This window comes from Staphylococcus simulans, assembly GCF_003043455.1.
GTDB lineage: Bacteria > Bacillota > Bacilli > Staphylococcales > Staphylococcaceae > Staphylococcus > Staphylococcus simulans_A.
In genome coordinates this window covers 1-57,671 of record NZ_PZGG01000009.1, presented here as the reverse complement: position 1 = coordinate 57,671, position 57,671 = coordinate 1, and the positions used below count along the sequence as shown (strand labels likewise).

Here is a 57,671-nt window from a genome sequence, read left to right as displayed (position 1 = left end):
CTTTATTTCCGGTGCATAATCATTGATTGCCTTTTTAAATTTAATGCTGATGTTTTGTTGTTTCAAAAAGTGTGTAAAGAAGTCGTCCGGTGGTAAACAATGGACATTAAACGGACCAAACAAATAGTGTTTGTCCTCAAAGTTATGAAGTAGAAATACTTCATTCATGGCACCTGTTAAAATATAGTAATTATGCCTTTTCTTTTCATCTTCAACAGATTTAATAAGATCTAGTTCATTATATTGCGGGCTTATCATTTTCTTCGATGTATACTTCTGTATCTCATTCAGATTAGAATCGTATGCTTTAACATTGATACCTAAACATACATGAAGCGATTTTAATATTGCTTTTTCTTTCATTTCTAATCAAAGACCTCCTAGTTGTTACGAAGTTTCTCTTGCCTCACATTAATATCATAATAGCAAATCGAAATATTTAATTGTACATATTATAAAACATTGTATGTTTAAAACATACAATCGCTCACAAGTTGTATTTTGACAATACTGTCATCACAACCTTATCGCAAGCAAACGTTTTCTTAAAATTATCATTACCCTATCACAATCTAAAATATGTTTATCATTAATTTCATATTATTTGATTAAAACAAATAAGTATAACTTTAAATTATTATAACCGAACATAAAAAGTAGAGCCTGTCAAAAATAGAGGCTCTACTTATATCTTTACGGAAAATAGGTGTTATTATTTACGTAAATTCAAATGCTTTTTTATTATACTTGATTTGTCAAGTATACTTTATTTCAAAGACAATAAATACCTGAATGTTTCACGTCAAACTAAATCAGCTTTCTCCATCCTTTTCATTAAATGTTCAAACTTATTGTACTTATTTTCGCTTTATATAACATAATGCAGTTTATTTAATCTTGTTCAGTATCAATATTAAACAGACGCTCCGTATTTTGATACGCAATTTTAGCTTTCTCTGCTGGTGTGAGATTCAATTCATCTAAAAATGTCATTAAGCCCTCTGGTTTTACATATGGATAATCCGATGCATATAAGATACGGTCAATACCGAAATAGTGACGTATCATTTCAAATTGAGGTTCCGATAACATTCCACTCGGTGTGATGTAGAAATTATTTTTAAAATACGTACTGATAGGTTGTTTTAACTTTTCTGATATGATTGTTTGATCCATACGTTCTAAGAAGAACGGTACAAATTCACCCCAATGACCTAGGATGATTTGTAGATTCGGATAACGGTCTAATAATCCTGAAAGCACTAACCTTACTGCATGAACTCCTGTCTCCATATGCCAACCATAGCCAAATGACGCAAATGCTGCTGCAGTTAAATCATCATAAGATGAACTTTCGTAGTATGATTGGTAGACCTCTGATTTAATCGGTGCTGGGTGTAAATAAATTGGTACATTTAATTCTGCTGCCACTTCAAATATCCCCTCATACTTCGGATGATCCAAGAACGTCCCATCTTCTCCTCTCCCTGCAATCAAAGCACCTTTCAACCCAAGCTCATTCACACTTCTTCTTAATTCTTGCGCTGCAGCATCTGGTTCATTAATCGGCAATACCGCCAGACCTTGAAAACGAGTCGGACGTAAATCCACATATTCCCCTAACACATCATTACATAGCTTACACAATTCTATCCCTGCTTCACCTGTTAAGAGTGAGGGAGCTTCATAACCATAAGACAAAATCTGCATACGTACATTATTATCATTCATAAACTTCATACGTGTTTTATGTTGGTCTAAATCATCTTCACCATGAAAGCCAGTTTTCTTTTCTAAAGCTGAAAGTATTGTATCTACTGGAACTCCTTTAGGGTCCTTTAAAACTAAATTTCTTACCTTTTCTTGCACATCTGTCAGTATATAATGTTCTTCAACTAAGATCGTTTCCATTTGCTTTTCTTCCTTCTCTCTTCAATGTCGTTAATAACTTCTTCCCGAGTTATCTGGTATATATGCGATAAGCTTTTTTGATTCTTTATTTAAGTCAGTCTGCTCAAAATGAATTTTTATAAGATTACCTTACTTAAATAGTAGTTCATTTCCTTATCAATTTTCCGTTTTTAATGGTAAATGTCACCTGCAATTTACAATATTTTCTATAGCATACATCACTACATTAAGCTTGATACATTTAAAATAGTTCCGTTTTCGTGTAATTATAAATTGATACATATAAACTAAATTTTAGATTTTTATAGCAACAATTAAAAGTGTTACATAGATTACAAATATTACCGTTGTTAAACAATGATAGGTGATTTTATAAAAGTGATTCCTATCAACTTTTTGAGTGCTTTTTTACTGCTTGTTATAAAATTGTCACATTTGCCTGTATATTATGACATCTTAATCATTTAATGCTAATTGATAGGTTTTAACTAAAATTTATTACGTTTTCCTAACAATTAATAAACATTCTTACATTTTAGTAAAATTAGATTTTTTTAATATTTGATATATTAATCTGTTTTGGGATAAAAAAACGAGGTGAAAATTTTGTTATTAGTAATCATATTTTCCGCATTGATTTTAGTACTCGGCATTCGAGAAATGCAGGTACATAGAAAACGTATCAAACAAATCCCGATACGTATCAATATTAACGGTATTCGTGGTAAATCCACCATTACTCGATTAATCTACGGCATCTTACGTGAAGATAACTACCAAGTTATTGGTAAAACAACAGGAACCGATGCCCGAATGCTGTATTGGTTTGATGAAGAAGAATATCCAGTCGTTCGTAAACCGCAAGGTCCGAATATTGGAGAACAAAAGGATATTTTACAGAATGTCATCGACAACAAAGGTAAAGCCATCGTTAATGAATGTATGGCCGTCAACCCAGACTATCAAATCGTCTTTCAAGAAAAGCTGCTAAAGGCAAACGTAGGCGTTATCGTCAATGTCATGGAAGACCATATGGAAACATTAGGTCCGACATTAGATGAAGTGGCAGAAGCCTTTACCGCTACGATTCCTTATAATGGGAAACTTGTCATCATGAAAGATGATTACACAGACTTCTTTAAGAAAGTCGCAGATAAACGCAACACTGAAACGATTGTCGTGGACAGAGATAAAGTCGAAGAAGATTTACTTCGAAAATTCGACTATATTGTCTTCCCTGACAACGTAGCGATTGCGATGGGTGTTGCCAAAGCAATCGGCGCAAACCCAGATGTCGCAATTGAAGGTATGTTAAATGCACCACCTGATAGTGGCGCTGTACATATTCACTACTATCATAAGAATGATACTAAGAACATCTTCGTTAATGCCTTCGCCGCAAACGAACCTCAGTCATCTAAAGCGATTCTTCAAAAAGTAATCGACTACAAATATCCCTATGAAAAGAAAGTCATTATTTTGAATTGTCGTGGCGACCGTTTAGATAGAACAAAACTCTTTGCTGAAGATTTCATTACTGAAGTAGATTTCGACACATTAATTTGTGTCGGCAAGAGTACGCAGCTTGTGACAGAAGTAATGAAATCTCAACCAGATAAAAAATACTTAAACTTTGAAGGAAGACCTTTCGAAGAAGTAGAACAAGCAATCTATGAGGAATCCAAATCGGCACTTGTCTTTTGTGTCGGCAATATTCATGGTAACGGCAAGAAAGTCGTGAATTTATTAGAAGGGATGGATTAATTTTGGTAGGTTCAGAGCTGTATTTCTCATTATTTGTAGGTATCGTACTCAGCTTGATATTCGCTGAGAAATTCGGTATCAATCCTGCAGGGCTCGTAGTACCTGGTTATTTAGCTTTAATATTTGATCAACCTATTATGTTGCTGTCAGTACTGATTATCAGCTGTCTGACATACTTCATTGTGGCACATGGTATTAGTAAAGTTGCTTTACTCTATGGACGTAGAAAATTCGCCGCAATGATTTTAACCGGCATGATTATAAAATTCGTTTTTGACTTGATATATCCGCTGACCCCCTTTGAGGTCGTGCAGATATCCGGTATCGGTATTGTCATTCCAGGCATTATCGCGAATACCATTCAAAAACAAGGTACAATCACTACGTTAGCTTCATGTATGCTGCTGACTTGTATCACGTACGTCGTGTTATTCGCATATAGCTTTATCAAATAAGAAGGAGTTAGAGTATGGCTAACAAGCAACGTTTCAATATAGAGAATTGGATTTTAAAGAAATCCAAAAATCAAAAGAAGCATAATTCTAAATATATGTTAGTTGTGTCTATCGTTGCGCTGATACTACTCATAACGCTCATGGCCACTGCTAAAACACATAAGGTCGATGTCTTCGCTAAACATAAAGATGATATTCACTTAGCTTACTTCGGTAATGTTAATTTGAATAAATACATCAGACAAAGTGACTTAGACGATATGTTCGACCCGATTCATAACATCATTAAAGAGAGTGATTATGCTTCTACAAGTTTAAACATCAACCGTGTCTCTAAAAACCCATCAAAGAATGTCAAAAAGAACTTAGATAATATCGCATTTATGAAATCACTTGGCTTTACGAATCTTAATTTGACGAACAACGCTGTAGATCTTGCAGATATGAAACAAATTGAAAAACAAGCCAATCAAAAATACGGTTATAACTTTTTAACAGGTAATGGTTCAAACCCATTAAACAGTAAAGTGTCTCATAAAACGATTCATGGTAAGAAAATCGCAACAGTGTCATTTACAGACATCAATTCAAAATATACGAATGCCAATAAAGCTACAACATCTATCGCATTAGACCCGAAAATCTTTATTCCATTAGTGAAAAAGCTCAAAGAAGAGAATGACATGGTTGTGGTCAATGTAGACTGGGGTATTCCAGATGAACCACATGTTACAAGCCGTCAGAAGACTTATGGTCACGCTCTAGCAGAAGCAGGTGCTGATGTGGTCTTAGGTCATAATACCGTTACGCAAAAAATCGAGGAACATCACAACACACCTATTTTCTATAGTTTAGGTAATGTTACTTCAGATGACTTCTTATCTGAAAATAAAAAAGGCTTAGCTGTTCAACAATCTTGGGATGGGCATCGCAGTAATTTCATGATTACACCCATTAAAACTTCTGGAGATAAAATCACTAAAGATAACATGAACGTCGTAGAGAAAACGAAGCTGAAAAATCGTATTTCCGATTCATCTATTAAACTCAAAGAAACTAAAGGAGGCTACTATTATGAAAATTAAGAATTACTTATTATATGCGGCTATTGTATTAATCATCGCCAGCATTTTCTTAATGATCATCCTCAGCAATGCGAATGAACCTTTAGATAAATATGAAAAACATGATTTAAAAACTGAAAAACACGTGTCTTTTAATGGAGGTCATACCTTCCATGAACATTTATAGTAAAAAGGTACTGACAGTTATTTTTATCATCACATTGCTGGTATCTACTGTCTTCTACTTTGTAAATAAAGAAGACCAAGTAGATAAAGATGAACTTTATGAAAATAAATTAGCCTCTCAAAATCATAAAGACGCTAAAAAGAAATACGGTGTCGCAACGAACAATAAAATTGCGAGAGCCGTCGGAAATAAAATTATTCAAGAAGGCGGAAACTCAGCCGATGCAGCATACGGGGTTGCTTATACACTAGCAGTTACTGAACCTTATGCTGCAGGTCTCGGCGGTGAAGGTACGTCATTGACGTATGATGGAAAAAAGGGGTCCAAACCTACTGTCTATGACTACAACACTGTTTCCGGCTATGATTATCACACAGGCGACGAAGTCGGCGTACCAGGATTTGTTCAAGGTATGCATGATATGCATGAAAAAGAAGGACACATGAGTGAAAAGAAAATCTTAAACTATGTTATTCCACTTGCTGAGGATGGTGTCCAAGTCAACACTGACCTCGCAAAACTCCTCTCTAAATATAGTGGAAACTTAGATAACAACTCACCTTTCTTTAAAAAAGAAGATCAAGTCGTACAAAACGGTGACGTCGTTAAACAAGAAGCATTAGCTAAAACATTAAAAGGGATTAGAGATCACGGTCCGGATTATTTCTATAAAACACAAGGACCAAGTATTGCTAAACAAAGCGGGAGTCATTTAAGCGAGAAAGATTTCACTGACTATAAAACACAAACAAAACAACCACTTTCAACTAACTATCTGAATAACCAAGTCTATACATCACCTAATCCAACCAGCGGTATGTTGACACTTCAAGGTCTGAAAATTGATCAGTCTATCAACGGCAACTTAGGTGAAGAAAAACGAAATGACTTTATTGAAAGTGTTATCGAAGCAAGAAATGTCAACTTTAAAAATAGATATTTAATCAATGATCAAGCAACTAATGACACTAAACATACAGGAGATCATTATTTATTAAAACGTGCTGAAAAATACAAGAACATTAAAAATCAATTCGGTTTACAAGGACAAGTGAATACAGCTGGTTCGCACTTTGTAGTTGTTGATAAAAAAGGCCGCATGACTAGTTCAACGAACACACTCAACAACTTCTTTGGTTCTGGCGCTTATACGAAGCAAGGTTTCTTTATGAACAACGCTTTAAAACGTTTCTCAGATTCACCAGATAGTGATAACCACGGTGGCAAACATAAATCACCGCGTTCATTCATCTCACCTACCATTGTGGTCGGTAAAGATTATTACTTCGGCGGCGGTACACCAGGCGGCAATAAAGTACCGACGCTCATGCAAGAGAACTTATCAAATTACTTACGCGGTAAAGATTCACTTCAAGAAACTATTGATAAGCCACGCTTCTATAATGACGGCAAAGATGTCTATTATGAAGACGGCATGAGTGACGAAGACCTTCAAACAATCAAAGATTTAGGTTATCACCCTAAAAATAGCGCAGACAATCCAAACTTCGGCAGTTTCCAAGGTGCAACTTACTTCAAGAAAGACAAGAAAATAGAAACTGGACATGACGTTGAAGTGAGATAGTATTCTGTATCATTTGTATTCTTTAAACCCATCATAAACAAAGGACTGAGATGACGACACAAAAGTTATCTCAGTCCTCATTTCTTTAACATTCTATTTACTAAAGGAGGCTTAACATAATGCGACGTGAGCACCCTAAACTTAAACGGTTTCTGCTGATTTTACTGTTGAGTATCGCACTAACCACATTAGTTTTTATTCCATTCTTTATGAATGCGGCGAAAGGCATTGCGTTCATTAGTAAAGGCGATGGGTTTTCACAATTAGTACCTTTTCAAAAGTATTTATATCATCAATACACACACTTCAGAAGCTTTTATGATGTTTCATTTGGCTTAGGCGGAGATTATACGAAAGGCTTATCTTATTACTACGCAACGTCACCTTTATTATTGCTATACTTCGGCATCGTGTATATCGGTGAACAACTCTTTAATCTGCCAGCACACAGTATACAATTTTGGGCTGCTAATCAGATTTTCTTGAGTTATATACGTGTTGTATTCACAGTCTTAACGAGTATCTATTTCTTTAGATATCTTAATTCCAACCGCTTCTTCGTCATACTCGCAACGTTAATGTACGCAATTTCTGTCGTAACGATTTACTTTAACTTCACCTGGTCATTTTATGGTGATGTGTTAATCTTATTACCTTTATCATTATTAGGCTTAGAACGTTTCTTTCAAGCACGCAAAATTGGTTTATTTATCATTGCGATTGCGATTACACTATTCTCTAATTTCTACTTCAGTTATTATGAGTTTATTATTCTGAGTTTCTATACCTTATATCGCATCATTTGGCCGTATCACAAAGACATCGTCCAACGCGTACAGAAACTTTATCTTTTAATAATTGCGGCAGTACTCAGTTTAATGATCGCAAGTCTCGGTTTTTATACAGGCGTTTCAGCAGTTATGGCTAATAACCGTCAAATCAATCCGAACTTAAAACTTTCGTTACTTATTGATTTTCAAGAAAAATATCATATGTTTTCTGATGGTTTTTACATCACAATTTCAACACTGACTTTCATTGCCTTATTTGCGTTTAAATTATACAAATATTATTTCTATCGCTTATTTGCGATTTTAACTTGGATTATGTTGATTGGTTCATTATCACCTTATTTCGACAGTTTCTTTAATGGCTTTTCATTGCCCGCACGCAGATGGGTGTATATTTTAGGACTTTCATCCAGTGTATTGATTGCGTTATTCCTACTTCATCTTTCTGAAGTATCTATCAAGCAATATCTGTATACAGCTCTTGGTTGCGTCGTAGTCATGTTCTATATGTATACACAATACGATGGTAATAATACATGGATGTGGGTCACACTTGTATTGATGATTTTCCTATTTATCTGTTTGTATCAGCCGAACTTATTGAAACGAAAAGCCACCTATACCGCAATTGTGTTACTCATATTTATTCAACAATTAGTGATGATACAAAATTATCATGATACACATATGTCTATATATGAGCGCCCGATTACCTCAATGAAAGAAGATAACTACAACAATGCCAAACTGCAACATAAATTTGATCAGCTGCAGAAAGAGAAAGACCCATTTAGTCGTATTGAATATCTTTCATTCCCTGCACAAAACTCGCCTTTAATTTATGGCTTTAGAGGAATCGCACTATACTCTAGCCTGTTTAATGGAGAGATTTTAAATTACTATGATAATACCATGCAGATTGCGCAACCGATTGATAAAAATAGTAACTATCGCTTTTTAGGTAATCGTGCCAACTTAATGGCATTGTGGAATGTACAAGACCGCTTCAAAAACCCAATCGACCACAACCGTCCTTATGGCTTTGAACCGCAATCCACAATTAAAGGAAAGAAAAATAAATATGAACATTCAGCATCAACGATTGATTATCCTGCCACACACATCACAGATAAAGTCTATGATAATAAAAGATTAAAAACACCGATTGAGAAAGAACACGCAATGTTAAAAGGTGTCGTACTAGATGACGCCACACCAGCAACAAATAAAACAGAACATAACATCAACTACAAAGACCAAATCCAAGAAGAAGCTGATGATGCACATTGGAATAAAACAAACAAAACCTTAAAAGTTAAAGAGAAAAATGGAGGTATTGACTATACCCTTCCAAAATCAATGACTGATAAATATAAAGACTTATACTTTGAAATTGAGCTTGAATTACAATCGCCAGATAAACCACATCGCGTTAAACTAAATGAATTCACACAAAAACGCAGTTCACTCAGTTACTCTTATCGTCGTGTGGTTAATCCATTGACTATTCGTATCAAAGCGGATGATAAAGTACGCTTAAACTTACCGAAAGGCAATTATCGTTATAAACTTAAAGGTGTATACGGTGAAGATTATCAAGCATTGAAAACCGCATCACGCACAGTTGACCGTGTTAAAATCAAACCAACATCTCATGGTTATACCTTTACAAAACAACCAGAAGATCACGGTTATTTAGTCATCCCGACACCTTATGAAAAAGGCATGCATGCGACTGTAGATGGTAAAGATGTAGAAGTTAAAAAAGGCAATGGTATTGAGACGGTTATTCCAGTTGAAAAAGGTCAAAAACATATCCGCCTTTCTTATACACCGCCTTATTTTTATCCACTATTAATCCTTAGTGGTATCGGTCTGGTTCTAGCTATTGGCTTTACTTGGTTTGTTCGTCGTAAAACTAAATAACTTCATTTAATAAGTGACAAACTCAAAAAAGCAGCGGCCTAAAAAGTGCCGCTGCTTCTTTATATATTCATTAACTTTTAAGACTCATTCAAAGCACTATTGATACTGTCAGTGAATGCAGACATACGGTCTGTCCAATTTGCTGGATTTTCACGACTTGGACGAGATGCATCGCTATTTTTAAAGAACTGGTTCGCAAATTGGTTATTCAACTCAATTTGTACCCCTGCTTTTTGTTGGTTTTGATTAGTAATATTATTTAAATTACGCCCTGCGATATTACCTGTAGCTTCTGTAACATCAAAACCTTCTGATCTTAACGACGTTGCGATGCGTTCACGTAATGCATCATCACGTCCTCCTATATAAATGTCATTACCAGAACGTGCTGTTTTATGAATAGTCACTGTCTTTTTCGACTCATGTACCATAGATTGTGCTTTAGGTTCATCATAATTTGCGGATGTGACATGCAGTTCTTTATTATTTATTGGACGAATACCTTTAAATGTGTAGTAACTCGCATTATTTTTATTCGCAATTTCATATGCGATTTCACTTGTACCTGGTTCAATGCCACCGCCATGTGGCGCAACAATAAGTGTATCATTCGTTCCCTTACTCGTTTTAATCGTCCAATCTTTACCCTCTTGTGTAGCTTGTTGTAATTGGGTCATTGATTGATACTTATCTGATGCACTGAACGTTACTGGAGATAATGTCAACAAACTAACCATAGCTATCGAAACAACACTGGCTGAAATCAATATCGGATTCTTTATCTTTCTCATTCTACAACACCTCTTTTTATCGCTCTTTCTATATAGTTAACTCCTTTCCTAAGTTCACTTAATTTCCGCTTTAAGCTTATCCATACTTATTAAGTCCTTTAGTAACAGTGTAACCTTCTTGAAATAACTTAATCATATTTTTTGTGAAAACATTATAATCTTAATTAAATATTAAATTCGGTTAAGCAATTGAGGAAAATAAAATTTAGCATAGCATTTTTAACACAGTTAATTATCTCAAGCTAGTTTCACCTTAACATTTTATCCTACATTTTTATGCACTTTGCTTTAAATTTATAATTTAGGGTAGTAATAACTAATGACATATCTCCTGTGATTCACTTCATTAAAGTGCTGGTGCGTTAGTCGGTCATATCGCAACTGCATTTTAAATTTTTTTAATTTTTTTCGATACTTAAATCAGCAGTAAAATGAATGTGAAATTTAAGTTGTCAGAATTATCAAAACAGTTGGTATGACTTACTTTGTAGCACTTTCTGAAATGACAATGTATTTTCAGAAAAGACAAAAAGAGGGTGAATTTGAGCATTTTGTCTGTCAATCGTTTGTTGAAAGCGATTTCATTTTTATGTATTATGACACTAAAGATATAAAAAGGGGCTGGTTTATATATGCAAGGAGAAGAAAAAAATGGGCAAAACGTAGAACAAACAGCACAAAACGAAAAGAAACCTAAAGCCATCGGAATTTGGCCGTCATTATTTACATTAGGGTTAATGATAGCGGTCATGTTATTTACAGTCGCAGTCTTAAAGAAAGAACCGCATATTCCACTGATGATTGGGACAGCAGTGGCTATCGGAGTTACCATGTTGCATGGCTATAAGTTCGATGATGTCGAGCAGATGATGTATAAGGGGATCAGACATGCATTACCTGCCATTGTCATCATTATCTTAGTCGGATTGATTATCGGATCATGGATTGGCAGCGGCGTCGTTGCGACAATGATTTATTACGGTCTGCAACTGATTGACCCGCGTTTCTTCTTAGCGGTCGTCGTCTTACTGTGTGGTATTGTCGCATTAGCAATCGGAAGTTCTTGGTCTACCATGGCAACTGTGGGGGTTGCTTCAATGGGTATCGGAATGAGTATGGGAATCAACCCAGGTATGGTAGCAGGCGCTGTCATCTCAGGTTCATATTTTGGGGATAAAATGAGTCCGCTCTCTGATACAACTAACTTGGCATCAGGGTTAACGAAAGTAGATTTATTCGAACATATTAAGCATATGACTTATACGACTATCCCAGCACTTGTCATTTCATTAATTGCATTCTTTATTATCGGTATGCAGTATGGTAATCGTAATTTCGACGCTAAAAATATTGAGAAAATTCTATCAACGATGCAGAATGAATTTGTGATTTCACCTTGGTTATTATTAATTCCTTTAGCCGTTATTGTATTAGTTATGTTTAAAGTACCTGCCATTCCAGCAATTTGTGCCGGTATTATCTTAGGATTCTTCGCACAAATCTTTGTACAAGGCGGTTCTTTAACAGAAGCACTGACTGCACTTCAAACAGGTTATACAATGGAGTCAGGCAATAAGATGGTAGATGAGTTATTTAATCGTGGTGGTTTAGAGTCAATGTTCTATACGATTTCACTGACACTTGTCGCAATGACATTCGGTGGTGTCTTAGAATATTCAGGTATGTTAGACTCACTTATTAGTATCATTTTACGTTGGGCAAAGAATACAGGTTCATTGTTAACATCAGTGATTCTATCTTGTGTCGGTACAAACTTCACTTGTTCAGAACAATACATTTCTATTATTGTACCAGGACGTATGTATGCGCAAACCTTTACAGACAAAGGGCTACATCCTAAGAACTTATCACGTGCGTTAGAAGATGGCGGTACACTGACTTCTGTCTTCGTTCCATGGAACACGTGTGGTGTGTTTATCGCATCAACATTAGGTGTCGGTGTAATGCAGTATGCGCCATTCGCATTCTTAAACTTCTTAGTACCAATCATTTCGATCATCTTCGCATACACAGGATACAAAATTGTGAAGTTGCCGAAAGATAAACGTGAAGGTGTGAAGGCTAGAAAAAAGGAAGCCACTTTGCCTAACGATACCAACTTAGCATAAAAATTATTTGAATATTTAGAAATTTAATATCAGATAGTTAACACCCTCGTGTTGATGACACGAGGGTGCATTCTATTTTCTATGATTTAAGGCGTTCGCTAAACGTTTCAAATGATATTTGACCTGTCGCTAACTTTTCATATTCAATACGCATCTGTTCATTTCGAGATAACGGACGTTCATATAAAGCTTTAACACGTACCGCTTCATCTTTTAACGGTTCGTATAATGACGTTAATGTTTTAAACACTTCATAATAACGCAAGCCGAATCTTCTTAATGATTGTGCATTAAAATGAATACCGTCTGGATTCATCGTTAATCCTTTTGAAGTGACAAAGTATGTGTCTGGTATTTGTTGTGGTGTTGTTTGTAAAATATGGTTGATTTCTTCATGTTGTGTCAAAGTGCGGCTGAAACCTTCTGCATGAGCTAAGTGATCTAACCCACCTATCACGAAAGGTACATGTGGTAAATCAAGTTCCTTTCTGACATGCGTAATCACTTGTTTTAACTGTGCTTGATACACTTGGTACAAATCCTGATTACAGTCATTTTCACCCTGATGCCATAAAATACCGATAATTTCACTCGTTTCTTGCGCAAAGCGTGCTTCAGAAAGTGCATGGCGCATTAACACACTGCCTGGTTGCCATTCTGAAATAGCACTGCCGCCTTTGGCACACGGAATTAAGCCGATAGATTCATTGGGATGATCAATTGACCATGCTTGCGCAAATGCACTCGCTAAACCGACACCTGCTAAATGTCTGTCAGCATGAATGGGTTCACCCATCATTTGCCATCTGCCATTACGCAAAACATGAATATGTTCATTAACAATGGCTGGTACTTCATTTAGAAAGCCTCTGCCTGCCATATTAGATTGGCCTATTAAAAGAATTGATTTCATCATGATACCTGCTTTCTATATTATGATTCAGTTTCATTATAACAAGCATTTCTATGCTTTAAGTAGATTTATATTTAAAAAGAAAACGTTTTCCTAAATAATTTAAACCGCTTCACTTATCTTATAAGTTGAGGATTGATAGAATGGAGTGGTATTCTATTTTCAAAATAAAATAACAGAACGTGCTTTTAGTGTTAGGAGGAGTAAAAAAATGAATAAACCCCATTTAGTGGCACCTGAGGATTTCAATATCGTCTCTGAGATCGAGAAGTACGCAAAAGATAAATCAAAAGTTGCGATCATCTTTGAAGATAATGCAGGTGGAACAACAGAAGTAACTTATGACGAATTAATTCGCAGTGCAAATCGCATTGGTAATTTATTTAAACAACATGGTTTGCGTAAAGGCGATACATTACTCATTAAAATGGAACGCAGTATTGAAACTTATGAAGTCTATATTGCGGCATTAAAATTAGGTGTCGCTTTAATCCCAGCATCTGAAATGTTAAGAACGAAAGACTTGCAGTACCGTATTACACACGGTGAAGTCGATGCAGTCTTATCTATTGCGTCAGGGGCAGATGAATTTGAAGGCGTAAAAGAATATGATGACTTAACAAAATTCATTATTGGAGATACTAAAGAAGATTGGATTAATGTCGAAGAAGGCAAAAAAGAAATGAGTGAAGAACTAGAAATTACACCGACAAAACGTGATGATGTCGCTTTCTTACCTTATACATCAGGAACAACTGGCAACCCTAAAGCAGTTGTACACTCACATGGCTGGGGTTACGCACATATGCAGATGGCACCGAAACATTGGTTGAATATCAATGAAGGTGACATCGTATGGGCCACTGCAGCACCTGGTTGGCAAAAATGGGTATGGAGTCCATTCCTATCTACAATGACATCCGGCGCAACAGCCTTTGTCTTTAATGGTCGTTTCAACGGTACAGTTTATTTAGAATTACTCGAAAAATACAAAATCAATGTGCTTTGCTGTACGCCGACTGAGTATCGTATCATGGCCAAGCTACAAGATTTAGGCAATTATGATCTGTCTCATCTTCATGATGCTGTATCAGCCGGAGAACCGTTAAACCAAGAAGTTGTAGAGAAATTCCAAGATACTTTCGATATCACTGTACGTGACGGCTATGGCCAAACTGAAAGTACATTATTAATCGGACTGTTAAAAGATGTTGCAGGCAAACCAGGCTCAATGGGTAAAGCCATTCCTGGCAGTGAAGTCACTATTATTGACGATGAAGGTAACTTAGCTGAAATCGGAGAAGTCGGCAATATCGCTGTTCCGGTCGATTTACCTGCATTGTTCAAAGGTTACTTCAAAGAGCCTGAACGTACACAAGAACGTGTTGTCGGCAACTACTTCATGACAGGCGATTTAGCTAAAGTGGATGAAGACGGCTACTTCTGGTTCGAAGGCCGTAAAGACGATATCATTATCAGTTCTGGTTACACAATCGGGCCATTCGAAGTAGAAGACTCATTAACGAAACACCCTGCTGTTAAAGAATGTGCAGTGGTCGCAAGTCCACATGAATTACGTGGTAATATCGTTAAAGCTTTCATTATCTTACAAGATGGTTATGAAGCAAGCGATGAGCTAGTTAAAGAACTTCAAAACTATGTTAAATACGATGTCGCACCTTATAAATATCCACGTGCGATTGAATTTGTTGAAGAATTACCAAAAACAAATTCAGGTAAAATCCGTCGTGTTGAATTACGTGATGCAGAAATCGAGAAATACAACAAAAAATAAACGCAATACCTTACACATCCCTGCCATCCGGCGGGGATATTTTCATATTGAATTGCTCAAGGAAAGTATCAATCATACCTTTATTATTTCCTGGGTTATGAAAGTATAAAAAAACAAAGCCTCTGAAGTGACTTGTATGCCACTTCAGAGGCTTCTCTATCTCTCTATCATTAAATTGTTTATATTCATCCCATATTTTTGCTTAGCATTTACAAAAACTTAGCTCATTTCTTTTTTAACTACTGCTTTAACTCGGTCAATATCACCTGAAACATCTATGTCTGGTTTCTTCGTGAATTTAGAAACGATAATAGTGACTAACACACTGGCAATGACACCAGGAATGATTTCATATAAGTTGAAGAAGTCGTTTGTTTCACCTAATGGTTTTGCAAAGACAATCCATAGAATTACGACAACTGCACCAGCGATCATACCACTGATAGCACCTGTACGACTTAAACCTTTCCAGTAAAGTGACATGACAACAAGCGGACCGAATGTGGCACCGAAACCTGCCCATGCGTTACCTACTAAGTTTAAAATCGTGTCGTTTGGTGACCAAGCAATGGCGATTGAAATAATCGCAACAACTAATACTGATAAACGACCTACTAATAAGAATTCTTTTTGACGTTTTCTCGCAGCTTCTTCACCACGGATTAATTTGTAGAAGTCTTCAGTCAATGAACTTGATGTTACAAGCAATTGAGAAGAAATAGTACTCATAATCGCAGCCAAGATTGCAGCAAGTAAGAAACCGCCGACTAATGGGTGGAATAAGATTTGACTCATTAAAATAAATAGAGTTTCTGGGTCTTTTAATTCAACGCCTTTATCTTGAATAAATGCGATACCGATTAAGCCCACAAATACTGCACCAATTAAGCTGACAGCCATCCAACCGATACCAAAACGACGTGCTGTTCTTAATTGTTTCACAGTTTTAATACTCATGAAACGCACGATGATATGTGGTTGACCGAAGTAACCTAATCCCCATGCAAAGAATGAGATAATTCCGACAATTGTTGTTCCTTTGAATAAATCTAAGTTTGTCGGTTTTAAATCTGTCACCGTTTGGAATGTATCTAATCCATTTAATTTAAGTAAAGCGACAATCGGAACCATAATCATCGCAATCAGCATAATTACACCTTGGAAGAAGTCAGTCAGTGATACTGCTAAATAACCACCAAAGAATGTATACGCGATAACGATAACTGAAATTAAGATTAATCCTAAACGATAATCTAATCCGAATGCACTGTCGAAGAGTTTACCGCCTGATACCATACCCGCATGTGTGTAAAGGGTAAAGAAGACGACGATAATGCCCCCTGAAATAATTTTAATCAAGTTAGAATGGTCAGCAAGACGATTCTTGAAGAAGTCTGGCAACGTAATGGCATCGCCAGCTTGTTCTGTGTATACACGTAATCTTGGTGCTACGACGAAGTAGTTGATATATGCACCAAGTGTTAAACCAATCGCAAGCCACGCAGCTGAAAGTCCAGTTGTATAGACCTCACCGGGCAGCCCCATAATCATCCAACCACTCATGTCGGATGCCCCTGCAGATAATGCTGTAACGTATGGTCCAATGCTACGGCCACCTAGCATGTATTCACTGACATTACCTGTTGCTTTCTTATAACCATAATAGCCGATGACTAATAAGATTAAGAAATACAACCCAATCATGATATAGGTTTGCCAGTCTGGGTGTACCTGTTGTCTCAGTGTTGCTCCTAAAGTAAACATGTCTAAAATAAACATCCTTTCAAATTATTTGGAATAAAATGTACGGATCGTTCTTAGGCATAGCAATGACAAGGTTCAGAATCTAACATAAAGTCACAAAGTCAAAGTGACTTTGAATAACTCCCCATTCACCCTGAAATCTTATTTTAATTAACTCATTGCGCACAACTTCTAAAAGTATGTCCCCACATACTTACCCCTAATGAAGTACTTAATCTATTTAAAAAAGCAGCTAAAACAATTCTCCCAAGTTTCGTAAGCAAATGCCTTTGTTTATGTAACGTTGTATCAAATAGTATTTATGCCGCTTTTTTAACTAAGATATTTTCATATACCCTACTTTTTAGATTAAGAACATTTGAGTTAATCAAAATATTAACCTGAAATCCTTTATCCCTTGCAAAAAATTGCTTTTAACTTTTTAGCAAAGATGTTTCTTAGCTTAACACAATGATATTTTTACGCAAATTTAAGTCGGCAAAAAAGCCACTTTCTCGCCCATTTTAGAGATTTTTTTATCCGCGTTCGTCACTTAAATACCAACGGTTACAGCGAAATCCGAAAAAATTTTCAAAAATTTTTCGTTTGACAGCGTTTTCCAATTGTAATCAAACTCTAATATAATCCATTTGCCCCTTCTAAAATACCATCACTTCAAGCATTCACACTTTTAAAGAAATTGTAATATTCAGAATTCAAATTGAGAATATCATATATTGTGGTAATATATAACCGAATTACACTCACATTGTAACTGCATCATAGTTACATTTATGCATATTTAGTATTACAATGTTTAGTGATGCAACACCTAAATATTTTAACTTCAAAATTGAAAGGAGAATATCATCATGCACACAGCCAATGATATTGATGAGGTTTCAACAGAAAAGCAAGGTGTCAAAATAGGTTTAATTACCACCCAAGGATGTCTAGATGTCTCAGAACTCACGAACGAAGATGCATGCGAATTACTTAACACAGAAAACAAACAGCCCATTTCTTCTGTAGCACAACACTTAAGAAGAGAAGTGTCAGAACGTATGAATCAAAAAGGTGAAATCATTAGCGGCCTTGATTTTGATGAAGTAGAAAATATTTTACAAGACTTTAAAGTAGAAGGTGTACAAGCAATTGTTATCTCACTCTTGCATAGCTGTCAAAACAATGATCACGAACGTGCAATGGCTTACTATATTAAAAAATACCATCCCGATTTCTCTGTCACCTATTCCACTGAAGATTATGATCAACGAACACATAATCCAATAAACACATAAAAAAGCAATTCAGTATGCTCATTGACTTTACTCTATTAGAGTATTAATCAATTGAAATGTATGGATAGGGTAAGAAAACCATGATTCATTTCACTCGTGAATCATGGTTTTCTTGTGTTTTTTTACTATAATCGTATACTCCCTATCCCCTATAATATCAGCATTTTTAGACATCCCTCTTTCTTACATCAGACAAACCTCAGTCTGACATGACTGTCTTTTTCTACTTATACGAAATCAATGATTGAATAAAAAAAGCAGCACTCCCCTACTACAAGGAAGTACTGCTGAATTAAGTTGATTACTTATTTTTCATTTAATTTCAAAGTATCCGCTGATGCTTTACGTACTTTGTTTAATAACTTCGTATCATCAATTAATGATTCTCCATAAGAAGGAATCATTTCTTTTAATTTGCCTGACCATTGTTCTAGGTAGTCAGGGAAGTTTTGTTCAATGATTTCTAACGCAACAGATACTGAAGTTGAAGCTCCTGGTGATTCACCTAACATTGCGACTACAGTGTGGTCTTTAGAGTGAACGACTTCTGTACCGAATTGGATAAAGCCGCGACCATGTTCTTGTGTATCTTTAATCACTTGAACACGTTTACCAGCAATGTGTAAATCCCAATCTTCGTCTTTCGCATCTGGTACGAAACGACGTAATTCTTTCATACGGTCTTCTTTTTTCATCAACATTTGTTGGATTGAATATTTAACAAGTGATAAGTTTTTAACACCAGCTGCTGCCATTGTTAATAAGTTATCACGATTCAATGAACGGAATAAGTCTAAGTTTGAACCGTGTTTCAAGAATTTAGGTCCAATTGCTGCGAATGGTCCGAATAATAGACTTTCTTTTCCACGTACATAACGACGGTCTAAATGTGGTACCGTCATTGGTGGTGTGCCTGGCGGCTCTTTACCGTAAACTTTCGCATCGTGTTGTTGTACGATTTCCGGTTTATTACATACTAAGAACGCACCACTGATTGGGAAACCGCCTAAGTTTTTACTTTCTTCAATACGTGTTTTTTGAAGTAATGGGATTGCGGCACCACCAGCACCGATAAAGATATAGTCTGCTACATGTGTTTCAACATTGTCAGTATCTAAGTTACGTACTTCTACTTCCCATTTCTTATCTGCACGTTGTTGGAATCCAACTACTTCATGACGATAGAAAAGTTCTGCATTGTCATGTGTTTCTAGGTTTGAAGCTAATTTACGTGTTAACTCACCGAAGTTAACGTCAGTCCCTTTATCGATTTTGCTTGCCGCAATCGCTAAGTGTGGAGAACGGCCTTCCATCATTAAAGGTATCCATTGCGCAAGTTTGTCACGATCTTCAGTATACTCAATGTCAGAGAACATCGGTAAATTTTTCAACGCTTCATAACGTTTCTTCAAGAATTGAACGTTTTTAATACCTTGAACGAAACTGATGTGTGGTAATGGCGTGATGAATTCACGTGGGTTTTCAATCGCATTTGTTTTCACTAAATGTGACCAGAACTGTTTTGAAATCTCAAATTGCTCATTAATTTCTTTCGCTTTTTCCACATCAATTGAACCATCTGGCTGTTCAACCGTATAGTTCAACTCACATAATGCTGCATGCCCAGTGCCAGCATTACTTGTATCATAAGAACTTTCCAACCCAGGACCATCTAAGCGTTCAAATAACTTGATGTTCCAGTCAGGTTGAATTTCTTTTAAAAATGAACCAAAAGTGGTGCTTAATACCCCTGCACCAATCAAAATAACGTTTTTTGATTCTGCTTGACTCATTTCTTAACCACCTTCCTCAAATTAAATGTCCGGTCATCTGATGACTTAAGACGTAAAGATTTACTTATTTATCTTAAACTATCTCAAACAAAAACTAAAACATTATGTTTATGAATTATTTGCCTAAAACGAATAAGCGTAACTTGTTACACTTTTATGATAAGTGATATTCATTCTCACTGTCAACATGCAATATGACGCACTTAACAATTAGGAATGAAATAACATCACTTACGATATAATGCACTGTCTTTTAATAACGTATGATAGACTGAAATTATGAACTCTAAAATAAAGAGAGGAGTCACATCATGTCTAAACAAAATGACGATTATATTTACTACACCGATGAATCATCTGCCCCTGAACATTACATAACACCCGATGAAACACATGAACCAAAAGGTAAAAATTCAAAACGATCGCACCCCGACAACATACGTCCGAAAGGCAGACGTTGGCTCAACATTATCTTATGGATTGTTTTTATGTTTCTATGTACGACACCAACGCTCGTTGCTATGTTTTTAATCGGCTTTGTCGCTATGAAGCCTCACGGTAATCCACTCGCATTCACAGGTATTATTGTTGGCTATATCATTTGGTCAGCTCTCGTCATCTGGCTGCTTGTCTGGTATTACCGTAAAAAGGGTTATGAAAGTTTAAAACCCCTCGGCTTTGTAGATATCGCATGGAATATTCTTTATTTCATCGCAACACGCATTTGGACTGCACTATGTGTAGTGGTAATGGCAGTTGTATTTGGTGAACAAGGTTCAGAAAATGATGAGTTACTGTTATAACAAGTTCAACATTTACAGGACTTCACGAATCCGATGATTGTTATCGCATTAGCATTATTCGTGTTCCATCTGACTTTTGTCGGACCCTTTTTAGAAGAAATCACTTTCAGAGGTATTTTCAAAGAAACGATTTTCTCTAGATTCTCATTCTGGTTGCCGATGCTGATTTCTTCAGCTATCTTTTCAATCAACCATGCCAGTACCAACATCGTAGGTTTCTTACTTTATATGGGCATGGGCGCTTGTTTCTATCTTGCTTATCAGCGTCGTCGCAATCTTTGGGACAGTTACATGGTCCATGCTTTAAATAATGGAACCGCAAGTATTGCGATTATTATCGGTTTATTATTAATGTAGTTAACTATGTCTAATTCAATTGATTTTATATATGTACGTAAAAGGAGCACCTATTGCGGCGCTCCTTTTATTATTTTAATAGTGTTCTACTATGATTAATCTTCTACTTTAATCACAATCTTACCTTTCGCATGGCCTTCTTCTGAATAATCGAGTGCGCGTTGTGTGTCATGGAAAGGATAGACCTTATCAATCACCGGTTTGATTTCGCCTTCTTCAATTAGATTGGTAATCGTACGTAACTGCGCATCACTTGGATGCATTAAGAAGAATTCATAATAAACATGATGTGCTTTCGCAAGTTTACGCACCTGACGAGATAAATACCAAATGCCTGCACGTTTTGCTAAATTTAAATGCCATGCATCTGCGAATTTCATAGTCGGCGGTCCAACTAGTGACGCGATTGATCCGCCTGGTTTTAAAATCGTAAAGGCTTTTTCTAAGTTCTTACCGCCTAACGTATCAAAGACACCGTCATAGTTAGATAAGACATCCCAGAAATTTTGTTGTTTATAGTTAATAATCTCGTCTGCGCCGAGTGATCGAACTAATGCCTCACCTTTTTCACTGACAGTCGTTGCGACATGCAAGCCCATGACACGACCTAATTGAATCGCAAAGGTGCCAATACCGCCTGAGCCCGCTTCAACCAACACTTTATCTCCTTCTTTAAGATGCATGATTTCGTGAAAAGCTTGATAGCTCGTTAACCCGACTAAAGGAATACTCGCTGCTTCCACAAAATCTAAGTTCTTCGGCATCAGCGCAATATCATATTGGTTAATCGCAAAATACTGCGCAAACGTACCGATATTATTTTTACCAGGTCGGCCGTATACCTTATCTCCGACTTTAAAGTTTTTAACGTCTTGCCCTACTTTCTCAACAACGCCCGCTAAATCATTACCGAGTACTAGCGGAAACTTATGTTTAACCACTGCCTTTAAATCACCATCACGTGTTTTAAAATCTACCGGATTCACACTAGCAGCTTTCACACGCACTAAGACCTCTTCAGGACCAGGCTCTGGTACAGGTAATTCAATCATTTCAACAGGTTGTTTCCCGTACTTTTGTACTGCCATCGCTTTCATTGTATCTGACATACTTTCCAACTCCTTCATACTTATAACGTTTATATTGAAATAATGTTATCCTTCTATACCCGCCTCCCCACATTGACTATTCATAGAGCATAAATAAAAGCACCGCTTCACATCTCAACGTGTAACGGTGCTTGACTCTATCTCATTCATTTACCTTTGTTTCAGCGTTTGTTCAATTGCTTGAAGTTTATCTACAAACTGAACAATTTCTTCAATACTGAAATGTCCTTTTAAACTTTCACTGACAATCCATGCCATTTTATCTTTGACTTCTTCTAAAAACTGAATACCCTCATCAGTCATTTCCATTAATTTAATACGCTTATTATCTGAAGCTGCTTGTTGTACTAGTCCCATTTTTTCTAGTTTATGAATACGTTTAGAAGCTGCTGTTTTAAAGATATCTTGTAAGTCAGCAAGTTCATTAATCGTTAATCTGCGATGCGAACGTATCATAATTAAAGCTTCTAATTGTTCACGTGAAATAATATGTTTCAACCCTGTTTCTTGAAGCATGTCTGAAATATATTTATTGATATTCATTAAACTCAAATCAAATCTGATTAATGCTTCTTTCATTTCGTCATTCATGATTGTCCCTCCAACTTATTACGCTTCATCCACATTTTATCATTAGTTGAATTTCATTTGGAATAGCGGTTTGCCACGTTTATTAAACCAGATTAATACTAGATATTGAATCAACATCGCACCTATCGCAATACCAGAAAGAATTGCGCCTACGAAACCGAAAGTAAAGTGACCCGCATTCGTGAAGATAGCTTCACGGAAGCCTTGAATCGCATAAGACATTGGTGAGAACGGGTGAATGAAACGGAAGAATGCGGCTGACATTTCAATCGGGAACATTCCTTCACTTGAACTTAATTGGAGCACTAGCAATAACATCGCTAAGAATAAACCGACACGGTCTAATAATAGTACGAGTAAAGATGTCAGTGCTATTGCCGCAATCGCCCATAAGAACATGACTGTTAAGAACTTACCTAAGTTTTCAATATCTAAACCAAGTCCGAATTTAACCCATAGGCTTAACATGATGGCACTGAATGACCCTTGTAAGACATACAAGAATACTTTCCCTAACCATTGTTTCCATGGTGCAACATCTTGGCGTAATGTTTTAGTTAAAGGATAAATCGCCGCAAAAGATACAGCACCTACAAATAAACCTACACTTGCCATATAAGGTAAGACCGTTTCACCATAATAATCCGCTTTAGTGATATTGTTTTCTGTCACTTTCTCAATATCATTTAAAGCTTTTTCGTTTTCATTTTCAAAATGGACATTTGTTTGTTTTTCTACTGCTTGATCAATCTTTTGTTTAAGTTGTTCATTATTTTGTTGAAGCTGTTGTAAACCTTGTGTCACTTGTTCATTGCCTTGGACTAATTGTTCACCTTGTGCACCTGCCATTGGCGCCATTTGTTTTAAACCTGCAGTGACTTGTTGGTTACCATTAATTAATTGACCTTCCGCTTGTGACATTTGACCTAAAGCATTCGATGTATCCGTATAACCTTGTTTAGATTGCTTATTAGCCGCAAATAATTCATCTAAGTATTCTGAACGCACGGTATTACGAATAGATTTTGTGACTGTATCAATAGCCTTTTGTGCTGCTTGACTGCCTGTGTAACTTGAACCTGGGTTCACTTGTGTTTCTAACTCAATTTTCTTTGGATGCTTATTTAATAATGTCGTCGCATTTTTAGAGGCATCTTCTGGAATAATAATTGTTCCGATTGCTTTACCATTTTTCAATTGTTTCTTAGCTGTGTCTTTAGATACTTCTTGGAAATCGAATTTTTTATTATCTTTTAATTTTGATACGACTTCATCCCCAATATTGATTGTCTTACCTTGAAGTGTGGCTGCTTTATCTTCATTGACAATAGATATTTTTAATTGGTCTGTCTTATCATATGGATTCCAGATTGATCCGACAAATAACGCTACATAAATTAGAGGTAATAAACCAATCGCAATCAACGCAACAATTAACATCTTATTATTTTTTATAAATTTAAACTCATTAAACATAAGTAACTCCTTCTCCTTTATAGTACACCCTGTGTACTATGATACTTTATAAAACGCAAAAGCTTGATATCCCAACGCTTTTACGCCCTTACTTTCCAAAATTGATTTGTTATTTTTAAAAGGTACACCCTGTGTACGTTTTCTAATATTAAACCCATTGTTGATGATTGTCAACAATAAAATGCCAACTTTTTCCATTTTCTTTTCAGACTTAAATATACAAGCTTTCATGATGCTCACTTAAATCGATTTCATATTAACAATTCAATTAAGACAAATGATTCACCATACTTTCACTTAAACCAATTAATAATATTTTAACATTTTTATGTTATTCTAATTTTAAAGTTAATCATTTATATAAAGAGAGGTGCTGATTGAATATGAAGAAACGCTATGTCATCGTTCAATATCTATTAATCATATTGACAGGAATATTGTTACTTAATAGCTTGTTTAATCCTGATCAGATAATAAAAAGTTATATCAATATTGTTCTTTTTATTTGTGTACTGTTACTAGCATTGATTGCTTGGATAGTTGGACGTTTTAAACATCCTAAGCAATGAACGCTATAGTATTAAATATTAAAAATGAAGTTGTGTTCTTCAAATAGAAAAGAACGCCTAACTATTTAGACGTTCTTCCCTAATTCTAATCTATGTGCCGCATCTTGTGCGAGTGCTTTTAAATACCGAAATGGATATGCAAGTGCTGCTTCTTTACTAATTGAAGCATGGCTGTTTGGTGGTCTGTCATCTAAAACTGTCACACTGAAAACGTAATCAATTCCATGTGCTTTAACAGCTTCATAGCCTTCGCCAGTCACACCACATAACGCAATGACAGGGATGTTGAATTGTTTGGCTGTTTTCGCAACACCAATCGGTGTTTTACCGTATATCGTTTGTTGATCGATTTTCCCTTCCCCTGTAATACAAAGGTCAGCATCTTGTAAACGTGTGCTCAATTGTGTTTCATGTAAAACAATATCAATACCTCGAGAGAGTTTCGCATTTAGAAAGGCAACTAACGCAATACCTGTACCACCTGCAGCACCTGCACCTGGTACATTTGAATAATCGTGTTGAAATGTCTTTGTTAGCACTTGATTATAGTGTGTTAAAGCTTGTTCAAGATGTTCAATGTCTTTTGGGGAAGCACCCTTTTGTTTAGCGTACGTATGTGTCGCACCAGTAGGTCCAAGTAAAGGATTATCAACATCACAAACCACTTCAAAAGTGATGTCTTTTAATCGTACATCTAAATTAGAAATATTAATTTGTGCTAAATCAGCTAAAGCTGCACCGCCTTCAGGCAAGTTGTTACCTTTATCATCAAGAAATTTTACACCAAGTGCTTTCATCATACCTGTCCCGCCATCATTGGTCGCGCTTCCGCCAATACCGAGGATAATTTTTTGTGCACCTTGATTTAACGCGCTTAAAATCAATTGGCCTGTGCCATATGTTGAAGTCACAAGCGGATTACGTTTTGTGGGTGCAATTGTTTCTAAACCAGAAGCTTCGGCGAGTTCAATAATGGCTGTTTTACTTTGTTCTACATAAGAATATTGTGCATCGATAATTCGTCCTAATGCATCCGTTGCTTTAACAGATTTCATGGTTCCGGCTAAGGCATCATGGAGCGATTGCATCGTTCCTTCACCGCCATCTGCCATGGGAACTTTGTCATAGATGACTGTTTCAGGCAAGACTTCTTGCAGTCCTAATTCAATGGCTTGTGCCGCTTCAGCTGCTGTTAAAGTTTCTTTAAATGAATCTGGTGCAATCACAATTTTTCGTACCATCCATGAAGCCTCCTTCTTATTTTATCTTCATTATAGCGCCATTCAGAAAGCGCATAAAGCATGAGTTATACCTAACACAACATTTAGCAATAATACATGCGGGTAAATAATAAGAGAGGTGAATACTATGGATAGACAAGTTGTATTAAAAAAGATTAAAGAAATTATGAAAACATCACGTATTGGTGTACTTTCAACTTCATATGATAATAAACCGGATAGCCGCTATATGATTTTCTATGACCAAGAATTTGATTTATATACAAAAACAAGCACGGACTCAATGAAAATTGAAGAAATCGAACAAAACCCTGTTGCGCATATTTTATTAGGCTATGACGATACGAAAAACCATAGCTTCTTAGAAATTTATGCAGATTTAGAAGTAACTGAAGATCCAGATGTATTAGATTGGATTTGGGATGAACAAGATAAATCATTCTTTGAATCTAAAGAAGACCCTAAGCTATGTGTCATCAGAGCCATTCCAAGATCTATTAAATTAATGAACAGCGATTCTGAAGATGGACCGCAATATGTAGAATTCGATTAATTGAAAACATGATAAAACCAGCATGCCTGTTTGAAACATCGCATGCTGGTTTTATTTATAGTTTTTCAATTTAAGGTTATTTGTATGATTTCATAACACGACGGTAAATTTGTCCTTTTTTCAAGCGGCTGACATATGCACGTTGATGAAGTGAATAATGTTTTTTACGTACAACTTCAAGAATTTCGCGATACGCTTGTGCCGCAACTTCAATAATAGGACGTGCGTCTTCGTGGAAGTAATCTAAATGACTTAATGCATTGTGATACATAGCATCCGCATCTTTGGCGTAACTTTCCCATAAATCAATATAGTTTTGCGTCACGCCATCTTCATATACTGCTTTTAAATCAACGTTATATTCTTTTAAGCGATTTGCGCTTAAGTAGATACGGTTGTTTTCAAAGTCTTCACCGACATCACGTAAAATATTTGTGATTTGTAGGGCTTTACCAAGTTCTATACCAATTTTATCTGCTGTCTCATAATATTGTTCATAAGCAAGTACAGGCGTCAGTAATTCACCAATCGTACCTGCCACTCCATAGCAATAGGCATCTAACTCTTCATCTGTCTCTAATGCGGTCATAGTTAAATCACTTTCCACGTAATCCATTAATGTTTTAAAGGCATGTAATGGAACAGGATAAGATTGTAATGTATGACGAAACGCACGCATCACAGACGCGTTACTATTAAAGTTCACATTTTCAGAACCTCCACCGTAAATGTGTTCTAAATCTTCGCGAATCGCATCTAAGCGTTTCGGATCTTCATATTCATCTATACTATCATCTATCATACGACATACTGCATAAATCGCCCACACGGCTTTACGCTCTTGTTCAGGCAGACTATTAAACGCATAAGAGAAAGTCTTTGAGTATTCTTCCATTATTTTTCTACAGTATTCATAATCATCATTTATTAATTGTTCCATAACATTTCACACCTTGTTGTCATTATTCCTACTAGAGTCAATTACCCTCTATTTGAAATTTTAATAATACATTCAGTTAACCAAATCTGATTTAATTTGAAACTTGTGTTACATGTTAAGCGAAAATCAGATAAAAGTCATTTAATAACCTACCGTTTTCCTCAAAATTTTTAACACAATCATTTTTCTGTCATGCTTTCTTCAAAATTGATGAATTCAATATATACTTACTTTGATATTTAGTCGCAAGTGTATAGATAAATGATAAAAGATCAGCAGGTGTTGTTTTCCCTGATTCAAAGTCCGCTTTCAAGGTTTGGTGTCGAGCTTTTTCAGCGTCATCCGCTTCTTTTTTAAAATAGCCCCACATATGATCAAACGCATTGATGACAGAGCCTTTAGACGGAGGGAGGGCTAATGCTTCATCAATTAATCGTTGTAATACTTCACCTTCAACATTATCTTTCATGACTGCTCTGATTTGATTATAATGTGCTTGGCTATGCCACATGACTTCATACTTATATTCACGCCATAATATCTCTTTCTCGTGCTGATTCAAGGGCACTTCCTCCTCATGTTTTATCTTAGAACAGAATTAGTATTCCCTAATACCCGACTAACAATGCGATAGACATAGCAATCGCACAAATAATAACCCAAAGCAGAATCAATTTCCAAGCGAACTTCAACCACTGTACATAAGAGATTTTCGCTACTGCGAGTGCGCCCATTAAAATCGCAGATGTTGGAAACAGCACATTACTGATTGAATCACCATATTGGAAAGCAAGCACAGTCAGTTGACGATTAATATCCAGCAAGTCTGAAATCGGCACCATCAAAGGCATTGTAGTCAATGCTTGTCCAGAGCCTGATGGAATAAAGAAGTTAAGGAAAAATTGGAAGATGAACATCACAATAATCACAATAGATGACGGCACATCATTAAGTAATGTCGTCATCCCATGAATAATGGAATCAATGATTTTACCTTGTTCTAAAATAACGACAATCCCTTTCGCAAATCCCACAATCATCGCGCCAAATAAAATGTCTTTCATTCCTTCAATGAAAGCATCAAAGGTACCATTCATACCTAAGTCACTGATAAACCCTGCAAGTAAACCCGCTAAGACAAAGTTTGCGCTCATTTGGTTAAAGGACCATTCATAGCGGAAGATACCATAGACATTAAACACAATAGTTAACGCAATAATACTTAATGCGAAAGCCTGGCGTTTGGTAAAGCGTTCATATTCTATAGCTTTATGGCTTTGACCTTCTTCTTGTTCTAAAGCATAAACGACACTTTTCTTTGGGTTTCGCTTTACCTTTCTAGCATAAAGCATTACTGAACTGATCGCTGCAGCTAGGATAAATAAATAGATGATTGAACGCAAACCCCAACCTGAGAACATTGGCAGTTCCGCAACAGTTTGCGCAACACCGACTGTAAATGGATTCAACATACCCCCAATAAATCCACTTGCGGCTCCTAAAATTACCATCGCAGCTCCTGTCATCGCATCATAACCTAATGTTCTCGCAATAATTACACCAATCGGCACAAAGATAATGGTTTCTTCTGCCAAACCAATTGAAAAGCCTAAAATAGAGAACACAATCATGGTTAATGGAATCATTAAGATACGCGAAGAACCTAATGTTTTAATCGCTTGGTTAATCCCATTTTCAAATGCGCCTGTTCTATGTACAATACCAAAAGCCCCGCCGACTAAAAAGATATAAAAGACAATTTCTCCCCCTGTCAGTAAACCCTCAGGTACTGCACGGAATAAATCTAAAAATGACACCCCATGTTGTTCAATACTATGATATGAACCTGGGACTACTAAAGTTTGTCCTCCTTTATCTACGCGTTTATATTCCCCTGCTGGAATAATATACGTCAAGACGCAAGCAATGGCGATAATCATCATTAACAATGCATACGTATGAGGTGTTTTTAATTGGAACTTTGAAGATGATTCTTTTGAATTTTCCTTTGTATTTTCTGTCATACACATTCCTCTTCCCCACTATTAATTATCTGAATTTTCTTATTTCATATAGTATAGCCTATTTCCGAATCATTAGTCGGAGAAATTTTAGTTTAGTTGTGTATTTGAAGTAAATAGAAACATAATGAAAAAGCTGACCGGTTATACTTTCGGTCAGCTTTCAATTCATCATGATTCAATTATGAAGAAGGTTTATCTTCTTCATGTGGCGCATTCGCGGCTGCTTTTGCTTCAACACGTTGTGCTTCTTCTTCAGCTGTTACTTCTCGATGTTCTTGTTGTTGTTCAAGTGCTTTAACATCTTGTGGTTGTTGATTTTCAGTTTCTTGAGTTTTAGCCGCTTGTTGTTCTTCTTTAGCTTTGGCTTCTTGTTGTTTTTGTGCTTCCCATCTAGCTTCTTTTTCTTGTTTTTTCAATTTACGTTTCTTTTCTTCACGCACAGAGAAGACAATGAAAATAATGGCTAATAAAGGGAATGACATACCTAACCAGAACATATAACTCACTCCAATTCTGTAGGGAGACCCTGTTATTTGTATTCTTGTTTATCATAACATGTATACTGTTAATTTTTCACTAAATCCTTTCTCATCGCCCTTCCTTGACTTACTTCTAGAAAGTCGATAGATTAAGGTTAATGACAAATATAAATGCACTAGGGGCGTTTTATAACTGAGATGAAGCATGGCTTCAGACCCTTTGAACCTGATCTAGCTGAAACTAGCGTAGGAAAGTGTGAGTACATAACTATGAAAGTATGGCAAAGAATGTCTGCGTCTATACTTTCAGCTCGCTCTGATACGCACAGCTTTAGATCGGTTGTGTGTTTTTTTATGTCTTAATTTAACTAAAGGGGCGATTTAAATGGCAAGAACAATTTTAGTAACAGGCGGCGGACGCGGCTTAGGTGCTGTCATCAGCCGTACATTAGGTGAACAAGGCTTTAACGTTATTATTAACTATAACCAAAGTAAGGAAGCTGCAGAAGCATTGGTTGAAGAAATTGATAATAACCGTGCTGTCGCAATTCAAGCAGATGTTACTGACCGTGAAGCTGTAGAACGTTTAGTCAAAGAAGGTACAGAAACATTCGGTCGTATTGATAGTGTGGTGAACAACGCATTAATTGGTTTCAAATTTGATCCAACGACACAAAAATCATTTAAAGATATGGACTGGTCGGACTATCAAAATCAAATCGATGGCACATTAAAAGCTGCATTCAACGTTGTACAAAGTGTAATACCGCAATTCATCGAAAACCAACGTGGCAGTGTTGTTTCTATCGGCACAAATTTATACCAAAATCCTGTCGTACCTTATCATGAGTACACAACAGCGAAAGCTGCATTAATTGGTTTCACGCGTAACATTGCGGCAGAGCTTGGACAATACGGTATTAATGCGAATGTTGTATCAGACGGATTACTTAAAACAACAGACGCCAGCTCAGTGACTACACCAGAAGTCTTTGACTTGATTGCGCAAAGTACACCACTGCGTAAGGTGACAACACCACAAGATGTCGCAAACATGGTCGCTTATCTTGTTTCAGAACAAGCAGACGGCATTACAGGCCAAAACATTACTGTTGATGGCGGATTGACAATGAACTAAGTACTAACTATTAAACACGAGGTGAATAACATGCCTACGCAGAAAGATAAACAACTGCACATTGGCGTTTTATTATATGGATGCGGCCATCATCAAGCTGCATGGTTGATGCCTAATTCAAGTATCGAACGTATCGGTACTATCGAATATTATCAAGATTTAGCTCAAATCGCAGAACGCGGCTATTTTGACGCAGTGTTCTTCGCGGATAACCAATCCTTCCCTGCAAACAATGACACAACGATGCCTGCGTTCTGGTTTGATCCTATCGTCAACTTAACTGCCATTTCACAAGTTACAAAACATGTTGGATTGGTATCTACGATTTCCAGTACATTTTCTAACCCTTATACTGCTGCACGTCAGCTATTAAGTTTAGACCATATCACTGGTGGTCGTGCTGGTTGGAATTTAGTCACATCTATGACGGATATTGAAGCACAAAATCACAGTATGGAAGGTTTGCCTGATCATGCAGCACGATATCAGAAAGCAGATGAATTTGCGGAAGTTATGAATCAACTCTTTGAATCATGGCAAACCAATGATTTCAAACATGACCGCAAACACAATCAGTTGATCGATTCAAAAGCGATAGAACCTTTCAATCATCAAGGAGAACACTTTCAAGTTCGTGGACCTCTATCAACACCCGCAAGTCCACAAGGCAAACCTGTCGCAATGCAGGCGGGTGCCTCTAAACAAGGTGTAGCGCTCGCAGTTAAATATGCAGATGCGGTTTACTCTGTCTCTTGGAATATCAAACAAGCAAAACAGTTCAGACAGCGCTTAGATGATGAAATCAAACGTACCGGTCAGACTAACCGCAACCTTAAAGTCTTTCCTGGTCTAGTGACTTACGTCGCAGAAACGCATGACGCAGCTTTAGAGAAAAAAGCAGCACTTGATAATCAACTACCGATTGAAACAGCGTTAAATCAACTCAGCTTCTTTGTTCAACAAGATTGTCATAGTTGGGATTTAGATGACAAAGTTCCTGAGTTACCTCCTGTCTCTGAATTTACCGGACCTGTCGGACGTTATGAAACAGTCCTTGAGATTATCAGAGATACAGACCCTACTGTTCGAGAGTTATTAGGTTACTTAAATGCAGGCGGTGGTCATTTAACATTAATCGGCACACCAAAAGAAATTGTGGATGAAATGGAACACTGGTTCAATGAAGGTGTGGCAGATGGTTTCAACTTAATGCCTCCTACCTTGCCAGATAGCCTAGATGACTTTGTGAATCTGATTGTTCCTGAACTACAAAACCGTGGGCTTTACCGAAAAAACTATATAGGACATACATTTAAAGAACATTTAGGAATTTAAGACAGGGCCATTCGGCTCTGTTTTTTTATGAATAATGTCAAACATACTTGACATTATTTAAACCCAGCAGTATTCTAAAAATGTCAAATAAACTTTACATTTCAGGAGGAGCATCATGATATTACTAAAAATTATCATCCCTATTGTAACCTTAGTTGCTTTCGCATTTGCCTGGAGAGGTTTCTTGAAAAATTATATGCCTTCAGAAGCTGTAGATGTTCAAACTGAGTCTCATTATGAGGAACGGCAAACTAAAATTATTTTAGAAGTACTCGTAAAGACTTTTATCATTACCATCCTTATTATTACATTCGCCTTTCTAAATCGTACGCTAGGGTTAGTCAGCGCACATAGTTTTATCTCGAAATATCCTGAAGCTGTTTTCCTAATTATCACGGTCGGCACTTTGATTTATAACTATCAATCCGTTAAACGAAAATACTCATAATTTAATCGCACAAAGGAGTTTTTACATTGATACTTACAAAGGTAATCGTATTTATAAGCTTTGGAGTCCTGACTACATTATGGTCAATATTCACCACAAAGTACTTACCTTCAAGCGTTACTGGTATTAAACAAAAAGATAAACGTTTTGATGAACGGCAAGTACGTATGTATCATGAAATTTTCTCAAGAACTTTAATCAACATGGTATACTTTTTATTAGTTGCTCTTTTCTTCAGATTTTTTATCTCGAATCAACCTATGTTTGAATTCATGTTGAGGTATCCTGAGATAATTATATTAATTGCTTTGTTCTTGTTCCTTTTGATAAATTATTTTGCTGTTAAACGAAAATACACCTATAAAGGGTGAGAGTTATGAAAAACAAAATAAAATTGTATCGCAAACAAAATGGGATGTCTCAAGAAGCATTGAGTAAAAGCGTCAATGTTTCGAGACAAACGATTAATGCGATTGAAAATAATAAGTATGATCCTTCTTTAAGCTTAGCTTTTAAAATCGCTAAACAGTTTAAAGTTACAGTGGATGAATTATTTTCATAATGAAATTAGACCATGAACGTCACAAATGCGTTCATGGTCTATTTGATATGTTATTATTTAAAGACTTTTTGGTATTGGACATAACCTGAAATATAGTGTTCGATATCATCAATACGTACACGATAACCATGGTGTTTGATAAAGAACGAACCGAGAATACGTTGTGGATTTTTAAAGTACATCGCAAGTTCTGGATAGAAGTAACCTGTGCGTTGATAATCTGCACGTTTATGAATCGTTGTCATTAAATCATCTACGTTAATCAATCGGTCTACAAGTTCTCCAAATCCTTTTTCTCTGGCTTTACGCACAATATGATACGTTGCCATCAACATTTCCATGAATGTTGGGAAAGTTGTTATACGGTTCTTAATATAGTCTAAATAACTAGAAACGTTTCTAATCCCAAATTCTATATACTTCGCTTCAGGCGCAATTTGAATTAATTCATTCGTACAATAACCTAACCAATGATCATGATTCTTCCAATAACTTTGTGAAATGAATCGTTCAAACATATGACGTACCGTTTCTAACCATTTTTCATTTTGGTCAACTTGATAGAGACGTAATAAACCTAACGCAGCTTCCCCATCATAATAAATGACACGGAACTTTTCTTTAACTTCTATACTTGGATATTGTAAGACATGTACGGTTTCAGCTGTTTCACTATCAATCATCGAAACTATACCTTCAGCCACTTGTTGTGCAGCTTCTAAATACTTCTGGTTACCTGGTTTGATTTTCAGATACTCGCAAACCGCAAAGACAAAAGCTGCATTTTGACCTAGTTTAATTTCATTAATATTTTTAGTGTCATCAAAAATATGTGCGACTTCACCTTGTTTATATAAATAGTTGTTGATTAAGTAATCAATCGCTTTTTCAGCAATACTGATGTCTTTGTTTAAGTAATGTAACCCTTCCATTAGCGCATAAGTTGAAGAAGCATGTCTTAAATTATTATAGAAACTGATTTTCTTATCGAAATGCGGGAAATAACCATAAATGAATTGTCCACTTGGTTGTAATTCATTCGCAAGATACTCTGTCGAAGTTTCCAACATTTTATCAATCTCTTGAGATAAATCTTCCACATGACGTAAACCTTTTTCACGACCTTCTGCGGCTAGTTCATAAACCTCATGATTTTCAATAAAGTAGCCCTTTGTATAAAACTTTTTAATCGGCTTACCCATATAATCTTGATGTCGATAGAACTGTTTATGTTTTGTATATTTCTTCAAATAGTTATTGATATTATCTTCAGATAAGAAGAAAGCCTTTTTATCTTTAGTTGGTCTGACAAACGCATTAACATTAATTTCTTCAGCCATGAAAGCTAAATTCCAGTTTTTATCATATACAATACCGTAATCAATATAGTTTCGACGTGTTTCTTCTAAATCTCGTTTAACATCTTCAAAAACAACGTCTTTCGTACGATAAACAAAATCAATTTTAACCCACTTAGGATACTTACCAGCTTTCTTTTTAAACTGTTCATATTGTTTCGTAATATCTCTTTTAAGATTACGTGACTGCTTAATCAATTTTACAGAAGCTTTCATATTGGGATTACCTAAACTAACAAACACATAATCTTTACCTAATAGCTGTTGATCTGCTTTTTGTAAAACTTGTTCAATCTCGTTGTTAATTGTCATGTCCAAACCCCTTCTCATTCAGTATGTATAAATGGGCCGGAACAAAGTCCAGCCCACTATTTAAATAGAATTATTGTTCTTTATCTTTCTTACGACGTCCGAATAATAATGCAGAACCTAGTGCTGCGAATAAGCCACCGAATAATGTAGCTTCTTTATTATTATTCTCTTCACCTGTATCAGGTAATTCTTTATCGCCATGACCTTCAGCTTGTGCTGGTTGCTCACCATTTGAACCTTGTGGAGTACCTTGTTCTGGAGTGCCAGGGTGTCCTGGTTCATCTGGATTACCTGGTTCATTTGGTTCAACTGGGTAATCTGAGTCAGCATCGGCATCAGCATCGGCATCAGCATCTGCATCAGCATCAGCATCAGCATCCGCGTCGGCGTCAGCATCGGCATCTGCGTCTGCATCTGCATCTGCGTCGGCGTCTGCATCGGCATCTGCATCTGCGTCGGCATCTGCGTCTGCATCGGCATCAGCATCTGCATCTGCGTCTGCGTCTGCATCAGCATCAGCATCAGCGTCAGCATCGGCATCGGCATCTGCGTCGGCATCTGCGTCTGCGTCAGCATCTGCATCGGCGTCTGCGTCTGAATCTGCATCGGCGTCAGCGTCGGCATCTGCATCTGCGTCTGCGTCGGCATCTGCATCTGCGTCAGCGTCGGCATCTGCATCTGCGTCAGCATCAGCATCGGCGTCTGCGTCTGAATCTGCATCAGCATCGGCATCCGCGTCTGCGTCGGCATCTGCATCAGCATCCGCGTCAGCGTCTGCGTCTGCATCAGCATCTGCATCAGCGTCAGCATCTGCATCGGCATCAGCATCGGCGTCTGCGTCTGAATCTGCATCGGCGTCTGCGTCTGAATCTGCATCTGCGTCAGCATCGGCATCTGCATCTGCGTCGGCATCTGCGTCAGCATCAGCATCTGCGTCAGCATCGGCATCCGCGTCTGCGTCTGCATCGGCATCAGCATCAGCATCAGCATCCGCGTCAGCATCAGCATCGGCATCAGCATCAGCATCTGCGTCTGAATCTGCATCAGCATCGGCATCTGCGTCAGCGTCAGCATCTGCATCCGCGTCTGCGTCTGAATCTGCATCAGCATCGGCATCCGCGTCTGCGTCTGCGTCTGAATCTGCATCAGCGTCAGCATCGGCATCTGCATCGGCATCGGCGTCTGCGTCTGCGTCAGCATCCGCGTCTGCATCCGCATCGGCGTCTGTATCGTCACCGTCTGCTTCACCAGAACCGCTATTGTAAGTATTGTAGTTATCCCATGTGAAGTAAGTGTGACCTTGACCGTCATTTGTCGCATCTGAAATCATTTCTGATCTTGTTTTGATTTCTTCACGAGAACCATCTTGAGCCACGCTATCTAAAACAATAATGTAACGACTTCCGTTTGAAGTTAAGTCTTGGAAATCTAGTGATAGAACTTCTCCACCATTTTCATCTACTGAATATTGTGGGTTGAAGTTATAAATCGCATCTGGATTATTTGTAACGTCTACCAAGTTTGGATTGTTTTCATCTACGTAGAAACTTGGGTTTAGCTGTTCACCATTTCTCACTTCGTAAATCTTGAAGTTTGTGACATCTGGATTTAATTGTGCTGAACTTTGAGCTGGTGTGCCGTCAGCTGTACCTGGCCAATAATTATATAAGTTCACTGTCGCATTATACGACTCTTTACCTTGTGGGTTCACATATACAATTTGTCTATATTCGCCAGTGTTTCTATCAGTTGTAGTGATAAAGCCATCTACGTTTGATGGATATGGTGAATCTGAAGTTCTGTAATTGATATCAATATCAGTACTGTATGTTTCACCAGCTACATTTGTTTCTACTGGGTATGTGCCGTCTGTTGGCGCAGCTTGTCTATCCGCATATAATGGGATTTCAAAATGGCCTGTTACATTATCATGATTATTTACATAATCAGAGAATGTGTATGTTAATGAGTTTGAATCAGGATTGAATGCGCCTGTTGCGACTACTTCAGTACCATTCATCAAGTCAGGAATTTTAGAACTGCTTGGTGTACTGTTTCCGTAGTAGTTCAAGTACTCTGGGAATTGAACATTGAAGTAATCTCCAGCTTGAACACTGTCAGCAACTGCTAAATCAGCTGACATATATGTTGATTCACTATCGTTCGCTTGAATTGAGTTTGGACCGATTTGGATATTTGAAGCCGTTACTTCTCCATCAACATTGTTGCCAGTCGGTGCTGCTTGTGCTAGTGCAAATGTTTGTACAGCACCTTCTTGTGATGGTTGTTCAGCTGAACGTGTTGCAGTTGTATTTGTTGGTGTTGCAAGTACTTCAGAACTATCTTTTTGATTTGAGTAATCTTGTACTGACTTATTCAAATCTGCTGGATCAGCTGTATTTGAAGTGTCACCTACTGTTGCTGCTGTAGTAGCATTTGCATCAGATAATTGCGCCGCATTTGGATCATATGCTGGTTGTTCAGCATCTGATACTGGTGCTTGTGCAGTTGTTTGTGCATCTTGTTGTGGTTCAACAGATTGCGCTTGTTGTGTTGTTGTATCATTAGCTGGTGCTGTTGCATTTTGTGCAGACGTATCACCAGTTGTTGTTTCAGTTGTACCTGTTGTTGGAGCTTCAACTGGCGCAACAGGTGTTGAAGCATTCAATACATTTTCTTGTGTTGGTTGTGACTCCTGTTGTGCGGATGTATCTGTTGTTGGAGCTTGTTTATCAACTGTTTGGTTAGTATTTGTTTCAGTTGTTTTTGGCTCTGTTGCAGTTGTGTTTGATGTATTTGTTTCAGTTGTTGTTTGCGCATCTGATTTTGGCGCTTGTTCTTGAGCTGTCGTATTTTGTTCAGTCGCAGTTGTATCTGTAGTTGTTTCAGTCGTTGGTGCTTTAGTTTCTGTTGTTGATGGTGCATCAGCTTTTGGTGCTGTTGTATCTGTCGACTGTTGGGTAGAATTAGCAGATGCTTGTTCCCCTGCTACAGTTTGATCTGCTTTCGCATCAGTCGTGTTTGTTGCTGATGTATCTTGAGCTGGTGTTTGTTCTTGTGTTGCTGTTGTTTCATTTGTCGCTGTGCTTTGTGTTTTTGTGTCAGTTGTTGGAGTTTGTTCTTGTGGTGTTGACTCTGTAGTTGTAGTGACGTTCGTTGTCTCACCGCTTGTAGTATTTTCTGCGGCTTGTGCGTCATTCGCATTCGCAAATAATGTTGCCCCTACAATAACTGAGGCAGCCCCTACTGTGATTTTACGAATTGAATAACGATTACGTTTGTTGAAAAAGTCTTGATTATTCAAGAAATCCCTCCTACTTATTTTTGTAAGGCCTTACCCTATTATGTTACACAAGTGAGCAATAAATAAAAAATTTTGCATTAATTTGACAATGTTTTTATTTTTCAGACACATTATGTCCAAGTTTGATTAATCCCATACAATTGGTTAGATTTATATTTATATAGAACTCATCTTTATTTATAAATTACCTACCGATTATTTTAAAACTAATATAGTTTTATCATAAATCACGTTTTAATTCAAAATTCAGTTTGCGATTAAAATAAAAAGTCTAAGGCTGACCTTAGACTTTTGTTGTTAAATATGATTTAGCTTCACCTTCACTTTCAAACCCTGTGAAAATGATAACTTGCTTACCTTCTTTTAAAATGCCATGACAACCATATTCACCGATGACTATTCCACCTTTATCATTCTCAAATAATTGGTGCTGTCCATGTTTTAGCAACGCGAGCAAATCATCCACACTGAACGTTTGTCGCTCTTTCATTCTGAAACGTCCTGTTAAGTTAATTGCGACAGAGTCAGATAGTTTTAATTGTTTAATCAATTCTTGTACATGTTTTTTTCTAGCTTTATGCGTTGGATATAGTTCATGTGCTAATTGATAAACTAATGATGGGTGCGGTGTGTCAGTCATGGCCTCGATTAATTCATGCCATGAAAGTTGCATACCTTCGTAATAAGTTTTGTTGTTGGTCGGCCACTTTTTTAGAGTAACTGTATAATTTTTAGTTTCTCTTTGTTTTGCATCTAAGTAATAAATCATCGGTGTCAAACCTTCTATTGTGGCTGAACCATAACGATTAGCCTGTGTTTCAATTTGATTCGTTTCTAAATTATAAATAAGATATGCACGTCCTTGGTTTGCAGCCGCTTCAAAATGCTTCTCTTCTTCTCCGCTTCTCTCATAATGCAGCAAAGCATTTTGAAGCTGACTCGCAACTTTAGGGAACTCTGTTTGAGTTACAGAAGATTTCATCAACACTAAAGCATCCTGATTAATCAAATAACATAAATCCTGCAACATTAAATCTTTATTGTGATACCACGTAATATGCTTACCTTTAACTTTATTCACTACTTTGCGTAACGGTTGATCCATACATACAATATAATCCGCTTCAGACTGTTCTAACGCAGGCACTAATTCCGCATGCACACGGTCAGTCTGATCACCTAAATCACTGATTTGACCTAACGCAATAATTTTATGTCCTTTAAAGAATGACGCTTGTGAATTAAACGCATCGATTGCATTCAACATTGCAGGTAAAGAAGCGTTGTGCGTATCGTCTAGTACTGCAGCTTCTTCATGTTGACTTTTCACTGGTCTGAATTCTAACACCTTCTTAAAGAGTTGTGTTTGCGCTAATTGTTTCAACTGTTGTTTTACATCGACATTTAAATGTTTCAGCGTCAGTAATACTGCCAAAGCATTCTCAACCATGCCCTTACTGACAGAAGGCACTTCAAACTGATAACCATCGTTTGTTGTCACTTCTACTGCTTTTTTTACAGGCTTTATATTCGTTGTATAAATATCTGCAGTATTATCTTCAGTACTATAGCGATATACATGCTTGGTATATGTTGATGCTGCTTGTTTTAATTCATTTTGATGCAGTGTGTCACCATTATAAATCGCAATGCCCTCTTGATTTAATCCTGCAAAAATTCTCGATTTGAAAGCTACAATTTCTTTTGTGGAACCAATAGTGGATAAGTGTGCAGAACCTATTCCTGTAACTATCGCAATTTTCGGCTTTAATACTTCAGCCATATTTCCACGATTATTCAAAGCATTCAGAGACGTTTCGAAAACTGCAATATCTGGATTAGATACTAATTTGCACATGTGTAAGTATATAGCACTGCGCGTATTACTGTTTCCTCTATTTTGTTGGACTTTATAGGGTTGTAACGCCGCACTTAACATTAAGCGTGTTGAGCTTTTACCCATGGAACCTGTCAGCGCAATGACTGGATTATGATAATGTTTTCGAATATGTAAGGCTAATATTTTCATAGCTTTAATCGCATTTTTCACTACGATCTGTGGAATTTGATGCGCTAAATCTTCTACATAGGTTTCAGTAATAATCAAACCAATCTTTGAAACATCTTTTGGGATTTGCGCATTACCGTCTTTCATCACTTTTGATTTCTTTAAATATTGCTTCCATGATGTTTCACTGATAGAAATAAATGCGGTTGATTCTGACTTCACATGCAACATTTGGTATTCAAAATCATCAATAGGATTTTGTTCCTTTCCTTGTGCATCAAGTAGTTCTGTATCTAAGATTTGTGCAATCGTTTCTAATGTATACATGATGACCTCCAAAAAGTAATAGTTTTGCATTGCCTCAACCTTATGGTTTATTGTATAGATAATCTTAACAATTTACAGGAGGCTTTCAGCAATGACAACAGAGAAAGATAAAAGTCTAGATGAGATTAACCAAGAAATTGAAGAAGAATTAAGAAATTATGATCCTGATAAAGAAGAAAAACCAAAAAGAAGTGTCCTCTTTACCAAACCCAGACTCATCGTTCTATTAGTTGTTTTAGGACTTGCGCTTTACAGATTACTTCATTTCTTTTTCTAATTATCGGTAGGTTTAAATAATTAACGTTACTATATCATATTCAAAAATTAATGTGTGTCATGAAGCTGGAAGTCTATAGATTGATTTCTTACTTCCAGTAAGGTCACATGTTTAATATGAATGCCACACTTTTTATGTAACATGCCACATCATAAATGATTATATTTCCTACACTATTTTCACTATAATTTTTCTAAATATGCTTAAAGTATGATACGCTCAATAAAACTTACCTCTCAATAAAGGATGGCGTCATTTATGAAAGTACTGTACCACGCAATGTCCATTTTAATTTTATCTGTCTTTTTATTCGGCTTATTCAGCCTAACTGATTTATTTTATACCCATCATCTCGCAAGTTTATTATTAAACGTGGATTTTGTGCCAGGCTTTTTTGATGTAAACTTCGGGTTGAAATTTGTGATACATATCATCTTTACCACAATGATTTATGTTGTTTTTCAAGCCATCCGGGACTCTTACGTCTATCCAGCAGGTATTCTGATAATCATTGTGTTATTCGGCGTTATCTATCCTTCACTTATTAATTGGTCTATCAATCCAATCTATCAATTTCATTGGATTGATTATATTGTTTGGATGATCGGCCATACTATCTTCATCTTCTTAGTCGTTTTCATTTTACGTTTTGAGAAAAATTTATGGTATTAGAATCAATAACTTTTATTTATTTCCATAAAAATAAGCCGTCTCTGTTCTGAGACGGCTTAAGTATTGGTTCAATTAATATTTATAAGGATCTTCTTCTCTTGTACGTTCATGCGTACGTTCTTGTGCGAATTCATTCGCTTTATCATAGTTATAGTAACCATCTTCAGTTAATGAAGTTGCTTTTGGTTTTCTGCTGAACAACATGATAGATGCGATAATCCAAAGAATAGCTGAAATCCAGTTACATAGTAATGCCACGATACCAGCAATCAATAGTAAAATTGCAGCTGCTTTCGCTTTCTTACTGATGAAGATACCACCAACAATGGCTAAAATTACCGAAATGACGTTACCCACTAATACGAAAGTACCGAGTACTTGCATTCCTGAAGTTACTTGTGCGATTTCTTCATATGTTAAGCTGGCATCACTTTGCTGCATACCTGCCACGAAGTCATCACTTTGCATTAATGGAACCATTAACGCCACAAATAACACGATTAAAGCACCGATTCCGACACCAATCCATGTTAAGACATGTTCACCTGTTCGTTTGATCATATAAAACCCTCCCCTATCTCTTTAGTATTGTTAAAAATTTTATAAGCTTACAATTATCATTAGTATACTAATACATCAGTTATACGTCCATAGTCTACTTAAAATCTTCAACATCTTTTACATTTTCAATAAATATAAATGTTTGTTTCTTAAAATTCTTTTTTAAATAGCAGCGTTTATTGTATTAAAGTAATGTATCGCTATGATTCATTAAACGGTTATATTCTTCTAAATATACTTTTTCAGCTTCAGAACCACGTGCAGCTGAGTTCATCGCACGGTGCCATAGTGGATAAATCGGTTGTGGCTGTGTTAAATCTGTAATCATTTGATGTTCTTCTTTTGTTAGTTTCAGATTGTAAGATGCGATATTCTCTTTTAGTTGTGCTTGATTACGTGCTGCCAGCACAATTGAATCTACATTCGGACGTTCTCTCAACCAAGCTAAAATCACTTGTGGCACGGTCGCATTGTGTGCGTGCGCAATTTCTTGTACAAGTTCAATTAAACGATAGAATAGCTCATGGTCTTTCACATAAGGTTCAGCCCAACCGTCACCTTGACGTGTATTAGGTTCGCCTTTTTTATCTCGTGTAATCTTACCTGTAAGTAATCCTTCACCTAAAGGCGACCAGATACTGTTGCCGACACCTAATTCTGTACCTGCCGGTAATAATTCATATTCCGCTTCTCTTGACTCAGGTGTGTAATAGATTTGTTGCGCAATCGGCGGCGCCATATTATTTTCTACTGCCAGTGTATAAGTCTTAGCTAAATTCCAACCACTGTAGTTAGACACACCCCAATAGCGAATTTTACCTTTACGTATTAAATCATTCATCGTTTGAATTGTTTCTTCGACTGGCACTTGTCCATCCCATGTATGAACGTAATATAAATCAACATAATCTGTACCTAAACGTTTTAAAGAATGATCGATTGAACGTTCTATATTCAAGCGTGATGCACCAACATTATTTGCGATATCGTTATAAGGGAATCCTGTCTTCGTACTGATGACCATTTCATCTCTATGATGTCTGATTGCTTTTCCTAACGCAATTTCTGCGTCACCTTTCGCATATAGGTTTGCTGTATCAAATTGGTTGATACCTTGTTCTAAAGCATAATCTATAAAGTATGCCGCTTCCTTGTCTGTCATACCACCTGCGTTTTCAAATCCGTTCGTCCCAGAGAATGGAATTGAACCTAACGCATATTTTGAAACGACTAATCCTGAATTACCAAGTGTTGTATAATCCATAACCTGTCTCCTCCTTTATTGCTTAATACTGTAATTCCCTTTAAAGAAGAATTTTAAATGTAATGCACATCAAATTAGTAAATAAACTTAGTTTCTGAGACGCATTCAAGAAAGAATTGAGCTAAATATGTTTCGTGTACTATACGTCGGGTAACACATAACTGTACTTAATTTTTAAGGAGGAATTTGATTATGAACTTTGATGATATTAAGAAAAAAGGTCAAGATCACTTAAACGAACATAAAGATGAGTATATTGAAAAAGGTAAAGAATTCGCTAAAGACCAATTAGGCGGAGATAAAAAAGATAACAAAGACGACAAAAAAGAAGATAAGAAATAATAAACTGGATTAACAACCCTACTTTAACTATAGATAGACTGCTTTCAATAGAAAGCGGTCTATTTTTTATAATTGCGATAACTTTTACTTATGTTAAATATCAAGAATCATCATTATTATTAAAGTATATTGGGGCGTATAATGAGGTCATCTATCAAAATTCAGAGGTGAATGCCATGTCACAACACGCACATCGCCAGTTATTACTAGGAATGGCATCGTTATTTATTGTAATGGCCATTGGTCGATTTGCCTACACGCCCATCTTGCCGTTTATGCAACAGGCAGAACATATGGATGGTAAAGGGGCTGGCTTACTTGCGACGATTAACTATCTCGGTTATTTAATCGGTGCGATTATTCCGATGTTTTGGATTATTAAAAGTAAAGTCGTCGATGTGAAAATTTATTTAGTATTAAACGTACTTTCTACAATTTTTATGGGGTTTACCTCAAATTTCGTCTTATGGTCCATATTGCGCTTGATCGCAGGACTCACTAGCGGAACAGTCTTCGTCTTAGCCTCTAATGTCGTATTAGAAGCATTAAGACAAGCACATAAAGAAGGTATTTCAGGTTTACTCTATAGTGCTGTCGGTATCGGACTCTTTTCAAGCAGTATTTTCGTGTTCTTCTATACAGATGTCAACTCATGGAAAATGACTTGGATTATTCTTGGGCTCTTTTCATTAGCACTAAGTTTATTGGTCATCTTCTTCATGAGAGAAAATCCAGATATTAATGTTGAAACGCATCATGAAACGACTTCTAAGACACCCTTCCGTCTCAACAAAACATTTATGCGTTGGTTTTCTATCGCTTATTTCTGTGAAGGGGCTGGCTATATTATTACCGGCACTTTCTTAGTCGCAATCATTAAATCTATTCCTGCTTTCTCTGAATATGCAGCACTCAGTTGGATGTTTGTCGGCTTAGGGGCTATCCCTTCTACAGTAGTATGGTCAATGATTGCGGAGAAAATGGATTATAGTAAGGCGACTTATATGGCTTTCGGTCTACAAATTATCAGTGTCGCTTTACCTGTCTTCTCACATCATATTGTCAGCTTGATTATCAGCTCACTGATCTTCGGTAGTACGTTCTTAGGTTTGACGACACTCTTCATGTCTAAGGGTCAAATGTTGATGCTTCAGACCGGCGGTAAGTCTAACTTCATCGCCACATTAACTGTGATTTACAGTATCGGCCAAATGATTGCGCCATTTGTCTCTGGCTATCTTATTGGAGATTCAGGCAACTATAATGCTGCCTTGTTATTTGCGACAGCTGTGTTAATTATCGGTTTAGTCAGCAGTTGGATCAGTTACCGTGCATTAAACAAAGAAGCAATTCAATAAGTAAAGTTTTGTCTAGTTATCAAAAGGGAATGTAACAACTAACAAAGGAGGATGTTACAATGCCTTTTGTAAAACAAAGAATGAAAGAAGATTTAACTGAAGACCCACGTATTAGTGAAGACAGCTTCACAACAGACCAAGAACTTCAAAACAGAGCGTTTGAACGTTTAGGTAAAGATATCGTCATTATTGAAGTATTATCGATTATGAACATTGTCTTTGCGGTCTTTTCATTTTCATTACTTGGTCTATTATTAAGAGAACGAAGCAAATAATAATTAGAATTAAAAAAACCTGTGCCATCACAACGATCGCACAGGTTTTTAATTATACATTGCTTATCTATTATTTAATCAAATCTTCTAAGTCATGCGGGTAATTTGTGACAACTTCTGTTCCTTCTTTTTTCAAGATGACTGTATCAGAATGTCTAAAGCCGCCGACGCCAGGGATATAAATACCTGGTTCTACACAAAAGACCATGCCCTCTTTTAACTCTAACTCATTATCAAAACGCAATGAAGGTTCTTCATGTTGACCAATGCCTATACCATGACCTGTTCTATGACTAATATAGTCGCCATAACCTTCCGCTTCAAGAATCGTTCTTGCCACTTGATCGACCGCATTTGCGGTTACACCCACTTCAATAAAGTCCAACGCAGCTTTATGCGCTTCAACCATTGCTTCAAATGCATGACGTTGTTCCTCGGTCGGCTCACCAACAAAGAAAGTACGTTCACATTCTGCACGATATCCATTCAACTCTAATTGACGGCTATGTACAATCACATCACCTTGTTGGATTTGTTTCGTATTAGAAAATGTATGCGGCATTGTAGAACGTTTGATGCCTGAAGGCGACATTACAAAGAATCCGAATTCTGCATCTGGATAATTTTGAGAAATCGTGTCGAATAAATAACTGTTTCCAAAATTATCGATGTCCATTTCAGTCAATCCTGCTTTCGCATGTTCAATCGTTTGTGCCACAGCTTGACTGACAATCTCTCCACTTTCCCTGATAGCTTGTTGTTCATCTTCATATTTGTAAGTACGTTGTTCTACTAATGCTTGACCAATATCTTTCACTTCAAAATCATGATTGACGATATCTAAATAAAATTGTGTCGGTAAGAAACCTGTTTCAATACCAACCGTTTTAGCATCTTGATGTTTTTCCAATAAATCATTAAAGACTGTTTGATAACGTGTCGGCACATCATCTGTGACTGGAATTTCAGTATACGTATAGATATCTTGAATACCTGTTTTATTTCTGAAGTGTGCTTCTTCTAGTTTCGGCGCAATCACTTCAATGTTTTCCTGGGAAATAAATAAAATAATAGGACGTGAATAAATAACTGCTTTAAAGCCTGTAAAATACATTTGATTCTCAAAATTCATCACAATGCTTAAATCGATGTCTTGTTGTTTCATCGTTTCTCTAAACGCATCAAGACGTTGTTTCAAGTTCACGTTGTTTGCCTCCTTTAGAAGTAAATAATGTCACGACTACTAATACAATAATCGCAAGCGGCACAGAAATTAACGCAGAGTTAATACCGGTACTTTGAACAAAACCAATCTCCCAAATCAGCGTTGTTACTAAGCCGACAGCCATTGAAGCAAGACCGCCAGCTTTTGTGACTTTCGGATAAATAAACACTGCCAATAATGCTGGTGTAATCCCTGCACCATATACTGTATAAGCGTACATTTGAACAGATAGCACCGATGGGAAGTACATTGTTAATAAGAATGCAATCACACCTAAAATCGGTACAAGAATTCTTGTCATCAATAGCATCTTATTTTCATGCTTATACTTAAAGTTATCCCCGAACAAGTCATAAATGACACTTGTCGCGGCAGATAATAAATAGGAATTCCCAGTAGTTGTGATAAACGCAGTGAGCGCTGCAATGAGCACACCGCCAATCACAATCGGCAATTGACTCGTTAACGCAATCAAAGCCATTCCCGGTTCAATTTTCGGGAAAATCGAACGAGAAATAAATGCGAGTAACGAAATGAGTGGTGTCACGATTAATAAACCAACTATCCAACCAATCGTACCGATACGCGTGACTTTATTATCACGAGATGATGCAAGTCGTTGATAAATATTCTGATCACCTAATAGTAAGAACAACATTGGAATATAGAAGCCTAAAATTTGAACAAAAGTTAACGTACCCATTGGTTTCAGATGTGTCTTCGGTACATTCGATAAAATAGTATCCCAACCGCCACCAACCGCAATCGCGACAGGCACTGCGACAATCAGCGCAATCGTAATTAAGAACGCACTTAACGCATCTGTCGGCGCAACTGACATCAAGCCGCCCATAGTCGCAAGCAGAATAATAATGACTGCTGCAATAATAGTACCGAGTTCTACTGAAATTCCTGTTGAAACGTGTAAGACATAGCCAAGTCCTTGATATTGGTACGACACAATCCCTACAAACGCTAAAATGATAATCACCGCCGCAAAGTAACTAGCGACTTTCCCATATTTCATCTCTAATATTTCAGCTACAGTATATTTTCCATAGTTTCTAACCTTCGAACTGATAATAAAAATCGTCCCTATTCCAATAATACTTGGAATCGCAAAACCCACTGCTGGCCATAAACCAAAGCTGTAAGCTAGTGAGTTTTGTCCGCCTGTAACAGAACCGCTACCGACCCATGTCGCAAGCAATGTACCCATTAACACGACGGGTCCAAGTGATTTACCTGCGAGAATAAAGTCCTCATTACTCTCTACCTTCTTTGAATACACAAAACCTAATGCGACCATTAATACCCCATAGCCGATGACAAACCAAATTAAAATCGGCTCAGTAGAAAATCCCATAATATTCCCCCTTGTATATAAAAAACTAACCGTTTTTCAACGATTAGTTTAAGAATAAAGATTAATTCTAGCATAAAATTAAAACAATAGTAACAACAATCTAATTATTCTGATATTTCAAGAGAGAATACGTCTAAAAATACTATTTATAGTTTCGTGATTTTACCAATTTGTGCAGCTTGGGCGCATTCTAAGGTCTTTGTATATTCGACCGTTTCAACTTCTACATCTTCATGTAAAATAATATGATCCCCACGAATCACTTTCGCTTTAACTCGATTAACTTCTATACGATCTCCTTCAATCACCTCAGCGGTTAAGTATGCAGAATCTGATTGCGAAGTCATGACTGTTATAAACTTAAACTTCTTCTTTTCCTTATCATGCTTACGTATGTGTATCACATTACCGCCGATTTCACGAACATAACTATCTTGTCGAACATGAACATCAACAGTATCCGCATTCAACATTCCATCTACTTTGACTTGACCATCGATTTCAAGTTCATCGACTTCACAATTACCTTCTGTTTCAAGTACGCCGAGAAGTTTCAATCTTTTACCGTTTAGATGACTTTTGACATCAACAGTTCCTGTAACTTTAAGTAACTCAAATGTTAAATCTTTCTCAACTTCGACTTCCCCGATAATGGAAGCTGTTGTTACATGTACATTATTACGACCAGTGAAATTACCAATCAGTTTGATTTTGTTTATATCGATTTGGTCTGATGCGGTAATTTCACCCGTCATTTTAATGTTGTTGACACTGGTTTGAAATGGAAATGCCACTTCTCCTAATAACGTAATCGCGTCATATTCACTGTCTTCTAATTGCTTCTTTCCCATGCCTTTGATTGACTGACTCATGATGTTTACACTTCTTTCTTAAATAGGTTTTGGAGGTTAATTGTTTCTAAGACTCTTACGCTGTCATCGATTTTAATCGGCGTATTTTGTTCAACCAGCAAATAAAACGTGATTCCGAATTTACGGCAAATATATAATTCTGCTTCTTTATCATTTTCACTATATTCTAGTAAGAACGCTTGTAAATCTTGCGCTTCTTCCATAGATACAATACTGCGTGTTACCACTTCATCTAAAATGGTACCCACATAAACCGCTTGATCTTGCGGATATTGTTCTAATAAAGCTTTACCGACTTCACGATAAAAGAAGCCTGCCCATGATTGAATCAAGGTGTCATTATCTTTGTATTCAATTTCTGGTTCATAACCGTCATCTGCGAACATTTTGACCATATCATCTAAGACATAGTCATGTTTATAACGTTGAATATCTTCGATTCGTTTAATGACTTTCGCTTTAGGTAAAAACGTTTCTTGGCCTGTAAAAGTAGATTTACGGATGAACCATTCATCTGGAATCAAGTGTTTACGTTTCCAACGATACAATTGGCCGTAAGTAATGCCACATTCTGCTAATAAGTCTTTTTTGCTGATTAATTGTTCTTTCATAATTATCCTCCTAATCATAATGTAACATAACACTGTTACATGTACGAGTGTTTTCGCTATTTTCCCATAAAAAATAACCTGATCTAGACGGATGCATACGCAAACTGGCCGGATCAGGTTTCTCTTTAGCTATCTATTGTTTCCTTCTACCTTTAAATATCTCGAGTATGATTAATACGATACATACAACCATAACTATCGTGATGAGTACAGCCACGATATAGTTTAGTCCTATAGTTGATGCGACTATCATTTCAATCAACGCTAACAAGCACATTAATGCAATTAACAGCGATATTTTCACCAAGTTCATCGTTTCACCCCATCTATTTCTCTTAGGTATTTGCTTCTATTATGCCCGATAACACGATTATCCTCAAAGCAAAAACTTAAGGTTTGCGTGTTTTGTCAAAAGTTGGGGTAAATTTATACAAACAAACATAAAACTTTCTTTATGTTAAGGAAACGGTTATGATATAGGTATAAAAAGTATACTAGATAAACAGGAGGGATAGTATGACACTGATTACAGGACATCATCATATCTCAATGTACACAAAAGACGCGCGTGAAAATAAACATTTTTATACAGAAGTCTTAGGCTTACGCTTAATTGAAAAATCAGTCAACCAAGATAATCCATCGATGTACCACTTATTCTATGGGGATGAAACAGGTGCGCCAGGTACTCTATTAACTTTCTTCGAAATGAAAATGTTAGGTAAACACCATTCAGGCACAAATAGTATTGAACGTTTAGTTTTACTTGTACCTGATGAAGCAGCACTAGATTATTTCAGTGAACGTTTGAACCAGTATCACGTTGAAACAGAAGCCATCACATACCTCAGACAACAAGCATTAGCTTTTGAAGATCCTGACGGCTTGAAATTAGTACTTATGGTTAATGGTGACAACGCAGTTCCTAACGCTTGGCATGCGAATCCTTATACAGATATACCACAAGAAGTTCAAATTTTAGGTATGGGTCCTGTCGAATTACATCTCCGTAATTTACAACCTACCATCGACTTCCTAACCAATATATTAGGTTACCAAGCGCACTTAGGTGACGATAATGTTTACACATTAAATCCTAATGGACGTTACACAGACTTTGCTTTAGTGGAAGAACAAGGGCAAAGTGTAAAACCTGGACGTGGTTATATACATCACATCGCAGTGAGCGTCCCAACTGATGAAGCTTTAGAAACACTGTTAGATAAATTAGAACAATTACCTGGCAGTACTTCAGGTATTATTGATCGTTATTTCTTTAAATCTATCTACTATCGCAACAACAAAATTTTATATGAGTTTGCGACAGAAGCACCTGGTTTTACGGTCGATACAGACGTCAAAGACTTAGGAAGTAAACTCGCATTACCTGATTTCTTAGAACACAAACGTGAACAAATTGAAGACCAGTTAGAAGAAATCTAAGTTAAAAATCTAAAGATTATATGTAATATTTACGATTAAAATTAAGATGAAATCGCATTAAAAAGAAGCGCTGGGACGTCATAACTCAGCGCTTCTTTACACTTACCTCAAACACACTAACCCTTGTCATTATAAGGTTTCAAGACATACCTAAGACTAACCTTTTAGTAAGACGTCATGATACTCCGGTGTCTCTTCTAATACTTGCTTAGCAAATGGGCAAGTAGCTAAAATTTTAATATCATTTTCTCGTGCGTAATTCACACCCGCTTCAACTAACTGCTTCGCAATACCTTGTCCACGTAAACTTTCATCTACACCTGTATGATCGATAATAATTTTATCTTTGCCTGTCGGTACATATGTCATTTCTGCATCTGGATTTCTTCTGACTCTCCTACATAGAATTTATTGTGTCCGTGTTTAATCTCTGCCATACTATCTCCTCACTTTCAAATAAGTTAGTATAAAAGTTATACCACTAACTTCTCTTTCTAAACACTATGAATGATTTCAAATGACAAACATCCACTTAATCTTTATTCGTTTTAATATTGTAACGTTCATTTAATATAAAAAGAGTGGAAAAGCGTAAGACAATTCTATAAACTTAGAATGAAGATATACACTAAGCAACAAGAGAAAACTATAGATATAGGGAGCCAACATCATGTTTCAAGCTATCAAACGTATTCTAGCAGTCGTTGTTACTGCACTGCTTGTGACAGCTGTCATTGTCACTGGAATGATTGCTTATGATAAATATAAGCATCACAGCAGCGATCAAGTAGATGCTGCGAAATACTATGAAGATAAAGAAAAACAAAAAGAGAAGAAAACTGAGAAAAAAGAGAAAAAAGAACATAAGCAAGAAGCGCCAGAAGAACCTGTAGTAGAAGAACAAGTACATCATGAGGTCCAACAATCAACTGTACATATCTATCAAGCACCTCAACCTGAAGAAAAACCTGAACCTAAACAAGAAAAAGAAGAACCAAAAGAATATAAACCTGGAGAAGGTGGCGTATCACATCCAGAACCAAAACCACAACCACAACAAACACAACCGAAACCGCAACCTCAGCCACAACCTGTCCAACAACAAAAACCAGGACAGCCTGCACAACAACCGCAAGGTCAAGGCCATTAATCTTAATAGAGGGAACCCAAAAGGTTCTCTCTATTTCATTATCTTTTCAAATCATCTACGTTTCACTCTGTTTCTTAATCATATGAGCAGTGCTATACTTTGAACATACAAAGAGAGAGAATAGGCAGGCTACATATATGTTTAAATCCATGATTCAAAACGTACCTGCCGCAATTTGCGGTTTATCTTTAGGTACATTTACATTCAGTCACATATTATTTCAAATCCACTTAACTTGGCTAGGTTTATTAGCAACTACTTTAGGCAGTATTTGCTTAGTTTTATTTTTTATAAAGCTAATACGCTTTCCGAAAGCATTAGGCTTAGAATTAAACGACAGTAACACTTTTGCGATTATGCCTGCATTACCTATGAGTTTCATGACATTCGCTTCAATTTTAAAATCACAGTTCCATATAGATAACATAATACTTACAGGTTTCTGGATAGGTGCTGTATTACTACATATCATCTTAATGATTTGGTTTATCGTTTATTTCATATTAAAACACCGTACGTATCCTAATACGAGTTGGTTTGTAATGTTTGTCGGTATTGGCGTTATTGGTGAGACAGCTTCATCGTTCTACGCTAAAATTGGTATCTTTGCGATAGATTTCAGTTCAGTCTTATTTTGGATTCTTTTAGCGTTTATTTTACTCGAAAGAATGTGGCATTATTATCCGAAAGACCAATTACCAATGGCAGTGATTATTAGTGCGCCTGCATCTTTATGTTTAAATGCATATCTATCTTATGCCGAAAGTTTATCAGTCAGTTATATTCTGTTTTATTTTGTAATCGCGCAATTTCTATTTGTGTTCTCAATTATTTTCTTGCCTCAAATCATTGAGAAACGATTCAAACCCGCGTATGCTGCGCTGACTTTCCCATGGGCTGTAACAGCCGCATCAACGTATCACCTTTATACACAATTAGACCTCCCTGGTATTTCCCAGGAAATGCTTGGAATCCTTGCGGTTATTGAAATCATCTTTGCGGGATGTGTAATCGCGTGGGTCTATTTCCGTTATACAAAACATATCTTTAACGCATAAAATAAGCGCGCTAGCCTTCAGACTAACGCGCCTCTTTTGTACGCTTATTTTTATTTATTTACTAAAATCTCTTTATCATCTGTATTTTCAATAAATGCTTTTGCGAACCAGCATTGTGCATCAATTTTTAAGTTGTTTTCTTTCGCATACTCTAAACCAGCATGGACTAATTGATTACCGACACCTTGTCCACGTAAGCTTGGATCTACACCTGTGTGTGTAATCGTCATCACATTGTCGTTCATTGTATAATCCATTTCTGCATCTGGTTTCGCTTCATCACCGACATAAAATTTATTATTGTTATGTTTAATCTCTGCCATGTTTCTCACCTCATTTAAAGTTCTGTATATAGTTATTATACCCGTTTGTGTGAAAAACAAGTGTGATTTAGTTTTCAAGCTCTTTATTTATAATAATTCTTTGCTTTATTCACCCTATTTTAGTGCGTTCAATATTAAGTTCACAAACAAACTTATTGCATATTTACAATGATTTGTTAAGCTATTACAGTGGAAAATAATGTAAATCGGTAAAAATAGGTCTAATGCATCATTTAGGTTTTAACTTTTTCCTTTATAATGAGAAATAGATAGAAAGATTGAGGAGTATCATAATATGGATTATAGAGTATTGTTATATTATAAATATGTCACTATAGATGACCCAGAAACGTATGCGGCAGAACACTTAGAGTTCTGTAAAGCACACAATTTAAAAGGTCGTATTTTAGTCTCTACTGAAGGGATTAATGGTACGTTATCAGGAACAAAAGAAGATACAGATGCTTATATTGCACATATGCGTGCAGATGAACGCTTCAAAGATATCACATTCAAGATTGATGAAGCAGAAGGCCATGCATTCAAGAAAATGCATGTACGTCCAAGACATGAAATTGTCGCACTTGATTTAGAACATGATATTGATCCACGTGAGACAACAGGTAAATATTTATCACCTAAAGAATTCAGAGAAGCATTAGATGATGAAGATACTATCGTCTTAGACGCACGTAATGACTATGAGTTTGATTTAGGTCATTTCCGTGGCGCAGTTCGTCCAAACATTACACGTTTCCGTGATTTACCACAATGGATCAGAGACAATAAAGATATGTTCATGGATAAGAAGATTGTCACTTATTGTACAGGCGGTATCCGTTGTGAAAAATTCTCAGGCTTCTTACTTAAAGAAGGCTTTGAAGATGTTGCACAATTAGAAGGCGGTATCGCAACCTACGGTAAAGACCCTGAAACACAAGGTGAATTATGGGACGGTAAAATGTACGTCTTCGATGAACGTATCAGTGTAGACGTTAACCAAGTAGAAAAAACAGTGATTGGTAAAGAATGGTTCGATGGTACACCATGCGAACGTTATATCAACTGCAGCAACCCTGAATGTAATAAACAAATCTTAGTATCAGAAGAAAACGAACACCGTTATTTAGGTGCTTGCTGTAAAGAATGTGCAGAGCACGAACGTAATCGCTATGTAGCGAAACACAATCTCAGTGATGAGGAAAAAGAACGCCGTTTAGAAAACTTTAAAGAAACTGTTCATCAATAATTATTCAAAACGCGATGGGTATTCGGTACCCATCTTTTTTATGTCTATATTTAAATTGTGTCATAATATAGATGAAAAGAAAAAGCGCCGTGGTGGTACACGATGCTTTAGAGGCCTTTTCAAAGACGGTGACGCATTGAAGGTTAAAAAATAAATGCTACCATAACCCTCGTATTTCTTTCTTATCCTTCAACCTAAACAAAATTGTGGTGTATGTAACTAAACACATTATTTGAATGAAAAAGAAATAAGACAGTAAGGTTTGTTTAAGATCTTCTGTTAATGCATATGTAAGTAAACGATTCATGATAATTATGATACTAAATAACAATAATACATAACCATTCATCACACGTTCTTTTTGGTAGGGAACTGTCTCTTTATGCTGTGTCATTTTAAGTCACCTTCCTTACGTTCCTCACTCTATCATAGGGTAACGCAATGGCGTTTAAAATTTCCTAAACGTATATAAATATTGCTTAAGTGTCTAAAGTGAATACATTATTTTAGTACAACTTAAAAACCCGCACTCTTCGAAGAGTACGGGTTGATCTAAACTATTTAAGACACCTTGTTAGACTGCCGCATCGCGCTGTGACACGATTGGATGATCTAACTCAAATTTCACACCTGCTGTCACTTTCTTGTATTGATAAATGAAATAAGCAATCCAAATTAATGTTAAGACAGCACCTAAATAATAGCTAAGTGTTAAATTTAAACCAAAACCAATCTTCTGACTTAAGATATAAACAAAGATATTCCAAGTCATGAATGTCGCAGGTACAGCTGCTACCCAGAAGTTCTTCTTAGCTAGCAACAGATACATTGCGCCGACCCATAATGCGACCACTGCTGTTGTTTGGTTTGCCCATGAGAAGTAACGCCATAGAATCGTGAAATCAATTTGTGTTAAGCCGAAACTGATAATAAACAATGGTGCTGCGACAATAATACGTTTAACTAGAGAACGTTGATTCACATTCAAGTAATCCGCAATAATCATACGTGCACTTCTAAATGATGTATCACCACTTGTGATAGGCAAGACAATAACACCTAATACCGCGATTGTACCTAAAACAGAACCAAGCAATAAGTGAGATGCCTCACTCACAACAAGTGCTGCTTCCCCTTTCGCAAGCACTCCTTGCAAGCCTTGGTAACCGTTAAATAAACTCATACCTGCTGCTGCCCAGATCATCGCGATAATCCCTTCTGCGACCATCATGCCGTAGAAGATAAAGCGGCCATTCTTTTCATTGTTCGCAGTACGTGAAATAATCGGTGTTTGTGTCGCATGGAAACCTGATAATGCACCACATGTAATCGTAAAGAATAACAGTGGGAAAATCGGTGCACCATCAGGATGCATATTTTTTAAACTTAACTCTGGAATCGGTGCACCTGTTTGAATTAAACGAAAGCCCATTGCGACCGCACTGATTAACAATAACGCTCCAAAGACTGGATAAACACGTCCAATAATTTTATCAATCGGTAAAATCGTTGAAAGAATGTAGTAAACAAAAATAACGAAGATAATAACACCTAATGCAATACGACCGTCCATCATGTTATGAAGCAATAACGCTGGACTCGTCACGAATACTGTCCCCGTAAGCAGCAACAATAAAATCGAGAAGATATTAACGAAGTGCTTCATGACCTTCCCTAAGAATTTACTCGCAAGTTCAGGTAGATGTGCCCCTTTGTTTCGAATAGAAATCATACCTGTTAAATAATCATGAACTGCCCCTGCGAAAATACACCCTAAAACAATCCATAAAAATGCGACCGGTCCATACAATGCCCCCATAATTGGTCCGAAGATCGGACCTACTCCCGCAATATTCAGTAACTGAATTAACGAGTTAGACGATGTCTTCATCGGTACAAAGTCAACATTATCTCGTTGATGATGTGCTGGTGTCGGTCTTCCTGTTTTCGGTCCAAACATCTTATCAATGTACTTTCCATAAGTGAAATAACCAATAACTAGTAAAATGATAGAAACAATAAACGTAATCATTTCACAATCCCCCTTTTTCTATCTCTCTCCCTGTAGTTCAAGATGTGACAACTTTATGAAAGCGTTTTCTTAATTAAACCACATTTCTTTATTTGTCACAAGATTGTGAAATGTTTAGCTAGAAATGTTTTTACACATTATTTATTATTGTATTTATAATACATTTATGTTATAAAAGAATTGTGCTATCACACGATTCTTTGAGCCCGTTAAAAGACGGTGACATAGAAAATTTTTAAAATAAGCCATTTCCTTAGTCAAAGCAGAAAGATGGCTTATTTTTTTATCTCTTTTTTCAACAAATTTCGTAATAGTAGAGACTAGATTTAGTATAAATTCACCAAATGCCAGTAGCAATACTATGACTTCAAATGTTGTCATTTAAGGCATTTCCTTTCTAAATTCAGCGATACCATAGGCATCACCTCCTTTAAATTAGATTTGCCACCATCTATTCAACTTTCTCATGTGTTTATTATATTATGGTTCAATGTACTTTACATTATGACAT

51 protein-coding genes, 1 pseudogene and 1 riboswitch (1 of these 53 running past the window's edge) are annotated in these 57,671 nt (G+C 36.6%); of the genes and pseudogenes, 25 read left to right on the top strand and 27 right to left on the bottom strand.

The features are described 5' to 3' along the window. Together BU038_RS03065 and BU038_RS03060 are read right to left on the bottom strand one after the other, a co-directional pair. Positions 1–363: part of a YSIRK-targeted surface antigen transcriptional regulator coding region (locus tag BU038_RS03065; protein WP_107604753.1), annotated on the bottom strand (this coding region is incomplete at its 3' end). Its footprint begins 813 nt before the window's first position; the window shows 363 of its 1,176 annotated nt. Between the two features lie 528 nt (positions 364–891). After that, positions 892–1,911, bottom strand: a complete 1,020-nt coding sequence (locus tag BU038_RS03060; protein ID WP_107604752.1) for an amidohydrolase family protein — start codon at positions 1,909–1,911, stop codon at positions 892–894. 606 nt (positions 1,912–2,517) lie between these two features. Between BU038_RS03060 and pgsB the strand changes: the two genes are divergently transcribed. From pgsB to BU038_RS03035, 6 genes are all read left to right on the top strand, one after another. After that, positions 2,518–3,675 carry a poly-gamma-glutamate synthase PgsB gene (gene pgsB / locus BU038_RS03055; protein ID WP_107604751.1) on the top strand — a complete coding sequence of 386 codons (1,158 nt, stop codon included), beginning with the start codon at positions 2,518–2,520 and terminating at the stop codon, positions 3,673–3,675. 2 nt (positions 3,676–3,677) lie between these two features. Further along, positions 3,678–4,130: a poly-gamma-glutamate biosynthesis protein PgsC gene (gene pgsC, locus BU038_RS03050; RefSeq protein WP_002480095.1), complete on the top strand. Its 453-nt coding sequence runs from the start codon at positions 3,678–3,680 to the stop codon at positions 4,128–4,130. 14 nt (positions 4,131–4,144) lie between these two features. Further along, positions 4,145–5,215 carry a CapA family protein gene (locus BU038_RS03045; protein ID WP_107604750.1) on the top strand — a complete coding sequence of 357 codons (1,071 nt, stop codon included), beginning with the start codon at positions 4,145–4,147 and terminating at the stop codon, positions 5,213–5,215. After that, positions 5,205–5,381: a hypothetical protein gene (locus BU038_RS12465; RefSeq protein WP_002480097.1), complete on the top strand. Its 177-nt coding sequence runs from the start codon at positions 5,205–5,207 to the stop codon at positions 5,379–5,381. The genes BU038_RS03045 and BU038_RS12465 overlap by 11 nt, the downstream gene beginning before the upstream one ends. After that, positions 5,368–6,966 (top strand): gamma-glutamyltransferase, encoded by a 1,599-nt coding sequence (locus BU038_RS03040; RefSeq protein ID WP_107604749.1) that lies wholly within the window; start codon positions 5,368–5,370, stop codon positions 6,964–6,966. Before BU038_RS12465 ends, BU038_RS03040 begins: the two co-directional genes overlap by 14 nt. Before the next feature lie 119 nt (positions 6,967–7,085). Then, positions 7,086–9,683: a YfhO family protein gene (locus BU038_RS03035; RefSeq protein ID WP_107604748.1), complete on the top strand. Its 2,598-nt coding sequence runs from the start codon at positions 7,086–7,088 to the stop codon at positions 9,681–9,683. Positions 9,684–9,760: 77 nt separating this feature from the next. Here the strand turns inward: BU038_RS03035 and BU038_RS03030 are convergent, their stop codons facing one another. After that, on the bottom strand, positions 9,761–10,474 hold the full coding sequence (locus BU038_RS03030) for a poly-gamma-glutamate hydrolase family protein (RefSeq protein WP_107604747.1): 714 nt from the start codon (positions 10,472–10,474) through the stop codon (positions 9,761–9,763). A gap of 632 nt (positions 10,475–11,106) precedes the next feature. Here BU038_RS03030 and nhaC point away from each other — a divergent pair. Further along, positions 11,107–12,603: a Na+/H+ antiporter NhaC gene (gene nhaC, locus BU038_RS03025; RefSeq protein ID WP_107604746.1), complete on the top strand. Its 1,497-nt coding sequence runs from the start codon at positions 11,107–11,109 to the stop codon at positions 12,601–12,603. A 79-nt stretch (positions 12,604–12,682) separates the two neighbouring features. Here the strand turns inward: nhaC and BU038_RS03020 are convergent, their stop codons facing one another. Then, the gene (locus BU038_RS03020; RefSeq protein WP_342634135.1) at positions 12,683–13,519 is read right to left on the bottom strand and encodes a sialate O-acetylesterase; all 837 of its coding nucleotides are present in this window, start codon (positions 13,517–13,519) and stop codon (positions 12,683–12,685) included. A 208-nt stretch (positions 13,520–13,727) separates the two neighbouring features. Here BU038_RS03020 and mbcS point away from each other — a divergent pair, with 208 nt between their 5' ends. Continuing rightward, positions 13,728–15,311, top strand: a complete 1,584-nt coding sequence (gene mbcS, locus BU038_RS03015) for an acyl-CoA synthetase MbcS (protein WP_107604744.1) — start codon at positions 13,728–13,730, stop codon at positions 15,309–15,311. Between the two features lie 219 nt (positions 15,312–15,530). Here mbcS and putP read toward each other — a convergent pair whose 3' ends face one another. Beyond that, positions 15,531–17,075, bottom strand: a complete 1,545-nt coding sequence (putP, locus tag BU038_RS03010; RefSeq protein ID WP_107604743.1) for a sodium/proline symporter PutP — start codon at positions 17,073–17,075, stop codon at positions 15,531–15,533. A gap of 851 nt (positions 17,076–17,926) precedes the next feature. On the opposite strand from putP, the gene BU038_RS03005 reads away from it, so the two are divergent. After that, on the top strand, positions 17,927–18,355 hold the full coding sequence (locus tag BU038_RS03005) for a hydantoinase/oxoprolinase N-terminal domain-containing protein (protein WP_107604742.1): 429 nt from the start codon (positions 17,927–17,929) through the stop codon (positions 18,353–18,355). 305 nt (positions 18,356–18,660) lie between these two features. Here BU038_RS03005 and mqo read toward each other — a convergent pair whose 3' ends face one another. Continuing rightward, entirely contained in the window at positions 18,661–20,148 is a 1,488-nt protein-coding gene (mqo, locus tag BU038_RS03000) for a malate dehydrogenase (quinone) (RefSeq protein ID WP_107604741.1), read from the bottom strand. A gap of 311 nt (positions 20,149–20,459) precedes the next feature. On the opposite strand from mqo, the gene BU038_RS02995 reads away from it, so the two are divergent. Then, positions 20,460–20,951 (top strand): DUF4190 domain-containing protein, encoded by a 492-nt coding sequence (locus BU038_RS02995; protein ID WP_107604740.1) that lies wholly within the window; start codon positions 20,460–20,462, stop codon positions 20,949–20,951. A gap of 33 nt (positions 20,952–20,984) precedes the next feature. Next, the gene (locus tag BU038_RS02990) at positions 20,985–21,308 is read left to right on the top strand and encodes a CPBP family intramembrane glutamic endopeptidase (RefSeq protein WP_107604739.1); all 324 of its coding nucleotides are present in this window, start codon (positions 20,985–20,987) and stop codon (positions 21,306–21,308) included. Between the two features lie 95 nt (positions 21,309–21,403). Here BU038_RS02990 and BU038_RS02985 read toward each other — a convergent pair whose 3' ends face one another. The 4 genes from BU038_RS02985 to BU038_RS02960 all read right to left on the bottom strand — a co-directional run bounded on the left by BU038_RS02985 (position 21,404) and on the right by BU038_RS02960 (position 26,294). Beyond that, positions 21,404–22,405, bottom strand: a complete 1,002-nt coding sequence (locus BU038_RS02985) for an NADP-dependent oxidoreductase (protein WP_142402587.1) — start codon at positions 22,403–22,405, stop codon at positions 21,404–21,406. 162 nt (positions 22,406–22,567) lie between these two features. Beyond that, complete coding sequence (locus tag BU038_RS02980) at positions 22,568–23,008, bottom strand: MarR family winged helix-turn-helix transcriptional regulator (protein ID WP_107604737.1); 441 nt, start codon at positions 23,006–23,008, stop codon at positions 22,568–22,570. Between the two features lie 42 nt (positions 23,009–23,050). Then, positions 23,051–24,484, bottom strand: a complete 1,434-nt coding sequence (locus tag BU038_RS02975; protein ID WP_107604736.1) for a YhgE/Pip family protein — start codon at positions 24,482–24,484, stop codon at positions 23,051–23,053. A gap of 634 nt (positions 24,485–25,118) precedes the next feature. Next, positions 25,119–26,294 (bottom strand): glycerate kinase, encoded by a 1,176-nt coding sequence (locus BU038_RS02960; RefSeq protein WP_107604733.1) that lies wholly within the window; start codon positions 26,292–26,294, stop codon positions 25,119–25,121. Between the two features lie 127 nt (positions 26,295–26,421). Between BU038_RS02960 and BU038_RS02955 the strand changes: the two genes are divergently transcribed. Then, complete coding sequence (locus BU038_RS02955) at positions 26,422–26,847, top strand: pyridoxamine 5'-phosphate oxidase family protein (protein ID WP_107604732.1); 426 nt, start codon at positions 26,422–26,424, stop codon at positions 26,845–26,847. Between the two features lie 76 nt (positions 26,848–26,923). Here the strand turns inward: BU038_RS02955 and BU038_RS02950 are convergent, their stop codons facing one another. The 4 genes from BU038_RS02950 to BU038_RS02935 form a co-directional block, all read right to left on the bottom strand. Beyond that, positions 26,924–27,787 carry a phytoene/squalene synthase family protein gene (locus BU038_RS02950; RefSeq protein ID WP_107604731.1) on the bottom strand — a complete coding sequence of 288 codons (864 nt, stop codon included), beginning with the start codon at positions 27,785–27,787 and terminating at the stop codon, positions 26,924–26,926. A gap of 190 nt (positions 27,788–27,977) precedes the next feature. Continuing rightward, positions 27,978–28,355, bottom strand: coding sequence for a YbgA family protein (locus BU038_RS02945; protein ID WP_241963140.1), 378 nt, complete (start codon positions 28,353–28,355; stop codon positions 27,978–27,980). Between the two features lie 40 nt (positions 28,356–28,395). Further along, positions 28,396–29,811: a YfcC family protein gene (locus BU038_RS02940; protein WP_107604729.1), complete on the bottom strand. Its 1,416-nt coding sequence runs from the start codon at positions 29,809–29,811 to the stop codon at positions 28,396–28,398. Positions 29,812–29,990: 179 nt separating this feature from the next. Continuing rightward, the gene (locus BU038_RS02935; protein WP_107604728.1) at positions 29,991–30,308 is read right to left on the bottom strand and encodes a hypothetical protein; all 318 of its coding nucleotides are present in this window, start codon (positions 30,306–30,308) and stop codon (positions 29,991–29,993) included. 150 nt (positions 30,309–30,458) lie between these two features. Beyond that, positions 30,459–30,560: riboswitch (TPP riboswitch) on the top strand. 115 nt (positions 30,561–30,675) lie between these two features. Between BU038_RS02935 and BU038_RS02930 the strand changes: the two genes are divergently transcribed. The 4 genes from BU038_RS02930 to BU038_RS02910 all read left to right on the top strand — a co-directional run bounded on the left by BU038_RS02930 (position 30,676) and on the right by BU038_RS02910 (position 33,773). Next, positions 30,676–31,428: a 3-oxoacyl-ACP reductase gene (locus BU038_RS02930; RefSeq protein WP_107604727.1), complete on the top strand. Its 753-nt coding sequence runs from the start codon at positions 30,676–30,678 to the stop codon at positions 31,426–31,428. Between the two features lie 30 nt (positions 31,429–31,458). After that, positions 31,459–32,763: an LLM class flavin-dependent oxidoreductase gene (locus BU038_RS02925; RefSeq protein WP_107604726.1), complete on the top strand. Its 1,305-nt coding sequence runs from the start codon at positions 31,459–31,461 to the stop codon at positions 32,761–32,763. Between the two features lie 115 nt (positions 32,764–32,878). After that, the gene (locus BU038_RS02920; RefSeq protein WP_107604725.1) at positions 32,879–33,211 is read left to right on the top strand and encodes a hypothetical protein; all 333 of its coding nucleotides are present in this window, start codon (positions 32,879–32,881) and stop codon (positions 33,209–33,211) included. Positions 33,212–33,587: 376 nt separating this feature from the next. After that, a complete protein-coding gene (locus tag BU038_RS02910) occupies positions 33,588–33,773 on the top strand; it encodes a helix-turn-helix transcriptional regulator (protein ID WP_002480121.1) in 186 nt (61 codons plus the stop codon). Positions 33,774–33,826: 53 nt separating this feature from the next. Here the strand turns inward: BU038_RS02910 and BU038_RS02905 are convergent, their stop codons facing one another. The 3 genes from BU038_RS02905 to BU038_RS02895 all read right to left on the bottom strand — a co-directional run bounded on the left by BU038_RS02905 (position 33,827) and on the right by BU038_RS02895 (position 41,082). Then, a complete protein-coding gene (locus BU038_RS02905; protein WP_107604723.1) occupies positions 33,827–35,443 on the bottom strand; it encodes a poly(glycerol-phosphate) alpha-glucosyltransferase in 1,617 nt (538 codons plus the stop codon). Between the two features lie 70 nt (positions 35,444–35,513). Further along, positions 35,514–38,747, bottom strand: a complete 3,234-nt coding sequence (locus BU038_RS02900) for a fibrinogen-binding adhesin SdrG C-terminal domain-containing protein (protein ID WP_107604722.1) — start codon at positions 38,745–38,747, stop codon at positions 35,514–35,516. Between the two features lie 283 nt (positions 38,748–39,030). Further along, positions 39,031–41,082: a Mur ligase family protein gene (locus BU038_RS02895; RefSeq protein ID WP_107604721.1), complete on the bottom strand. Its 2,052-nt coding sequence runs from the start codon at positions 41,080–41,082 to the stop codon at positions 39,031–39,033. Between the two features lie 91 nt (positions 41,083–41,173). Here BU038_RS02895 and BU038_RS02890 point away from each other — a divergent pair, with 91 nt between their 5' ends. Beyond that, the gene (locus BU038_RS02890) at positions 41,174–41,359 is read left to right on the top strand and encodes a hypothetical protein (RefSeq protein ID WP_002480125.1); all 186 of its coding nucleotides are present in this window, start codon (positions 41,174–41,176) and stop codon (positions 41,357–41,359) included. A 258-nt stretch (positions 41,360–41,617) separates the two neighbouring features. Next, positions 41,618–42,031: a hypothetical protein gene (locus BU038_RS02885; protein WP_107604720.1), complete on the top strand. Its 414-nt coding sequence runs from the start codon at positions 41,618–41,620 to the stop codon at positions 42,029–42,031. Positions 42,032–42,103: 72 nt separating this feature from the next. Here BU038_RS02885 and BU038_RS02880 read toward each other — a convergent pair whose 3' ends face one another. Together BU038_RS02880 and BU038_RS02875 are read right to left on the bottom strand one after the other, a co-directional pair. After that, positions 42,104–42,592, bottom strand: a complete 489-nt coding sequence (locus BU038_RS02880; protein WP_107604719.1) for a DUF4064 domain-containing protein — start codon at positions 42,590–42,592, stop codon at positions 42,104–42,106. Between the two features lie 184 nt (positions 42,593–42,776). Further along, the gene (locus BU038_RS02875) at positions 42,777–43,856 is read right to left on the bottom strand and encodes an aldo/keto reductase (RefSeq protein WP_107604718.1); all 1,080 of its coding nucleotides are present in this window, start codon (positions 43,854–43,856) and stop codon (positions 42,777–42,779) included. A gap of 192 nt (positions 43,857–44,048) precedes the next feature. On the opposite strand from BU038_RS02875, the gene BU038_RS12460 reads away from it, so the two are divergent. The 3 genes from BU038_RS12460 (at position 44,049) to BU038_RS02865 (ending at position 45,831) form a co-directional block, all read left to right on the top strand. Continuing rightward, complete coding sequence (locus BU038_RS12460) at positions 44,049–44,198, top strand: hypothetical protein (protein ID WP_002480129.1); 150 nt, start codon at positions 44,049–44,051, stop codon at positions 44,196–44,198. A 176-nt stretch (positions 44,199–44,374) separates the two neighbouring features. Continuing rightward, positions 44,375–45,556 carry a YbfB/YjiJ family MFS transporter gene (locus tag BU038_RS02870; protein ID WP_107604717.1) on the top strand — a complete coding sequence of 394 codons (1,182 nt, stop codon included), beginning with the start codon at positions 44,375–44,377 and terminating at the stop codon, positions 45,554–45,556. A gap of 59 nt (positions 45,557–45,615) precedes the next feature. After that, positions 45,616–45,831: a hypothetical protein gene (locus tag BU038_RS02865; protein ID WP_002480131.1), complete on the top strand. Its 216-nt coding sequence runs from the start codon at positions 45,616–45,618 to the stop codon at positions 45,829–45,831. A gap of 70 nt (positions 45,832–45,901) precedes the next feature. Here BU038_RS02865 and BU038_RS02860 read toward each other — a convergent pair whose 3' ends face one another. From BU038_RS02860 to BU038_RS02845, 4 genes are all read right to left on the bottom strand, one after another. Next, a complete protein-coding gene (locus tag BU038_RS02860; RefSeq protein ID WP_107604716.1) occupies positions 45,902–47,035 on the bottom strand; it encodes a M24 family metallopeptidase in 1,134 nt (377 codons plus the stop codon). Further along, positions 47,013–48,422, bottom strand: a complete 1,410-nt coding sequence (locus BU038_RS02855) for a sodium:solute symporter family protein (RefSeq protein ID WP_107604715.1) — start codon at positions 48,420–48,422, stop codon at positions 47,013–47,015. Before BU038_RS02855 ends, BU038_RS02860 begins: the two co-directional genes overlap by 23 nt. A gap of 146 nt (positions 48,423–48,568) precedes the next feature. Further along, positions 48,569–49,294 carry a hypothetical protein gene (locus BU038_RS02850; RefSeq protein ID WP_107604714.1) on the bottom strand — a complete coding sequence of 242 codons (726 nt, stop codon included), beginning with the start codon at positions 49,292–49,294 and terminating at the stop codon, positions 48,569–48,571. 5 nt (positions 49,295–49,299) lie between these two features. Continuing rightward, on the bottom strand, positions 49,300–49,905 hold the full coding sequence (locus BU038_RS02845) for a DUF4004 family protein (RefSeq protein ID WP_107604713.1): 606 nt from the start codon (positions 49,903–49,905) through the stop codon (positions 49,300–49,302). A gap of 516 nt (positions 49,906–50,421) precedes the next feature. Between BU038_RS02845 and BU038_RS02835 the strand changes: the two genes are divergently transcribed. Next, positions 50,422–51,348, top strand: coding sequence for a VOC family protein (locus BU038_RS02835; RefSeq protein ID WP_107604712.1), 927 nt, complete (start codon positions 50,422–50,424; stop codon positions 51,346–51,348). Positions 51,349–51,504: 156 nt separating this feature from the next. On the opposite strand, the pseudogene BU038_RS02830 reads toward BU038_RS02835, so the two are convergent. Beyond that, positions 51,505–51,785, bottom strand: a pseudogene (locus BU038_RS02830) (GNAT family N-acetyltransferase). Positions 51,786–52,018: 233 nt separating this feature from the next. On the opposite strand from BU038_RS02830, the gene BU038_RS02825 reads away from it, so the two are divergent. After that, on the top strand, positions 52,019–52,498 hold the full coding sequence (locus tag BU038_RS02825; RefSeq protein ID WP_107604711.1) for a hypothetical protein: 480 nt from the start codon (positions 52,019–52,021) through the stop codon (positions 52,496–52,498). 137 nt (positions 52,499–52,635) lie between these two features. Then, positions 52,636–53,556: a TDT family transporter gene (locus tag BU038_RS02820; RefSeq protein WP_107604710.1), complete on the top strand. Its 921-nt coding sequence runs from the start codon at positions 52,636–52,638 to the stop codon at positions 53,554–53,556. A 50-nt stretch (positions 53,557–53,606) separates the two neighbouring features. On the opposite strand, the gene BU038_RS02815 is transcribed toward BU038_RS02820, so the two are convergent. Then, positions 53,607–53,879, bottom strand: coding sequence for a GNAT family N-acetyltransferase (locus tag BU038_RS02815; RefSeq protein WP_107604709.1), 273 nt, complete (start codon positions 53,877–53,879; stop codon positions 53,607–53,609). 295 nt (positions 53,880–54,174) lie between these two features. Here BU038_RS02815 and BU038_RS02810 point away from each other — a divergent pair, with 295 nt between their 5' ends. Beyond that, positions 54,175–55,128 carry a rhodanese-related sulfurtransferase gene (locus BU038_RS02810; RefSeq protein ID WP_002480141.1) on the top strand — a complete coding sequence of 318 codons (954 nt, stop codon included), beginning with the start codon at positions 54,175–54,177 and terminating at the stop codon, positions 55,126–55,128. A gap of 574 nt (positions 55,129–55,702) precedes the next feature. Here BU038_RS02810 and BU038_RS02800 read toward each other — a convergent pair. Beyond that, positions 55,703–57,160 (bottom strand): carbon starvation CstA family protein, encoded by a 1,458-nt coding sequence (locus BU038_RS02800; protein ID WP_107604707.1) that lies wholly within the window; start codon positions 57,158–57,160, stop codon positions 55,703–55,705. A 153-nt stretch (positions 57,161–57,313) separates the two neighbouring features. Then, on the bottom strand, positions 57,314–57,541 hold the full coding sequence (locus BU038_RS02795) for a putative holin-like toxin (protein WP_107604706.1): 228 nt from the start codon (positions 57,539–57,541) through the stop codon (positions 57,314–57,316). Positions 57,542–57,671: the final 130 nt, after the last annotated feature.

Excerpts from the sequence above, each read along its gene's own strand:
- BU038_RS03040 (WP_107604749.1), top strand. The coding sequence starts at position 5,368 with ATGAACATTTATAGTAAAAAGGTACTGACAGTTATTTTTATCATCACA.
- mbcS (WP_107604744.1), top strand. The coding sequence starts at position 13,728 with ATGAATAAACCCCATTTAGTGGCACCTGAGGATTTCAATATCGTCTCT.
- BU038_RS02865 (WP_002480131.1), top strand. The coding sequence starts at position 45,616 with ATGCCTTTTGTAAAACAAAGAATGAAAGAAGATTTAACTGAAGACCCA.
- BU038_RS02850 (WP_107604714.1), bottom strand. The coding sequence starts at position 49,294 with ATGAGTCAGTCAATCAAAGGCATGGGAAAGAAGCAATTAGAAGACAGT.
- BU038_RS03030 (WP_107604747.1), bottom strand. The coding sequence starts at position 10,474 with ATGAGAAAGATAAAGAATCCGATATTGATTTCAGCCAGTGTTGTTTCG.
- BU038_RS02880 (WP_107604719.1), bottom strand. The coding sequence starts at position 42,592 with ATGATCAAACGAACAGGTGAACATGTCTTAACATGGATTGGTGTCGGA.
- BU038_RS02955 (WP_107604732.1), top strand. The coding sequence starts at position 26,422 with ATGGATAGACAAGTTGTATTAAAAAAGATTAAAGAAATTATGAAAACA.
- BU038_RS02885 (WP_107604720.1), top strand. The coding sequence starts at position 41,618 with ATGAAAGTACTGTACCACGCAATGTCCATTTTAATTTTATCTGTCTTT.
- BU038_RS02995 (WP_107604740.1), top strand. The coding sequence starts at position 20,460 with ATGTCTAAACAAAATGACGATTATATTTACTACACCGATGAATCATCT.
- nhaC (WP_107604746.1), top strand. The coding sequence starts at position 11,107 with ATGCAAGGAGAAGAAAAAAATGGGCAAAACGTAGAACAAACAGCACAA.
- BU038_RS02845 (WP_107604713.1), bottom strand. The coding sequence starts at position 49,905 with ATGAAAGAACAATTAATCAGCAAAAAAGACTTATTAGCAGAATGTGGC.
- BU038_RS02815 (WP_107604709.1), bottom strand. The coding sequence starts at position 53,879 with ATGGCAGAGATTAAACATAACAATAATAAATTTTATGTCGGTGATGAA.
- BU038_RS03045 (WP_107604750.1), top strand. The coding sequence starts at position 4,145 with ATGGCTAACAAGCAACGTTTCAATATAGAGAATTGGATTTTAAAGAAA.
- BU038_RS12460 (WP_002480129.1), top strand. The coding sequence starts at position 44,049 with ATGAACTTTGATGATATTAAGAAAAAAGGTCAAGATCACTTAAACGAA.
- BU038_RS02835 (WP_107604712.1), top strand. The coding sequence starts at position 50,422 with ATGACACTGATTACAGGACATCATCATATCTCAATGTACACAAAAGAC.
- BU038_RS02820 (WP_107604710.1), top strand. The coding sequence starts at position 52,636 with ATGTTTAAATCCATGATTCAAAACGTACCTGCCGCAATTTGCGGTTTA.
- BU038_RS02855 (WP_107604715.1), bottom strand. The coding sequence starts at position 48,422 with ATGGGATTTTCTACTGAGCCGATTTTAATTTGGTTTGTCATCGGCTAT.
- BU038_RS03005 (WP_107604742.1), top strand. The coding sequence starts at position 17,927 with ATGCACACAGCCAATGATATTGATGAGGTTTCAACAGAAAAGCAAGGT.
- BU038_RS02920 (WP_107604725.1), top strand. The coding sequence starts at position 32,879 with ATGATATTACTAAAAATTATCATCCCTATTGTAACCTTAGTTGCTTTC.
- BU038_RS02910 (WP_002480121.1), top strand. The coding sequence starts at position 33,588 with ATGAAAAACAAAATAAAATTGTATCGCAAACAAAATGGGATGTCTCAA.
- BU038_RS02870 (WP_107604717.1), top strand. The coding sequence starts at position 44,375 with ATGTCACAACACGCACATCGCCAGTTATTACTAGGAATGGCATCGTTA.
- BU038_RS02925 (WP_107604726.1), top strand. The coding sequence starts at position 31,459 with ATGCCTACGCAGAAAGATAAACAACTGCACATTGGCGTTTTATTATAT.
- BU038_RS03035 (WP_107604748.1), top strand. The coding sequence starts at position 7,086 with ATGCGACGTGAGCACCCTAAACTTAAACGGTTTCTGCTGATTTTACTG.
- mqo (WP_107604741.1), bottom strand. The coding sequence starts at position 20,148 with ATGAGTCAAGCAGAATCAAAAAACGTTATTTTGATTGGTGCAGGGGTA.
- BU038_RS02985 (WP_142402587.1), bottom strand. The coding sequence starts at position 22,405 with ATGAAAGCGATGGCAGTACAAAAGTACGGGAAACAACCTGTTGAAATG.
- BU038_RS02795 (WP_107604706.1), bottom strand. The coding sequence starts at position 57,541 with ATGACAACATTTGAAGTCATAGTATTGCTACTGGCATTTGGTGAATTT.
- BU038_RS02980 (WP_107604737.1), bottom strand. The coding sequence starts at position 23,008 with ATGAATGACGAAATGAAAGAAGCATTAATCAGATTTGATTTGAGTTTA.
- BU038_RS02960 (WP_107604733.1), bottom strand. The coding sequence starts at position 26,294 with ATGGTACGAAAAATTGTGATTGCACCAGATTCATTTAAAGAAACTTTA.
- BU038_RS02935 (WP_107604728.1), bottom strand. The coding sequence starts at position 30,308 with ATGTTCTGGTTAGGTATGTCATTCCCTTTATTAGCCATTATTTTCATT.
- BU038_RS02950 (WP_107604731.1), bottom strand. The coding sequence starts at position 27,787 with ATGGAACAATTAATAAATGATGATTATGAATACTGTAGAAAAATAATG.
- BU038_RS02890 (WP_002480125.1), top strand. The coding sequence starts at position 41,174 with ATGACAACAGAGAAAGATAAAAGTCTAGATGAGATTAACCAAGAAATT.
- BU038_RS12465 (WP_002480097.1), top strand. The coding sequence starts at position 5,205 with ATGAAAATTAAGAATTACTTATTATATGCGGCTATTGTATTAATCATC.
- BU038_RS02905 (WP_107604723.1), bottom strand. The coding sequence starts at position 35,443 with ATGACAATTAACAACGAGATTGAACAAGTTTTACAAAAAGCAGATCAA.
- BU038_RS02810 (WP_002480141.1), top strand. The coding sequence starts at position 54,175 with ATGGATTATAGAGTATTGTTATATTATAAATATGTCACTATAGATGAC.
- putP (WP_107604743.1), bottom strand. The coding sequence starts at position 17,075 with ATGTTTACTTTAGGAGCAACACTGAGACAACAGGTACACCCAGACTGG.
- BU038_RS03020 (WP_342634135.1), bottom strand. The coding sequence starts at position 13,519 with ATGATGAAATCAATTCTTTTAATAGGCCAATCTAATATGGCAGGCAGA.
- BU038_RS03060 (WP_107604752.1), bottom strand. The coding sequence starts at position 1,911 with ATGGAAACGATCTTAGTTGAAGAACATTATATACTGACAGATGTGCAA.
- BU038_RS02825 (WP_107604711.1), top strand. The coding sequence starts at position 52,019 with ATGTTTCAAGCTATCAAACGTATTCTAGCAGTCGTTGTTACTGCACTG.
- BU038_RS02895 (WP_107604721.1), bottom strand. The coding sequence starts at position 41,082 with ATGTATACATTAGAAACGATTGCACAAATCTTAGATACAGAACTACTT.
- BU038_RS02930 (WP_107604727.1), top strand. The coding sequence starts at position 30,676 with ATGGCAAGAACAATTTTAGTAACAGGCGGCGGACGCGGCTTAGGTGCT.
- BU038_RS02800 (WP_107604707.1), bottom strand. The coding sequence starts at position 57,160 with ATGATTACGTTTATTGTTTCTATCATTTTACTAGTTATTGGTTATTTC.
- BU038_RS02990 (WP_107604739.1), top strand. The coding sequence starts at position 20,985 with ATGATTGTTATCGCATTAGCATTATTCGTGTTCCATCTGACTTTTGTC.
- BU038_RS02875 (WP_107604718.1), bottom strand. The coding sequence starts at position 43,856 with ATGGATTATACAACACTTGGTAATTCAGGATTAGTCGTTTCAAAATAT.
- BU038_RS02975 (WP_107604736.1), bottom strand. The coding sequence starts at position 24,484 with ATGTTTAATGAGTTTAAATTTATAAAAAATAATAAGATGTTAATTGTT.
- BU038_RS02940 (WP_107604729.1), bottom strand. The coding sequence starts at position 29,811 with ATGACAGAAAATACAAAGGAAAATTCAAAAGAATCATCTTCAAAGTTC.